The sequence below is a fragment of the Solidesulfovibrio alcoholivorans DSM 5433 genome, assembly GCF_000702665.1.
Taxonomy (GTDB): domain Bacteria; phylum Desulfobacterota; class Desulfovibrionia; order Desulfovibrionales; family Desulfovibrionaceae; genus Solidesulfovibrio; species Solidesulfovibrio alcoholivorans.
Window position 1 is genome coordinate 168,893 of the sequence record NZ_JNJA01000008.1, and the last position, 48,605, is coordinate 217,497.

General features: G+C 67.0%; 46 protein-coding genes (1 of these 46 cut by a window edge). 30 read left to right on the plus strand and 16 right to left on the minus strand.

Features of this window, described 5'->3' with window-relative positions:
- Both Q368_RS0115020 and Q368_RS0115025 read left to right on the plus strand, forming a co-directional pair.
- Nucleotides 1–182, plus strand: the 3' end of a protein-coding gene (locus Q368_RS0115020) for a hypothetical protein (protein WP_029459876.1). Its footprint begins 256 nt before the window's first position; 182 of the gene's 438 nt are visible here — the last part of the coding sequence; its start codon lies off the left edge, out of view; its stop codon occupies nt 180–182.
- 54 nt (nt 183–236) lie between these two features.
- The gene (locus Q368_RS0115025; RefSeq protein WP_029459877.1) at nt 237–950 is read left to right on the plus strand and encodes a class I SAM-dependent methyltransferase; all 714 of its coding nucleotides are present in this window, start codon (nt 237–239) and stop codon (nt 948–950) included.
- A 34-nt stretch (nt 951–984) separates the two neighbouring features.
- Here Q368_RS0115025 and Q368_RS0115030 read toward each other — a convergent pair whose 3' ends face one another.
- Genes Q368_RS0115030 through bioF form a run of 3 tightly spaced genes read right to left on the minus strand, consistent with a single transcriptional unit; the run spans nt 985 to nt 3,601 of the window.
- Nucleotides 985–1,821: a methyltransferase domain-containing protein gene (locus Q368_RS0115030; RefSeq protein WP_084158825.1), complete on the minus strand. Its 837-nt coding sequence runs from the start codon at nt 1,819–1,821 to the stop codon at nt 985–987.
- A complete protein-coding gene (locus tag Q368_RS0115035) occupies nt 1,818–2,426 on the minus strand; it encodes an alpha/beta fold hydrolase (protein ID WP_029459879.1) in 609 nt (202 codons plus the stop codon). The genes Q368_RS0115030 and Q368_RS0115035 overlap by 4 nt, the downstream gene beginning before the upstream one ends.
- Nucleotides 2,423–3,601, minus strand: a complete 1,179-nt coding sequence (gene bioF / locus Q368_RS0115040) for an 8-amino-7-oxononanoate synthase (protein ID WP_029459880.1) — start codon at nt 3,599–3,601, stop codon at nt 2,423–2,425. Before bioF ends, Q368_RS0115035 begins: the two co-directional genes overlap by 4 nt.
- Between bioF and bioA the strand changes: the two genes are divergently transcribed.
- Together bioA and bioD are read left to right on the plus strand one after the other, a co-directional pair.
- Nucleotides 3,600–4,943, plus strand: coding sequence for an adenosylmethionine--8-amino-7-oxononanoate transaminase (bioA, locus tag Q368_RS0115045; protein ID WP_245611363.1), 1,344 nt, complete (start codon nt 3,600–3,602; stop codon nt 4,941–4,943). The two genes, bioF and bioA, sit on opposite strands and share 2 nt — an antisense overlap.
- Nucleotides 4,940–5,536: an ATP-dependent dethiobiotin synthetase BioD gene (bioD, locus tag Q368_RS0115050; RefSeq protein WP_029459882.1), complete on the plus strand. Its 597-nt coding sequence runs from the start codon at nt 4,940–4,942 to the stop codon at nt 5,534–5,536. The genes bioA and bioD overlap by 4 nt, the downstream gene beginning before the upstream one ends.
- On the opposite strand, the gene Q368_RS25820 is transcribed toward bioD, so the two are convergent.
- The 10 genes from Q368_RS25820 to Q368_RS23260 all read right to left on the minus strand — a co-directional run bounded on the left by Q368_RS25820 (nt 5,533) and on the right by Q368_RS23260 (nt 15,694).
- Nucleotides 5,533–5,889 carry a hypothetical protein gene (locus Q368_RS25820; RefSeq protein ID WP_156955754.1) on the minus strand — a complete coding sequence of 119 codons (357 nt, stop codon included), beginning with the start codon at nt 5,887–5,889 and terminating at the stop codon, nt 5,533–5,535. The two genes, bioD and Q368_RS25820, sit on opposite strands and share 4 nt — an antisense overlap.
- A 353-nt stretch (nt 5,890–6,242) precedes the next feature.
- Nucleotides 6,243–7,442 (minus strand): MFS transporter, encoded by a 1,200-nt coding sequence (locus tag Q368_RS0115055; protein ID WP_029459883.1) that lies wholly within the window; start codon nt 7,440–7,442, stop codon nt 6,243–6,245.
- Between the two features lie 26 nt (nt 7,443–7,468).
- Nucleotides 7,469–8,158, minus strand: coding sequence for a CerR family C-terminal domain-containing protein (locus Q368_RS23970; protein ID WP_052360187.1), 690 nt, complete (start codon nt 8,156–8,158; stop codon nt 7,469–7,471).
- Between the two features lie 158 nt (nt 8,159–8,316).
- A complete protein-coding gene (locus Q368_RS0115065; RefSeq protein ID WP_029459885.1) occupies nt 8,317–9,117 on the minus strand; it encodes a 2-amino-3,7-dideoxy-D-threo-hept-6-ulosonate synthase in 801 nt (266 codons plus the stop codon).
- A gap of 277 nt (nt 9,118–9,394) precedes the next feature.
- Nucleotides 9,395–10,258, minus strand: a complete 864-nt coding sequence (locus Q368_RS0115070; protein ID WP_029459886.1) for an NAD(P)-dependent oxidoreductase — start codon at nt 10,256–10,258, stop codon at nt 9,395–9,397.
- Between the two features lie 22 nt (nt 10,259–10,280).
- Nucleotides 10,281–11,519 carry an SGNH/GDSL hydrolase family protein gene (locus tag Q368_RS0115075; RefSeq protein ID WP_245611364.1) on the minus strand — a complete coding sequence of 413 codons (1,239 nt, stop codon included), beginning with the start codon at nt 11,517–11,519 and terminating at the stop codon, nt 10,281–10,283.
- A gap of 76 nt (nt 11,520–11,595) precedes the next feature.
- A complete protein-coding gene (gene modA / locus Q368_RS0115080; protein WP_029459888.1) occupies nt 11,596–12,369 on the minus strand; it encodes a molybdate ABC transporter substrate-binding protein in 774 nt (257 codons plus the stop codon).
- Between the two features lie 15 nt (nt 12,370–12,384).
- Nucleotides 12,385–13,392, minus strand: a complete 1,008-nt coding sequence (locus tag Q368_RS0115085) for a GGDEF domain-containing protein (RefSeq protein ID WP_245611365.1) — start codon at nt 13,390–13,392, stop codon at nt 12,385–12,387.
- Nucleotides 13,389–13,847, minus strand: coding sequence for a response regulator (locus tag Q368_RS0115090; RefSeq protein ID WP_029459890.1), 459 nt, complete (start codon nt 13,845–13,847; stop codon nt 13,389–13,391). Before Q368_RS0115090 ends, Q368_RS0115085 begins: the two co-directional genes overlap by 4 nt.
- On the minus strand, nt 13,844–15,694 hold the full coding sequence (locus tag Q368_RS23260) for a sensor histidine kinase (protein WP_043786131.1): 1,851 nt from the start codon (nt 15,692–15,694) through the stop codon (nt 13,844–13,846). Before Q368_RS23260 ends, Q368_RS0115090 begins: the two co-directional genes overlap by 4 nt.
- A gap of 424 nt (nt 15,695–16,118) precedes the next feature.
- Here Q368_RS23260 and Q368_RS0115100 point away from each other — a divergent pair, with 424 nt between their 5' ends.
- From Q368_RS0115100 to Q368_RS0115140, 9 genes are all read left to right on the plus strand, one after another.
- Complete coding sequence (locus tag Q368_RS0115100) at nt 16,119–16,472, plus strand: hypothetical protein (protein WP_029459892.1); 354 nt, start codon at nt 16,119–16,121, stop codon at nt 16,470–16,472.
- A gap of 235 nt (nt 16,473–16,707) precedes the next feature.
- A complete protein-coding gene (locus tag Q368_RS0115105; protein WP_029459893.1) occupies nt 16,708–17,019 on the plus strand; it encodes a DUF485 domain-containing protein in 312 nt (103 codons plus the stop codon).
- Nucleotides 17,016–18,563 (plus strand): sodium:solute symporter family transporter, encoded by a 1,548-nt coding sequence (locus Q368_RS0115110; RefSeq protein ID WP_029459894.1) that lies wholly within the window; start codon nt 17,016–17,018, stop codon nt 18,561–18,563. The genes Q368_RS0115105 and Q368_RS0115110 overlap by 4 nt, the downstream gene beginning before the upstream one ends.
- 172 nt (nt 18,564–18,735) lie before the next feature.
- Entirely contained in the window at nt 18,736–19,752 is a 1,017-nt protein-coding gene (locus Q368_RS0115115) for a putative nucleotidyltransferase substrate binding domain-containing protein (protein WP_084158828.1), read from the plus strand.
- Between the two features lie 10 nt (nt 19,753–19,762).
- Nucleotides 19,763–21,634 carry a CBS domain-containing protein gene (locus Q368_RS0115120; protein WP_029459896.1) on the plus strand — a complete coding sequence of 624 codons (1,872 nt, stop codon included), beginning with the start codon at nt 19,763–19,765 and terminating at the stop codon, nt 21,632–21,634.
- Entirely contained in the window at nt 21,621–22,349 is a 729-nt protein-coding gene (locus Q368_RS0115125) for a 3'-5' exonuclease (protein ID WP_029459897.1), read from the plus strand. Before Q368_RS0115120 ends, Q368_RS0115125 begins: the two co-directional genes overlap by 14 nt.
- A 76-nt stretch (nt 22,350–22,425) precedes the next feature.
- A complete protein-coding gene (locus tag Q368_RS0115130; protein ID WP_029459898.1) occupies nt 22,426–22,890 on the plus strand; it encodes a Fur family transcriptional regulator in 465 nt (154 codons plus the stop codon).
- On the plus strand, nt 22,887–23,381 hold the full coding sequence (locus Q368_RS0115135; RefSeq protein ID WP_029459899.1) for a rubrerythrin family protein: 495 nt from the start codon (nt 22,887–22,889) through the stop codon (nt 23,379–23,381). Before Q368_RS0115130 ends, Q368_RS0115135 begins: the two co-directional genes overlap by 4 nt.
- 41 nt (nt 23,382–23,422) lie before the next feature.
- Nucleotides 23,423–23,638 (plus strand): rubredoxin, encoded by a 216-nt coding sequence (locus tag Q368_RS0115140; RefSeq protein WP_029459900.1) that lies wholly within the window; start codon nt 23,423–23,425, stop codon nt 23,636–23,638.
- A 99-nt stretch (nt 23,639–23,737) separates the two neighbouring features.
- On the opposite strand, the gene Q368_RS0115145 is transcribed toward Q368_RS0115140, so the two are convergent.
- Nucleotides 23,738–24,856 (minus strand): AI-2E family transporter, encoded by a 1,119-nt coding sequence (locus tag Q368_RS0115145; protein ID WP_029459901.1) that lies wholly within the window; start codon nt 24,854–24,856, stop codon nt 23,738–23,740.
- A 144-nt stretch (nt 24,857–25,000) separates the two neighbouring features.
- On the opposite strand from Q368_RS0115145, the gene Q368_RS0115150 reads away from it, so the two are divergent.
- The 15 genes from Q368_RS0115150 to moaC all read left to right on the plus strand — a co-directional run bounded on the left by Q368_RS0115150 (nt 25,001) and on the right by moaC (nt 45,142).
- Entirely contained in the window at nt 25,001–26,011 is a 1,011-nt protein-coding gene (locus Q368_RS0115150; RefSeq protein ID WP_029459902.1) for a rhomboid family intramembrane serine protease, read from the plus strand.
- A gap of 109 nt (nt 26,012–26,120) precedes the next feature.
- Nucleotides 26,121–26,624, plus strand: a complete 504-nt coding sequence (locus Q368_RS0115155) for a PH domain-containing protein (protein ID WP_029459903.1) — start codon at nt 26,121–26,123, stop codon at nt 26,622–26,624.
- A 74-nt stretch (nt 26,625–26,698) separates the two neighbouring features.
- On the plus strand, nt 26,699–28,153 hold the full coding sequence (locus Q368_RS0115160) for a HAMP domain-containing sensor histidine kinase (protein WP_029459904.1): 1,455 nt from the start codon (nt 26,699–26,701) through the stop codon (nt 28,151–28,153).
- Nucleotides 28,154–28,166: 13 nt separating this feature from the next.
- Nucleotides 28,167–28,772 carry a hypothetical protein gene (locus Q368_RS0115165; protein ID WP_245611366.1) on the plus strand — a complete coding sequence of 202 codons (606 nt, stop codon included), beginning with the start codon at nt 28,167–28,169 and terminating at the stop codon, nt 28,770–28,772.
- A 31-nt stretch (nt 28,773–28,803) separates the two neighbouring features.
- Complete coding sequence (locus tag Q368_RS0115170; RefSeq protein WP_029459906.1) at nt 28,804–30,177, plus strand: sigma-54-dependent transcriptional regulator; 1,374 nt, start codon at nt 28,804–28,806, stop codon at nt 30,175–30,177.
- Nucleotides 30,178–30,296: 119 nt separating this feature from the next.
- Nucleotides 30,297–31,028 carry an ABC transporter permease gene (locus tag Q368_RS0115175; protein ID WP_029459907.1) on the plus strand — a complete coding sequence of 244 codons (732 nt, stop codon included), beginning with the start codon at nt 30,297–30,299 and terminating at the stop codon, nt 31,026–31,028.
- 58 nt (nt 31,029–31,086) lie between these two features.
- Nucleotides 31,087–31,827, plus strand: a complete 741-nt coding sequence (locus Q368_RS0115180; RefSeq protein WP_029459908.1) for an ABC transporter ATP-binding protein — start codon at nt 31,087–31,089, stop codon at nt 31,825–31,827.
- A 6-nt stretch (nt 31,828–31,833) separates the two neighbouring features.
- The gene (locus Q368_RS0115185) at nt 31,834–36,846 is read left to right on the plus strand and encodes an FtsX-like permease family protein (RefSeq protein WP_029459909.1); all 5,013 of its coding nucleotides are present in this window, start codon (nt 31,834–31,836) and stop codon (nt 36,844–36,846) included.
- Complete coding sequence (locus Q368_RS0115190) at nt 36,843–38,825, plus strand: DUF6785 family protein (RefSeq protein ID WP_029459910.1); 1,983 nt, start codon at nt 36,843–36,845, stop codon at nt 38,823–38,825. The genes Q368_RS0115185 and Q368_RS0115190 overlap by 4 nt, the downstream gene beginning before the upstream one ends.
- Before the next feature lie 9 nt (nt 38,826–38,834).
- On the plus strand, nt 38,835–40,793 hold the full coding sequence (locus Q368_RS0115195) for an OPT family oligopeptide transporter (RefSeq protein WP_029459911.1): 1,959 nt from the start codon (nt 38,835–38,837) through the stop codon (nt 40,791–40,793).
- 12 nt (nt 40,794–40,805) lie between these two features.
- On the plus strand, nt 40,806–42,203 hold the full coding sequence (locus tag Q368_RS0115200) for a PP2C family protein-serine/threonine phosphatase (protein WP_043786107.1): 1,398 nt from the start codon (nt 40,806–40,808) through the stop codon (nt 42,201–42,203).
- A gap of 638 nt (nt 42,204–42,841) precedes the next feature.
- The gene (rpoZ, locus tag Q368_RS0115205) at nt 42,842–43,066 is read left to right on the plus strand and encodes a DNA-directed RNA polymerase subunit omega (protein WP_029459913.1); all 225 of its coding nucleotides are present in this window, start codon (nt 42,842–42,844) and stop codon (nt 43,064–43,066) included.
- Nucleotides 43,067–43,075: 9 nt separating this feature from the next.
- The gene (gene dnaJ, locus Q368_RS0115210) at nt 43,076–44,191 is read left to right on the plus strand and encodes a molecular chaperone DnaJ (RefSeq protein ID WP_029459914.1); all 1,116 of its coding nucleotides are present in this window, start codon (nt 43,076–43,078) and stop codon (nt 44,189–44,191) included.
- A gap of 5 nt (nt 44,192–44,196) precedes the next feature.
- On the plus strand, nt 44,197–44,622 hold the full coding sequence (locus Q368_RS0115215) for a tetratricopeptide repeat protein (RefSeq protein ID WP_029459915.1): 426 nt from the start codon (nt 44,197–44,199) through the stop codon (nt 44,620–44,622).
- 7 nt (nt 44,623–44,629) lie between these two features.
- Entirely contained in the window at nt 44,630–45,142 is a 513-nt protein-coding gene (gene moaC, locus Q368_RS0115220; protein ID WP_029459916.1) for a cyclic pyranopterin monophosphate synthase MoaC, read from the plus strand.
- An 84-nt stretch (nt 45,143–45,226) separates the two neighbouring features.
- On the opposite strand, the gene Q368_RS23975 is transcribed toward moaC, so the two are convergent.
- Nucleotides 45,227–45,565, minus strand: a complete 339-nt coding sequence (locus Q368_RS23975) for a hypothetical protein (RefSeq protein ID WP_029459917.1) — start codon at nt 45,563–45,565, stop codon at nt 45,227–45,229.
- A gap of 50 nt (nt 45,566–45,615) precedes the next feature.
- Nucleotides 45,616–45,993, minus strand: a complete 378-nt coding sequence (locus Q368_RS0115230) for an SH3 domain-containing protein (RefSeq protein ID WP_029459918.1) — start codon at nt 45,991–45,993, stop codon at nt 45,616–45,618.
- A 227-nt stretch (nt 45,994–46,220) separates the two neighbouring features.
- Here Q368_RS0115230 and argF point away from each other — a divergent pair, with 227 nt between their 5' ends.
- Nucleotides 46,221–47,126 (plus strand): ornithine carbamoyltransferase, encoded by a 906-nt coding sequence (argF, locus tag Q368_RS0115235; RefSeq protein WP_029459919.1) that lies wholly within the window; start codon nt 46,221–46,223, stop codon nt 47,124–47,126.
- Between the two features lie 26 nt (nt 47,127–47,152).
- Nucleotides 47,153–48,346, plus strand: a complete 1,194-nt coding sequence (locus tag Q368_RS0115240) for an argininosuccinate synthase (protein WP_029459920.1) — start codon at nt 47,153–47,155, stop codon at nt 48,344–48,346.
- Nucleotides 48,347–48,605 lie beyond the last annotated feature (259 nt).

The window sequence follows — 48,605 nt, forward strand, 5'->3', positions numbered from 1 at the left end:
TGTTGGCCGCGGCGTTCGCCTGCAACCTCTTTTCCACGGCCGTAGTCTGGGTGAGGACCGACCCGGCCTCGGTGATCTCCCCGACGGGGCTGACCGCCCAGGCCGTGGGCATCGCCATCTTCGGCGCGGTGGTCTATTACGCCTGGCGGCTGGGCAAGCGGGGCATGCTGCCCAGGCGTTGAGCGCCATTTGGTTGGCTCGGAAAGCTCCTGGCGGAAGGCGTGTAAGGACACTGCATGAAAGAGAAGCCTGGAACATTTAGTGCGGCAAGACATTTTGATGAAAGCCTTGCCGCAAAATACGACCGCAGGATTCGATTGTTTTGTCCAAGCTATGACGCCTTGCACCAAATGATCATTCCCTGGTTGCAGGACTTGCCGGCCAAGGCTGACGTGCTTTCTGCCGGAGCCGGGACAGGGGCTGAAATCATCACGCTCGGCGCGAGCTTTCCCTTTTGGCGTTTTGTCGCCGTGGATGTTTCGTCTGATATGATCCGGGCATGCCAAGCGAGGGCAACGGACGCCGGCATGGCGGAGCGGGTCGCCTATTTCAATGGCCGCTTGCAGGATTATAAACCGGCGGCGGCTTTTGATGCGGCTTCATCCATCTTCGTTTCCCACTTTCTGAAGGAGAGAGATGTCAAGCGTGCCTATTTCAAATCCATATCGGAGAACCTGAAAGTTGGTGGGGTGCTTGTTCTCGCCGATCTCTTCGGCGACAAGGCTTCTCCGGAATTCATGGCGTTACTGGATGCGTGGTTACGATCCTATGCATTGCATGGGGTATCCGATGAAGAGTTGATTCGGGACCGCATGCATATCGAGAGGGATGTGGATTTCGTTCCGGAAAGCGAGTTGACGGCTCTCTTGTGCGACGCGGGGTTCTCAACTCCGTTACGGTTTTATCAAACGTATTTGTTCGGCGGCTGGATTGCCAGGCGTGTCGTTTGAACTTGATATGTTGTCTTGCCGTAGAAAGGCGTCGTCATTTATTCCCCTTGGGCAGGCAAAGGGCTGCTTGTGGCGATTGTGGCTCCTGCCGCGCTTGCCGGGGCATCTCGGAGCGCTTCGATCCGTCCGACGATAGTAATGCCACGGCGTACGTCGTTTCGATCATGCCGTTCCCGGCGCGAAAACGCTCTTCATAATACCGTACGAAGTTCCGGTACCGCGCGGGGCTGGCCACTTTCTTGCCGGGCGTGTGCGTGACTCCCGCGCCTTGCAGGCTGCGCAGCATCGCGCCGACGCTCTCGTGCGCGACGATGTGCGTCTCCTCGCTGACCGTCGCCGCAACGCCCGGCAGATTCGCGAACAGTTCCCGGTAAAACGCCGCCGGCCGCATGGGGTAGACCGAGCCGAAGCCCGTGGCCTGCGACGCTGCGGCAAGCTCCCACAGCGTTCCTTCCACATACAGCGCGATGGCGAAGCCGCCGCCCGGGCGCAACAGCCGCAGGTTCGCCGCGATGGACGCGGCCGGATCGGCGTACCAGTGCATGGCCGAGGCCGAGCAGAGAAAGTCGAACGTGGCCGGGTGAAACGGCGGCCGTTCGCCGTCGGCCGCGACCTTGCGCGCGCCGGGCATGGCCGCGTGCGCGAGCATCCCGGGCGCGAGGTCGAGCGCCACATAGACGCCGCCCTGGCAACGCGGCGCGATTTCGCGCGTGAGCAGGCCGCTGCCGGCCCCGATCTCCAGCACGTTGCCGTGGATTTCGGACGGACACAGCGCGGCCAGCCGCGCGGCGACACGTTTTTGCACCTGGGCCGCGTGTTCGTACGTGGCCCCGGCCCGGTCGAAACGCCGGCGGATGGATGCCTGATTCAAATGACGTGCTCCGCAAGAAGGTCGGGAGAAGGCCAATGCCCGCCGTCGTGGACGCGAAGCGTCGCTCCAGGCAAGAGCGCGAGCGCCCTGTCCAGGGCCGCGCGGCGCACGATGCGGTCGCGCGTTCCCCAGACCACCGTGACATTGGCCGCCGGCACAGGGGTTTCGGCGACGGCGGAGGCGCGCAGGTAGTCGAGCCCGGCGGCAAGGGGCGCGGCCCAGGCCGGATTCCAGGTAGGCGCGCCGGGTTCGCCAGGCGCGCCGCAGTTTTTCCAGAACGCGCGCACCGTGGCCTCGGGGGCTTCGTCCATGGCGGCGCGCATGGATTGGATGATCCGGTCGGGAAAGCTGTCGCCGAAGCGGGCGAAGGGCGCAAAGAGCACCACCTTGCCGGCGTGCGGGAAAAGCGTGGCGGCGTGGCGAAGCAGCATGTGCGCGCCCGTGGACCAGCCGGCGAGCACCCGCGCCGGGCTTGCCGCCACGCGCGCGATGACGGCCGCCTCGTCGCCGTCCACAAACGGGGCGACATAATCCAGGCGCGCCGAAAGCCCGGGAAAGAGCGTTTCGGGACCGGCCCAGCCGGAAACGAACACCGCGTCGGTCATGGGAAAAAGGAAACCCGGAGCCTGGAAAAGCCGAGGCGGATGCGCTTGATGTCTTCGTTCGTGAGGTCGGCGCGCAGCGACAGCCGCAGCCGCGCCGTGCCCTCGGGCACGGTCGGCGGCCGCACGGCGGCGACGAGCAGGCCCTCGGCCATGAGCAGCGCCTGGGCATGCAGCGCCACCCGGTTACGGCCGCAGGCCACGGGTATGATTTGCGTGGTCGAGCCCATGGTGTCGAAGCCGAGGCCGTTTAGGTGGTCCCGGATCTCCTTGGACAGGCGCATGAGCCGCGCGCCTTCGCTGGGGTTGGCCTTGACGTGGCGCAGCGCGGCCAGCGACGCGCCAAGCACCGCCGGCGGCAGGGCCGTGGAAAAGATGAACGACCGGCCCCGGTTGCGCAACAGTTCGATGGTCTCCACCCGGCCGGCGATGAAGCCGCCCTGGGACCCCAGGGCCTTGCTGAGCGTGCCCACATGCACGTCCACGTCCTCGTAAAGACCGAGCGCGGCGCTAAGGCCCCGTCCCCGGCCGAGGACGCCCGTGGCGTGCGCCTCGTCCACGACCACCAGCGCCCCGTGGGCTTTGCCAAGCTCGACGATCCGCGCTAAGGGAGCCACGTCGCCGTCCATGCTGAAGACCGTGTCCGTGACGATGATCTTCTTCTCGGCCTGCGCCTCACGCTCGAGCAGCCGCTCCAGATGCTCCATGTCCAGATGCCGGTAGCGCACGAGCCGGGCTCCGGAGAGCCGGATGCCGTCGATGATGCTGGCATGGTTGAGGCGGTCGGAAAAGACCATGGTGTGCCGGTCGGCCAGGGAGGAAAAAACGGCGAGGTTGGCGGCGTAGCCGCTGCCCGTGACGAGCGCGGCCTCCTGGTATTTGAACGACGCCAACTCCGCCTCGAGCGTTTCGGCCAGGGCGAAGTTGCCGGTGATCAGCCGCGAGGAGCTCGAGGAGCAGCCGTAGCGCTCCAGGGCCTTGGCCGCGCCGAGGACGAGGTCCGTGTGCTCGGCCAGCCCCAGGTAGTTGTTGGAGGCGAGGTTCAGGACCCGCGTTCCCGAATAGAGCAATTCCCGGGCCGCGCCCTCGTCAATGGGCGGTATGGTCCGGAAGCTGTCCGAGTTGCGAAGCCTGGCCGCCTCGGGCACGATGTATCTGCCGAAAAAGGATGTACTCATGGCTAACGGTTCCGGGAGAGAATCCATGCGGATCTGGCATCCCTGCACCCAGATGAAGGATCACGAGTCGTATCCTCCCGTCTTTATGGACCGCGGTCAAGGGATTTACCTCTTCGACCGCGAGGGCAACGCCTACATCGACGCCATATCCTCCTGGTGGGTCAACCTTTTCGGCCACGCCAATCCCCGAATCGTCGCGGCCGTGACCGAACAGCTTTCGCGGCTGGAACACGTGATATTCGCCGGGGTGACCCACGCCCCGGCCGAGGAATTGGCCGATCGTCTCTTGAAGATCGCCATGCCGGGGCTCTCTCGCATCTTTCTTGCGGACAACGGTTCCTGTGCCGTGGAGGCCGCGCTCAAGATGAGCCACGCCTCTTTCCGCAACCTCGGCCATCCCGAAAAATGTCGCTTCCTGTTCCTTTCCAACGGCTACCACGGCGAAACGGCCGGCGCGCTCGGCGTGTGCGGCGACAGGCTCTACGCCGCGCCCTTCAAACCGCTTTTCATCGAGCAGATCGAGGTGCCCGGCCCGGACTGCCTGTTTTGTCCCCACGGCAAAGCACGCGAAACCTGCGACACCGAGTGCTTCGCCCCCATGGATGCGGCCATCGCGGCGCACAAGGACGCACTCGCCGGGGTCATCGTCGAGCCGCTCGTGCAGTGCGCCGGCAACATGCGCATGTACCCGCCGGCGTATCTGGCCAAACTGCGCAGGGCGACGACCGCCGCGGGCGTCCATTTCATCGCCGACGAGATCGCCGTGGGATTCGGGCGCACGGGCACGATGTTCGCCTGCGAACAGGCCGGGGCCACGCCGGATTTCATGTGCCTGTCGAAGGGCATCACCGGCGGCACGCTGCCCCTTTCCTGCGTGCTGACGACCGACGCGGTGTTTGACGCATTTTACCACGACTACGTGGATGACAAGGCATTCCTCCATTCCCACAGCTATACCGGCAATCCGCTCGCCTGCGCCGCGGCCTGCGCCACGCTGCGGATCTTCGAGGACGACGACGTCATAAACGCCAACAAGGCCAAGATCGCGCATTTGCAGCGGGCCGTGCGCGAGCGCTTCGCCGGCTACCGGCACGTCATGGATATCCGCAGCACGGGCTGGATCACGGCGGTGGAACTCTATGCCGATCCCGGGCGCAAGGAGCCCTTCGACTGGCGCAAGCGCATTGGGTTCCAGATATACCAGGAAGCGATCAAGCGCGGGGCGTGGCTGCGCAACCTCGGCGACATCGTCTATTTCATGCCGCCGTACGTGATTACGGAAGCGGAAATCGACAAACTGGCCGACATCGCCCTCGATGCGGTCAAGGCGGTGCTCAAATGAAGCGCTATTTCATTACCGGCACGGGCACGGGCATCGGCAAGTCGCATTTTTCGGCGCTGTTCGCCCGTCGGCTCAAGGAAGAGGGGCTCTCCGTGCGCTACATCAAGCCCGTGGCCACGGGCTATCCCGAGGACGACGACGCGGCGTTCGTGGCGCGCGAGGCCGGCCTTGCCCCGGAGGATGCGGTGACGCTGTATACGGCGAGCGAGCCGGCCTCGCCGTGCTTCGTCTTTGATCCGTTTCCTTTCGAGGAGTGCGTCGCGCGCATGGAGGCGCTTTGCGCGGACCGCGACGCGGTGTTGATCGAAAGCGCCGGGGGCCTCGCCGTGCCCCTTGGCGTGCGGCGCTACAACTACCATTTCGCCCTGGCGCTTGGCTGCGACGTGATTCTGGTCGTGCCGAACAGGCTCGGCTGCCTTTCCGACGCCATCGTCTACGGCCATTTCGCCCAGCGCCACAGGATGGTCCTGGACGCCATCGCCCTCAATGACTTCTTCGCCGAAAGCCCGCGCCACGCCGACCGCAACGCGGCGGAACTGGAGCGGCAGTTTCCTGGGAAGACATTTTATCGTTATTCCAGTTTGGGGGATTAGTGATTTTTCTTTTTTGCTTTTTTAGCCCTTGAATGAATGATTATAGTATATTCTTTTTTGCATGCATTAATTGCTTGTATTATTTGCTTGTAAAAGGATGGATCTTTTTTAAGCTTCTCTTTTTCAAGATCAATATATTCATTGAATAGTTTTGTGGAATTTTCGCAATTACCATTTTCAAAAGATTGTTTTGCTGCACGATATATTTCATCTGATTCTGTGGCCTGGGAAGTGAACGGCAACAGTAAAACAATAAGCACAATACCTAGAGTGAATCTTAAAAATCTATTTGGGAGGATTGCTCGGAAGGTTGATTTTGTTTTGCGTACCGTCGTTATGTATTGTGATGTCATAGGTCAAATCAATTCCTTTATAGAGTGTTACAGCGATAATGATGGCGGCCACTAAGCAAAAGAAGGACCCAGGAGCCCCTCTTCGTAGGGCAAACTCAGCTTTCTCATATCGCACGACGATATCTCCGGCGTTGTTATTGCTATCTTCTTTGGTTGTTAGTAATGGCTTTGAATCATTGGTGAATAATTTGTAGCCCATATAGCCAAACGCTAGGCCGACAGCAAGGCTGGCAAGGGCGTACCATAACGCTATGTAATGTATGGTATGGTCTTGCGGAATATTTAATTCCATAAACAAATATTATTTGACCAAGGAAGCGTTGTTAACAATAGACGATACGACTTCAATCATTTTACGCCCCCGCCGCCAATCCCCCCGCATCGACCTTCCTGCTTGTGAGCACATAACACAGCGCCACGCCGCCGAGGCACCAGACGGCGTCGGCTTCCAGCATGCCGGCGTAGCCCAGGCCGTGCATGGCCGCCGCGCCGAGCACCGGGCCCAGGAAATTGCCGATTTGCAGCGAGAGCATCATCAGGTTGGAATTGACCGTCTTGAAGCGCGGCTCCGAGATGTTGAACATGAGCCCGTAGAGCGCCGGCGAAATGACCCCCGTGCCGATGCCCATGACCAGCGACGAGGCGTACAGGCCGGCCAGGCTTGTGGAATGGGCGGCCAGAAAAAAGCTCGCGGCGGACACGAGAAAGCTGAAACGGATGAGGCTGACCTTGCGCACCCTGTCGAAATGCCTGTTGCCGGCCAGGCGGATGACGATCATGCAGCACATCTGGATGCTGAAATACAAGCCGACGTCCTGGTAGCCCCGCGATTGGAACAGGCCCTTGGCCATGAAAAAAAGCGACGAAAACGCCACGATGTAGATGGCGTTGAGCCCGAGCACCAGGGCGATGGCCGGCTTGCAGGCGTTTTTGTACATCTCGCCGAGCGACAGGGATTTCGTGCCCCAGGCGGCTTCCGGCGCGGCCTTCTGCCGGCGGCCGATGACCCAGATCATGGCAAGCCCCGGCAGCAGCAAAAGCGACATGTCCCGGTAGCCGTAGGCGGTCGAGGGCAGATGCGGCACAACCGCGTCGCACACGGCCGGCACCAGGGAATAGGGCAGCAGTTGGGCGATGGAATAGAGGCTGAAAGCCTGGCCGCTGTGCTCCGTGGGAATGCGCGAGACCATGAGCGTCATGCAGGCCGCGGACAAGAGGTAGACGGCCACGCCGTTGACCAGCCGCACGGCAAAAAGCGCCGCAACGCCTGTCGCGTAGAGGTAGGCAGCGCCGCAGCCGAGCAGGAGCAGCGCGCCGACCTTGGCGCAGGGCACGGCGTTTTTCACGGTCAGGTAGGGGCTTGCGAACAGGAAAAAGGCGATGGTCGCCAGCGCCGACGAGCCGATGAGGAATCCCCGCCAGTCCGCAGGAACGCCGATCTGTTGCAGGTAGACGTAGAGGTTGTAAAAGACCGTGATGTTGCAATAGGTTAGAAATATCAGCAGGCAGGCGAAGACGAAATCGAGGGTGAAGAGGCGCTCTTTCTGGTGCATGGCGAGACGACCGGTGGCAGGGGGCGTTAGGGGTGTTGCGTAAGCCCGCCCGAGACGAAGGCGGCCAGGGCGCGGCCTATGGCGGCGGCGTCCTGCGCCGTATAGGCGGCGGCTTCGCGGAAATGGAGAAACGTGTTTTTGTTGCGCGCAAAGGCGCTGGCGACGATGAAAAGCGAAAAGGCGAGCGCCTTGCAGTCGATGGTCGCCGGAGCCGTGCCGCAGGCCGCGGCGACGAGGGCGGAAAACGCCTCCAGGGTCGGCCTTAGCGCCACGTCGTAGATGGTGTCGAAGCTCGCGGTCGGCGTGATGAACTCCCGCTGCAACAGCAGGCTCATCGACTGCGAGCGGTTGGAGGCGAGCAGCGCTTCGGTGAGCTGCGCCACCATGACGCCGGCGCGCGCGGCAGGGGAGGCGTCGGCGTCCGTGCGCGCGGCGGCCGCGTCCAGGGCGGCGCGGTGCAGCGCGGCCAGTTCCCCGGCCACGCGTGCGATGACCGCCGCGTAGAGCCCTTCCTTGCCGGCAAAATGGAAGGCGATGGAGGCGATATTGGTCTTTGCCGCCGCCGCCACCTCGCGGATGCCCACCCCCTCGAACCCGCGTTCGGCAAAGAGCCGCAGCCCTTCCTCCAGCAGCCGCTCACGGGTGCGCCGGCCCCTGGTTTGATGCGGACCGGCGTCTTGCCCCGCATCCGGCAGGGCATCGTCTTGTTGCGTCATGGGGGGAAGCTACGCCCGCCTGGGACAATGTCAATCGTTTGATTGAATTTGTTGCCGGCGCAGTATCTGCGCCAGGAAAACCGGGGACTGCGCTGCCTTCGGGGCGGGCGCGCGGCAGGATGCGACCCTGCCGCGCGTCTGGGAGCAAGTGACCCCTGCTAATTTCTCGAGAGCAGTTCCATGGCCGCATCGACGCCGGCGTTTTCGTGGACGATGGCCGTAACCGCCCGCAACAGTTTCGCGGGCTCGGGGTCCTGGAAGATGTTACGCCCCACGGACAGGCCCGCGCCGCCGGCCAGGACGCTGTTGCTGATCATTTCGAGCAGCCCGCGGCGGGAATCGATCTTCGGCCCGCCGGCGATGACCACCGGCACGCAGCAGCCGGCCACGACCTTGGCGAAGCTGTCCGGGTCGCCGGTGTAGGGCACCTTGACGATGTCCGCGCCGAGTTCGTTGCCCACGCGCGCGCAGTGGGCCACGACGTCGGCGTCGAACTCGTTTTTGACCTTGGGACCACGCGCGTACATCATGGCCAGGACCGGCATGCCCCAGGAAACCGCGGCCTCGGTCACGAGCCCCAGGTCGTCGAGCATCTTGGCCTCGGTCTCGTCGCCGAGGTTGACGTGCACGGACACGGCGTCGGCACCCAGGCGGACGGCCTCCTCCACCGTGCAGACGAGGGTCTTGGCGTTGGGAAAGGGCGAGAGGCTGGTGCTGGCGGAAAGGTGGATGATAAGCCCCACGTCCCGGCCGCGGGCGCGGTGGCCGCAGCGCACCACGCCCTTGTGCATGAGCACGGCGTTGGCCCCGCCGGACACGATGCCCGTGACGGTTTCGCGCATGTTCTCGATGCCCGCGATGGGGCCGACGGAGACGCCGTGGTCAAGCGGCACGATGATGGTGCGGCCGGTGTCGCGGTTGACGATGCGTTCGAGGCGGATGGATTTGCCGATGGTCATGGTCGTTCTCCTTGCGGTTTTCGCGAAGGAGCCCGGGTCCCCGGTCGGCTTTGCATGAAAAAGGGCCGCCGGGCGATTCGCCCGCGGCCCCTGTCGGCGGTGTTGTGGTTGCGGCCCCTACGCGGCCGCGCCACCCGCCGTGCCGCGAGCGCGAAGGCCGTAATAATAATACGAGCCGGTCGGAAGGATGCGCGCAGCGGGCATGCGGGCGTTCATGAAGAAATCCTAGCGCACGGGCCGGCCGGCCGTCAAGGGCCTTGGCGCGGGGCGGCGGCGCTCAGCCCAGGACATTGAAGACCGCCGCGAAATCCGCTTCGCCAAGGCCCTCTTCCACGAGTTTGCGGTAGAGCGGCTCGAGCACGGGAAGCAGCGGCGAAGGAGCGTGGGCTTCGGCCGCAGCTCCCACGGCGAAACGCAGGTCCTTGGCCATGTGCTTGGCCGGAAACTGCGGCGGAAATTCGCCCGCGCGCAGCATGGGGTCCTTGAGGCGAAACAGGTCGTTGGCCATGGGCCCGGCCATGACCACGTCGAGCAGGGCTTCGCGCGACAGCCCCAGTGACTCGCCCAGGCGCACGGTTTCGGCGAGGCTCGCGACCATGGCCCCGAGCAGCACGTTGACCGTGACCTTCATGGTCGAGCCCATGCCGGCCGCGCCGCAGCGCGCGACCTTCTTGCCCATGGAGAGCAGCACCGGCTCCACGGCGTCGATGGCGGCCGCGTCGCCGCCGGCCAGGATGACGAGCGTGCCCTCTTCGGCGGGTTTCTTGGAGCCCGAGACAGGCGCGTCCACGTACTGCGCACCCGTGGCCAGCACGCCCGCCGCGGCCTCGCGGGCGAACGTCGGGGAAACCGTGCTCATGTTGACCACGGTCTTGCCCGGCCCCAGGCTTTTTGCCGCGCCTGCGGGGCCGAAAAGCACTTCGCGGCAGGCATCGGGGCCGGTCAGCATGCAAATTATGACCTCGCCGGAAGCGGCGGCTGCGGCCGGCGTGGCCGCGACCCTGGCCCCGGCCTCGGCCAGGGCCTGCGCCGGTCCCGCAGAGCGGTTCCAGACCGTGACGTCGTGTCCCGCGCGCAGGCAGTTGCGCGCCATGGCCGTGCCCATGATGCCGAGGCCCAGGAATCCGATGCGCGTCGCCATGGGAAACCTCCTTGCGGATGGCTTATTTTCCGGCGGGCAGGGCGCCTGTGGCGGAGAGCTTGTCGAGCACCTGCCCGCACAGCAGGTCGTAGCCGGTCATGGTCATGTGCACGCCGTCCTTGGCCCGAAGCGACACCTTCTTGCCGCCGATGTCCTTGGCCTGCACGTACTTGCCCGAAGCGTCGGTGAAGATGTCCGAGGCCTCCATGTAGGCGCAGCCGCCGACCTTGGCGCAGGCGTCCTTGGCCGCGGCGTTGACCGCCGCGACACGGGCGTTGTAGGCCGCGTCGCGCATGGCGGGCAGGCCCACCCACACGACCTTGACCCCGGCCCCGGAGGCGATGCGCAGGAAGCCCTCGGCTTTCTCGCGGTACGCGTCGCTCCAGGCGGGAGTGCCGGGCTGTTTGCCGGCGATGGCGTTGTTGGCGTCGTTGCCGCCCATCATCACCACCACGGCCGAAAGCTTTTCCTTGGCCACAAGCTCGCTTAGCCGCTTTTCCCAGTCGAAAAACCGCTTGTTGATGAGCCCGGTGGAGACCTTGCCCAGCGGATGGCAGCCGACGCCGGCCTTGTCCAGGCGGTGGGACATGGTCATGCCGATGCCCACGGCCAGGGAGTCGCCGACCACGGCCACGGATTTGTCCTTGGCGGCCGGGGCGGCTTCGGGCGCTTTTTCCGCGGTGGCGGGCCGGGCCGGGGCCGGCGGTTCCTTGGCCGGAAAAACGTTTTCCGGGGCCGGCGCGGGTTCGATCGGCTCGCTTTTGGGCTGGGGCAGGGCGGCGGCCTGGACGGGCTTGGGCTCCAGGGTCTTCTTGGTCTGCTCCTCGGGCGAGGCCGGGCGGTCGGCCGGCGGCGGCGGCGGCGGCGTTTCGATCACGAGGTCGGCCGGCGGCGCGGCGGCGGGCGGCGCGGCTTCCGGAACGGGTTTGACCTCGGCCTCGGCGGCGCCGGCCGGGGCTACTTCCGGTGCGGGAGCGCCTTGTTGCGTCGTAGCGGTTTTTTCGCTTGCGGTCTTGTTTTCGTTTTTGCCGGAGGTGTTGACGCAGGCCGGGACGAAGGCGGCCGCGACGAGCAGGAACGCGAGGAGAAGAGGAGTTGCGGGGCGCATGATGCTTTGTTGCCAGAATCCGGGTGTGCTGGGGTGTCCGTGAATAGAATCCGGGGTCGCCGCGGGAAACGGCGCTGCGTCCCCGGCCGCGGTGTCGCCGGCTTGGCGCTCGGGCTGCGCCGGCGGCGTCCTGGTGCCGAAAACGATGTTCATGGGGAAGCTTATGACCCAAGGTGCAGGGCCGGTCAAATCCAAGATGCGGCCTGGGAGCAGGGCGGTCGGGCCGGGGTCACCTGGCGGCGGCCGGGTCCTTGAACCCGTAGGAAGCCAGGATGGCCTGCCCTTTGGGGCCGTGCAGGAAGGCGATGAAGGCCATGGCCGCTTCCTTGCGGGGGCAGGCGGCGAGCATGGCCGCCGGGTAGACGATGGGGGCGTGGCCGGAAAGCGCCGTGACCACGCGCACGCGTTTTTGCGCCATGCGCGCGTCCGTGGCGTAGACGAAGGCCGCGTCCACCTCGCCGAGCGCCACGTAATCGAGGGCCTGCTTGACCGACAGGCCGTAGACCATCTTGGGCGAGAGCTTTTCCCAGAGCCCGAGTCCGTCCAGGACCTGTTTGGTGTAGCTGCCGGCGGGCACGGCGTCGGGCTCGCCGAGCGCCACCTTGCCCACCTTGTCGCAGCCGAGGTCCGCGACGCAGGTCACGGCGTTTTCGTCGGCGGGCACGGTGAGCATCAGGTCGTTGGCCGTGAAGTCCACGCGCGTGGCCGGGTCGATGAGCCCGTCCCTGGCCGCCCGGTCCATGGTAACCTGGTCGGCCGGGGCGAAGACGTCCACGGGCGCGCCGGCCTCGATCTGCTGCAACAGCGGTCCCGAAGCGGCGAAATTGACGAAGACCGTGAGCCCCGGGTGTTCGGCCTCGAAGGCATTCTTGACGTCCGTCAGGGCGCTGGTCAGGCTGGCCGCGGCGGACACGACCAGTTCCTCGGCCGTGGCCTGGCGCGGGGAAAGCGCTGCCAGCAACAGGCTTGCGGCAAGGAGAAAGGCGAGGCGGGGACGCGGCATGGCGGCGCTCCTTTGTCAGGCGATGCGCAGGGTTCCGGGTGTTCTTTGCGCCGGGGCGGCCGGCGCGTCGCGCTGTGTGGCCGCGCGCTCCTCCCGCCGGGGCGGCAGGCAGCCGGCCGGTGCGGGCGGGCGCGGCTCCACGCGGCGCGAGCGCGTGCGTTTTTCCTCGTACATGCGCGCATCGGCGCAGCTGAGCAGTTCCGCGAGGCTTCCGGCGCAGTCGATGTCCAGGCAGGACAGGCCGATGCTCGCTTTGAGCACGTAGGGCCGCTTGCCCGCGGCATTGAACGCCGTCATGCGGGCGAGCAGGCGCTCCTTGGGCTCCACGGCCTCGCGGGGCGTCTCCTCGATGCCGAACACGGCGAATTCGTCGCCCCCCAGGCGCGCCAGCACGTCGGATTCCCGGAAGGTCTCGCGCAAAAGCGCGGCCATGTCCCCGAGCATCCGGTCGCCCTCGCGGTGGCCCAGGGTGTCGTTGACGGTCTTCATGCCGTCGAGGTCCACGTAGAGCAGAAACGCGCCCCGGGCCAGCCGCCGGGCGGACTTGAACATCTGCCCGGCCAGGGTGAGAAAGCCCCGGCGGTTGAAAAGCCCGGTCAGTTCGTCGGAAAGGGCCGCGCCCATGAGCTGCTTGTAGAGCTGGTGGCGCTCGATGGCGTGGAGGATGGCGCGAAAGAGGGTCTGGCCGTCGAAGCCGCCCTTGACGAGGAAGTCCTGCGCGCCTTCGCGCACGGCCATGGTGGAGATTTCCCGGTCGTCCAGGCCGGAGAGCACGATGATGGGCAGGTCCGGAAATCCGGCCCGCACCGAGGTGAAGGTGGTCAGACCGGTGGAGTCCGGCAGGTTGAGGTCGAGCAGGACCACGTCCGCGCCGTCCGCGGCCAGGGCTTCGACGCCGTCGGCGAGCAGGGGCGCGTGGCGCAGGTCGAAGGCGGCGTCCGCGCCGTCCTCCAGGTAGGCCCGCACCAGTTCCGCGTCGCCGTAGTCGTCTTCGATCAGCGTGATGCGAAGCGTCATCGTCATGGCCGGTTCTCCAGGACGACGCCGCGCGGCGGCAGTTTGGCCAGGGACAGCCAGAAGTCCTCTACGCCTTTGATGACGCGGAAAAAGGCGTCCATGCCGAGCGGCTTTTGCAGGTAGCAGTTGGCGCCGAGGCCGTAGCTCGCCGCGATGTCCGTTTCGGCGTCGGAGGTGGTCAGCACGAGCACCGGGATGGAGCGCAGCCCGGCGTCGCGTTTGACTTCGAGGAGCACTTCGCGGCCGTCCATGCGCGGCATGTTGAGGTCGAGCAGGATGAGGTCCGGCCGCGTCGCGGCGGCGTGTTCCCCCTGGCGGCGCAGGTAGCGCATGCCTTCCTCGCCGTCGCCCACGCGTTCCACGGACAAGGCGACGCGGGAGCCGCGCAGGGCTTCGAGGATCAGCTCCACGTCGCCGGGGTCGTCCTCCATGAGCAGGATGCGCACGGGCATGGCGTTCATGGCGCGCCGGCCTCCCGGTCCGGCAGGGTGAAGAAGAACGTGGAGCCTTCGCCTTCGACGGACTCCACCCAGATGCGGCCGCCGTGGCGTTCGACGATGCGTTTGCAAAAGGCCAGGCCGATGCCGGCTCCGGCATGCTCCTTGGCCGTGGTCAGGCGCTGGAACATGCGAAAGACCCGGTCGAAATGGCGGGGCGCGATGCCCATGCCGTTGTCGGCCACGGAGACGACCCAGGCGTCGTCTTCGCGCCGTGCCGCGACGTGGATGGCCGGCGGGGCGTCGCCCCGGTATTTGACGGCGTTGCCGACGAGGTTTTGGAAGAGCTGGGCGAGCTGCGTGGCGTCGGCGACCACGGCCGGCAGGGCGTCGCGCGTCACGCGCGCCCCGGCCTCGGCCAGGGGCAGTTCCAGGTTGTCCAGGGCCACGTCCAGGGCCTGCCCCAGGTTCGTTTCGGTGAAGGCCGCGCGGCTCGTGCCCAGGCGCGAGTAGGTGAGCAGGTGGTTGATGAGCTGGCTCATGCGCCGGGCTCCGTCCACCATGTAGGCCATGTAGCGTTCGCCGGTCTCGTCGAGCTGGCCGGCGCAGCGTTTGCCGAGCAGGTCGGCGAAGCTCGTGATCTTGCGCAGCGGTTCCTGGAGGTCGTGGGAGGCGACGTAGGCGAACTGCTCCAGGTCCTTGTTGGAATTTTCCAGGGCGGCGGTCTTTTCGGCCAGCACGTGGTCGCGTTCCTCGAGTTCCCCGGCCATGGCGTCAAACGCCCTGCCCAGGCGGTGCAGTTCGCGGATGCGGGGCGCGCCGGCCGTGCGCGTGGCGAACTCCCCCCGGCCGATGGCTTCGGCGGCCTCGACCAGGGCGACGATGGGCCGCACCAGGAGCCGCCCGCCGAAAAGTCGGGCCGCGCCGAGGCCGACGACGCCGACCACGGCCAGCCAGGCGAGATGGACCCAAAGAAGCCTTTGCGAGGCGGCGTAGGCCTCGGCCAGGGGGCGCTCCACGAAAATGGCGGGGGAGCCGGGGCGCTGGGGCGCGATGCGCGCCCAGCCGGCGAGTTTGCCCTCGCCGTCGAGGCCTGCGGTCTCCATGCCCCCGGAAGTCTGGTCGGCCACGGCCCGGACCAGGGGCGAGCCGGCAAGCTGCCGGCCGACGACAGGGAGTTTTTCCGGGAACGTCGCCAGAAGGACCCCCGACGGGGCGAGCACGCCCACGACACCGCCCGGGGGCGGCGGAGCGGCGGCCACGGCCTCGGCCAGGGCGTCCAGGGTCAGGACCGCCGCGACCACGGCCTTGACCTCGCCGTCCCAGCCCAGGGACGGGCAGGCGGCCACGGCCAGGGGACGGCCGCCCTGGCTCATGACGAACGGGCCGGCATGGCAGGTTTTTGTGGCGACGGCCTGCTTGAACCAGTCCCGGTCGGCGAAGGAGACGGTCTGGATGGGCGTGCGGCCGGGGGGAAAGCCGTCGCCGGCCGCGTCGCGGGCTTCGGCGATGCGTTCGCCGCCGGCGGAGACCGCCAGGATGTTGGCGATGCCCGGACCGGATTGGCGCAGGAGCTCGGAAAAAAGCAGGGTGCAGCCCTGGGGATCGACGACGCGCACCACGGTGGCGGCTGCCAGGCTCTCGACCAGACGCATGGCCGCGGCCAGGCGTCCTTCCTCGCCGGCGGCCAGGGCCTGCGCCCGGTTGTTCACGGCAATGCCGGCTTCGGCGCGCGCTTTCGCGCCCTGTTCGAGGCCGTGGTAGAGCGCCAGGGCCAGGGCCGGCAGCACGGCCAGAAGGACAAGCCCCATGAGCGCCGCGCGAAGGCCAAGCGGCGTCGGGCATCGTGGTGGTGCAGGAGGGTGCGTCATGTTTCCCGCGCCTCGCACGTCCTTGCTGATCGCGTTGTCGTCGTCGACCGGAGACAAGGGAGGCAGGCTTGCGTTGTCGCGGCGCAATGCGCCGCGGCGGCGTGTTGATTGCGGCGTCCGTTGCTTGGCGATTTTGTAGGCCGTAATGATTTCGCTGTAAAGCCGTGATATCACTGACACTGGATTTGTCGAATTCGTGTATGCAGTTGTTTGGAACTGGAAAACGAGGATGCTGGAGATGTGGTTTCGCAATAGCGATCACGATTATTGAAGAGTAGTGAGGTACTGCATGACGGGCGGGGCGGACGGCATGGCTGCTTGCCAGGTCGGGGAAATCCCCCCCAGGCGGTTGCCAGCGGCCACAGGGCGGTCTATGGAAGGGGCAACCCGATGCGGCCTGCGCCGCGAAGCCCCGCGAGGACCCATGCCGAAAGGCGACGCCTGCAAATCCCTTTCGCCCCTGGAGGCCGTGCGCCGCTACTGCCTGATCGCCTGCATGGGCGGGCAGCGCAGTCTCGTGGCCGCCTGCGCCGACAAGGGCTGCCCGTTCCACCCCCTGCGCATGAAGGAAATCCCCGAGGGCTTCGGCGTGCGCGTGGTGCGGGTGGTGCGGCGGTTCTGCCTGCGCTGCACGGTCGGCGACCGCGACGCCGTGCGCCGCTGCACCGAGCACGACGTCTGCCCCGTGTGGCCCTACCGTGTGGGTGTCTCGCCCAAGAAGCTCAAGCGCCTGATCGCCGAAAAACGCCGCCCCCGCCAGCTCGAACTGCCGTTCTAGCCCCACCTTTCTTCCGCATCGACCGCCTGTCGCGGCGGACGGCGTCTTTTGTCCGGTAAACGGTCGCGCCGCCCCGTCCGCGCCGTTCCCCATCCATGGGAAGGGTCACGCCGTTTGCCGAAAATCGCGGGCGTTTCCCCCGCGGGCCGCCCTATACGGGTCGCATCCCGGCCGCCGCCGCCCAACCGGCCGGGCAACCACGGCCCGGCCGCAAGCCGGCAGCAAGGAGCGACCCATGACCACGACGACGGCCGACCCGACACGCTCAAGGGAGTTCACGCAACTCGTGCGCAAGCGCTGGGGCGTCTCCCTGACCCTGACCGCCTTCATGCTCGCGGTCTACTACGGCTTCATCGCCATCCTGGCCTTCCGGCCGGACCTTTTCGCCACGCGCATCGGCGAGCACCTGACCGTCGGCATTCCCGTGGGGCTTGGCGTCATCTTTGTCTCGTGGCTGGCCACGGGCGTTTACGTGCGCTGGGCCAACGACGACTACGACACCGCCGTCAATAATCTCAAACACGCCATGCGGGAGGAGCGGGGATGAACGACTTCACCACCACCATCGGGCAACCCAATGCCACGTCCGTGATCTTTTTCATCTTCTTCATCCTCGGCACCCTGGCCATCACCTATTATGCCGCGAAAAAGAGCCGGGGTGCCTCGCAGTTCTACGCCGCCGGCCGTTCGGTCACGGGTTGGCAAAATGGCTTGGCCCTGGCCGGGGACTACATGTCCGCCGCCTCGTTTCTGGGCATCGCCGGCCTCGTGTCGCTCAAGGGCTACGACGGGCTCATTTACTCCATCGGCTTTCTCGTCGGCTGGCCCATCATCATGTTCCTCATCGCCGAGCCCCTGCGCAACCTCGGCAAATACACCTTTGCCGACGTCGTCGCCTACCGCCTCTCGCAAAAACCCATCCGCATCGCCGCCTCCATCGGGTCGCTGCTCACGGTCTGCTTCTACCTCATCGCCCAGATGGTGGGCTCGGGGGCGCTGGTCAAGATGATGTTCGGCCTGCCCTACGAAACGGCCATCATCGCCGTGGGCGCGGTCATGATCGCCTACGTGCTCTTCGGCGGCATGCTGGCCACCACCTGGGTGCAGATCATCAAGGCCGTGCTGCTTCTGGCCGGCGCCACGGTCATGGTGGTCATGGCGCTTTCCCGGTTCGACTTCAACGTGATCGGGCTTTTCAACGCCGCCGCCGCGACCTACGGCGAAAAGGTGCTCAATCCCGGCGGCCTTGTCGCCAATCCCCTGGACGCCCTGTCGCTCGGTATCGCGCTCATGTTCGGCACGGCCGGGCTGCCGCACATCCTCATGCGCTTCTACACCGTGCCCGACGCCAAGACCGCCCGCAAATCCGTGTTCTACGCCACCGGACTTATCGGCTATTTCTACGTGCTGACCTTCATCATCGGCTTCGCCGCCATGGTGCTCGTCGGGCGCGACATCGTGGCCCGGGTGGACGCCGGCGGCAACATGGCGGCCCTGCTTCTGGCCGAAGTCACGGGCGGCACCGTGTTCCTGGGCTTTATCGCGGCCGTGGCCTTCGCCACCATCCTCGCCGTGGTGGCCGGGCTCACGCTTGCCGGCGCGACCACGCTCTCCCACGACCTCTACGTGAACGTCTGGCGCGGCGGGAAATCCTCCGAGGAAGACGAGATGAAGGTGGCCAAGCGCGCCACGGTGGGCCTCGGCGTGGCGGCCATCCTGCTCGGGCTGGCGTTCAAGGGGCAGAACGTGGCCTTCATGGTCGGCCTGGCCTTCGCCATCGCCGCCAGCGCCAACTTCCCGGCGCTGCTCCTCTCCATCCTCTGGAAGGGCACGAGCACCTTCGGCGCGACGGCCAGCATCGTGACCGGCACCGTGACCGCCGCCGGCCTGATCCTGCTCTCGCCCACGGTCTGGGTGGCCGTGCTCGGCAACCCCGCGCCGATTTTCCCCTGGAAAAACCCGGCGCTCATCTCCATGCCCGCCGCCTTCTTCGCCGGCTGGCTCGGCTCGGTGCTCGTGCCCGACGCCAAGGCCCAATCCCTCTACGCGGCCCAGCAGATCCGCAACTACCTCGGCGTGGGCGCGGAGTAAGGGAGTAGGGGAGAAGGGGAAGTATTAAGAAGGAAGACGAAGAGTCAGGAGGGGCGTTGCCCCTCCCGAACCCACCCCACCGGGGGGGATCATCCCCCCCGGCCCCCCGGATGGGGGGAGGAGAGGGGGGATGCGAGAAAGTTCCTTGGTAGCGCATGTGGATGTGCGGGAAATGACGGAGAGATTGGCGCGGGTCCGGGAGCCCTGGGAATTGGCGGCGCTGTTGCGCGACATCCGGGCTTTCGTGGCCGGCCGGGCCGGCGGCGGCGACGTTCTGGAAACAGGGCGCGCCGCCGCCGCGCTCTATGACGCGCTCCTCGTGCGCGCCGCCGCCCTGGCCCGCAGCGGCCCGGTCGCGCCGCCGCCGGGAGCCTGCCTGCTGGCGCTCGGCAGCCAGGGGCGCTGCGAACAGTTCCTGGCCACGGACCAGGACAACGCCCTCGTCCTGCCAGGCAAGGCGGACGCAGGCGGCCGGCAGGCATATGCCGCGTTTGCCGGGCGCATGCGCGACATCCTCGAGGCGGCCGGCATGCCGCCCTGTCCCCGGGGCATCATGGCCGCCACGCCGGAATGGCGAAGGACATCGCGCGAATGGCGGGATGCCCTGGACGCGGCAGCGGACAGGCCGGACGCCGCGGGCGTGCTCCTCGTTTCGCTTTTGGCCGACGCGCGCCCCGTGGACGGCGACGCCGCCCTGGCCGTGGCCGTGGCCGCCCATGTCCGCCGCCGCGCGGCCGATGCGCCGCTGCTCGTGCGGGGACTGGCGCGCGAGGCCCTGCATTTTGCGCCCGAGGCCCACCTGCCCGGGCCGCTGTCCCTGTCGGGCCGCCATGCCCCGGTCGATCTCAAACGCGCGGCGGTCTATCCCCTGGTCCTTGGCGTCAAGGCCCTGGCCCTGGAGGCCGGCGTCCCGGAAACCGGCACCGTGGCGCGCATCGGGGCGCTGTCCCGCCTGGGGCGCATCGGCCAGGACTCGGCCGCGCGCCTGGAGCGGGCTTTTTCTTGCGTCCAGGCCCTGCGCCTGCGTCGTCAGGCCCAAGCCGCAGCGGCGGGCGGGCAGCCGGACAACCGCCTGGACCCCGCGTCCCTGTCGCCCTCGGACAGGGAGGAGTTGCGCCGCGCCTTTCGCGTCGTGGCCGATTTCACGGCCATGCTCGAACACCATTTCAGCCTGGCCTACCTGACCTGAAGGAGGAGCCATGCAGGCAAACGACCCATCCCGCCAACCGGACGCCGTGCAGGCCTTTCTCGCCGGCGTGCCGCCCTTCGACCGGCTGCCGTCGTTCGAGCGCGCCGCCCTGGCCGCCGCCTCCCGCGTCGCTCTGTACCTCGAGGACGAACCCGTGCGCGCTGACGGGGACGTCTGCTGCGTCCAGCGCGGCGGGGTGCGCCTGCGCCGGCCCGGGGACGGCCCGGAGCGTGACGACGTGCGGGGCGAAGGCGAGTGTTTCGGCGCGGCCTGCGCCCTTGCGCCGGACGGGGACCGGGAGGGCGGCGAGGGCGTCGCCCTGGAAGACACCTTCCTCGTGCGCCTGCCCGGGCAGGCGTTCGCCGCCGTGTGCCGCCGTCACGGTTTCGTTGCGGACTACTTCGCCGACGCCCTGTCCCCGGCCGCAAGGGACGGCCGCATGCCCGGCCCGGCCGGCTGTCCCGACCCGGCCGACGGCGACTACCTCTTCACCCGTCTGGCCGGTGACGTGGCCTCGCGGGGGCTTGCGGCCGTGCCCCGGGGCACGGACCTGCGCCGGGCGGCCCGGGTCATGGAGGCCGGGCAGGTGGGCTCCGTGCTCGTGCGCGAGGGAGCGGGCGCGGTCATCGGCATCGTCACGGACCGGGATCTGCGCCGCGCCGTGGCCACGGGCATGGCGCTCACCGCCCCGGTCGAAACGCTCATGTCAGCACCGGTCGCGACCATCGACGCCGCAACGCCCTGTTTCGAGGCCCTGTTGCAGATGACCGGTTCCGGCGTCCGCCACCTGCTCGTGACAAGGGACGGCGAGCCGGCGGGCATGGTCACGGCGAGCGATGTGCTCCTGTCCCACGGCCGTTCGCCCATGGCCTTGTTGCGCGCGGCCCGGCGCGCGGCGGACGTGGCGGATCTTGGCGAAATCTGCCGGGGCATGCGGCCGCTTGCCGCGGCGCTCGTGGCCCGGGGCGCGACGGCGGCCGTCGTTTCGGGCGTGCTGACGCTGCTTGCCGAGCAGGTGCTCGCGCGGCTCTTGCAACTTCTGGAAAAACGCTGCGGCCCGTCGCCCGCGCCGTGCCGCTGGCTGCTTCTGGGCGCGGCCGGCCGGCGCGAGATGCTGCCCGGCTCCGGCCTGTCCCTGGCCGCCGTGCCGGACGATGGCGGCGACCCCATCGTGGGCCGGGCGGCGCGGACCTACATGCAGGCCTTCCTGCCCCTGCTCGGCGACGCGCTCGCGGCCCTTGGCCTGCATGCCCCGTCCACGCGGCTGGTCCTTGGCGACCCGCGCACGGCGCTTTCCCCGCAGGGGTTTGTTCTGGACGGCGATCCGCTCGACCACGAGGCGTCCTTGGAGGGCTTCGACGCCCGCGTCCTTGGCGGCGAACCTATGGCCGCAGGGGAAGGGAACGGCTTTCCCCCGGACCTCGCCGCGGCCTGGCTTGCGGCCGCCGCTTCGCGGCCCGCGCCGCTTGGCCTGTACCAGGGGCGGCTCATGGAGCGCGACGGCGGCGCCTGCGATGTGCTCGACGTCCTCGCCAGGGGCTCGCGGCCGGTCACGGCCCTGGCCCGGTTGGCCGCCCTGCGCTGCGGCGTGGAGCAAACCGGCACTGCGGCGCGTCTCGACGCCCTGGGCCGCCTGGGCGTCGTTGACGAAGGGACGGCCGCCCGCGCCGCGGAGGCGTTCGCGTTTTTCGAGGCCGAGCGGCTGGGTGCCCTGCTCACCGGGCGCGAGGTTTCGGGTCGCGACGAAGCGCCCGTGCCCCTGGCGAGCGTTTCGCCGCGCCGCCGCCATGGTTTCCGCGCCGCTTTCGCCGCACTGGAAGCGTTGCGCCTGGCGCTTGCCGCGCACACGGCGGCAGGGGAGGACTGTCATGGGCTTGTTTGACCGCTTGCTGCGCCGCACCGGGGCCGCGCAAACGCCCGAGGCCCTTGCGCCCGCGCTTCTCGCGCACCAGGCGGCGCAGGCCGGGCGCGACGCCAGGGCGCTCCTCGACGCCTGCGCCTTCGTGGCCGTGGACACCGAACTGACCGGTTTCGACCCGCGCCGCCATGCCTTGGTCTCCATCGGCGCGGTACGGCTTTCCGGGCTTTCGATCCTGCCCGGCGCGTCGTTTTCCTCGCTGGTGCGGCCCCCGGGCGCGGTGCCGCGCGACGCCTCCCTCGTCCATGGCCTCACGGCCTCGGGCCTTGGCGACGCGCCCGAAGAAGCCGCTGTCCTGGCCGCTTTCCTCGATTTCGTCGGCGACGCCATTCTCGTCGGCCACCATATCGATCTGGACATGGGCTTTTTGAATGCCGCCAGCCGCCGCAGCCTGGGCGGACCGCTGGTTGCGCCCTGCATCGACACCCTGCGCCTGGCCATGGCCTTCGAGGAGAAGCGGCTCGTCGCCGGGGGCAGGGCAGGGGAGGCGGAAAGCCTCGACTATTCCCTGCCGGCCCTGTGCCGCCGCTACGGCCTGCCGGAATTTGCTGCCCACGACGCCCGCGCCGACGCCCTGGCCGCGGCCTATCTGTTCGTGTTCCTGGCCCGCAAATGCGGCCGTGGCCGCCCGTTGACCCTGGACGGGCTCTGGCGCGCCGGCCGGACCTGGTGGCGGTGAGGGAAAACAAAAAAAGTGTTGACGGGCCGTGGGCTGTTCTCTAAATAGGAATTAACAGCAACTAGGAATAAAAACTATGTCGATGGAAGCCCTCAAGGAATTGTTCGCCAAAAGCGGCCTGAAGTTTACCACCCAGCGCTATCTGGTGTACAAGGCCATGACCACGACCCGGGACCACCCTTCGGCGGAGATGGTCTGGCGGCGGGTGCGCGAGGCCGCGCCGGCCATTTCGCTGGACACGGTCTATCGCACCCTGTCCGCCCTGGAGGCGCGGGGGCTGGTGAGCCGGGTGCCGGGCGGCGGCGACGAGGGGCGCTTCGACGGAGATGTGACGCCGCACCATCATCTCGTATGTCTTTCGTGCGGCCGCATCGAGGATTTCACCATGCCGGGGGCGGGCCTTGACGATCTGCCACCGGCGGTCGCCGCGTGGGGCGTTCCCCGCGACGCGCAGATTCTGGTACGCGGCGTGTGCCGCACCTGCCTTTCCCGCATGCAGAACATCAACCCGCAAGAAAACCAAAGGAGTCGATCGAAATGAGCAAGACCATGGAAGACCTCAAGGCCGCGTTTGCCGGCGAATCCCAGGCCAACCGCAAGTACCTCGCCTACGCCGCCCAGGCCGAGAAGGAAGGCCACCTCGGCGTGGCCAAGCTCTTCAAGGCCGCCGCCGCCGCCGAGACCGTCCATGCCCACACCCACCTGCGCAACATGGGCGGCATCAAGGACACGGCCGCCAACCTGCAGGACGCCATCGCGGGTGAAACCCACGAGTTCAAGAGCATGTATCCGGGCATGATCGAGGACGCCAAGGCCGAGGGCGAAAAGGCTGCCGAGCGCGGCTTCACCTTCGCCAACGCCGTCGAGGAGCTCCATGCCAGCCTGTACGCCGAAGCCGCCAAGGACGTCGCCGCCTATCCCGAGAAGGACTGGTACGTCTGCTCGGTGTGCGGCTACACCGTCGCCGGCGCGGCCCCGGACAAGTGCCCGGTCTGCCAGGCCCTGGCCAAGGCGTTTTTCAAGGTCGATTAATCGCGCGCGGCGTCGTCCGGCGACACGGAAAAGGAGCGAGCATGGCAGCGCCTGAAGAGATGTGGCAGTGCCAGACCACCAATTGCGGCTACATCTACAATCCGGACAAGGGCGATCGCAAAGGCAGGATTCCTGCGGGGACGGCCTTCGCCGACCTGCCCGACGACTGGAAGTGCCCGGTGTGCGGCGCCGGCAGGAAGTGCTTCAAGCCGCTGGCCGGACCGGGGTCGACCAAGGACGTGCAGTGTCCCGTCTGACGACCGGGGGGCCCCTGCGGGCCCCCCGGATCGGAAGCGCAAAGGCCCCGCGTGAGCGGGGCCTTTTTCGTTCGTATGCGGAACGTCGAAACTCCGCGGCTATGCCTTCGGAGGCGCTGCGTCGGATGTGGGCGCGCTGATGACGTTGCGCTCCTCGAGCACGTGCCGGTAGTCCTCGCCGTAGAGCGAGAGCATGACCATGGCGAACCCGAGCACCAGCGGGCCGTAGAGGATGCCGAGGGCCCCGAAGAACTTGATGCCGCCGATGATGGAGAGGAACACCCAGAACGTGGACATCTTGGAGCGGTTTTGCATGAGGATCGGCCGGATGATGGAGTCGATGCTCGAAACCACGACCGCGCCCCAGCCGATGAGGAAAACGCCCCATTGCCACTGGCCGGTGAGGATCAGGTAGATCGAGACGGGCAGCCAGATGATGGCCGTGCCGACCACCGGAATGAGCGAGGCGAAACCCATCATGCAGCCCCAGAAAAAGGGCGGTATGCCCACGATGAAGAGCCCGAGGCCGCCGGCCGCGCCCTGGGCCAGGGCGATGACGAAGGCCCCGAGGATCACGGATTTGGCCACGTCGTCGAGCTGGCGGAAGATGCGGTTTTCCTGGTTCGTGGACAGCGGCAGCAGGTAGCGGGCGTAGCCGAGCATGGCTTCGCCGTCGCGGATGAGGAAAAAGAGCACGAAGATGAGGATGACGAAATTCATCGTCAGCACGAACACGTTGCCGATGATGGTGGTACCGCTGTTGAGCAGGATTTGCCCGGCGTTTTTGGAAAGCGACAGCAGGTCGGCCTGGAGGGCGAGCTTTTTGATGTTCAGGAAGGGCAGGTGGTCCTGTATCCAGCCCAGGTAGGGGGCGACGGCTTCGTGGCTGAAAAGCGCGTTGAAGTCGAGGGTGGCGAGCTTGGCTTGCAGCGCGTTGACGGACTGGACGCCCTGGGCGAGCAGCGCGCCGAGGAAGACGAAGACCGGGATGATGAGGCAGGAGAAGATGAGCACGGTGGTCAGAAGCGCCGCCGGGGTGGCCCGCCCGCCGCACAGGCCGGCGATTTTGCGGTGCACAGGCTGGAAGAGCGTCGCCAGCACCACGCCGATGATGAGGATGTCCACGAAGGGCCGCAGCACGATGTAGGCCAGGGTGAGCGAGGCGGCGAGGATGAGGAGTAGGAAGGTCGAATAGAATTGGCGGCGTTCTCTGTTCATGCCGCATCCTGTAGCAAAATCGCGGGCGCGGCGGCAAGGGCGGATCGCCCGCGACGCGGCGTTGCGTTGTCCTGGCGGAACAACGTAACATGCCTTCCATGACGACGCCTTTTTTGACGCCTTCCCGTACCCAGGTCGCGCCCCATGCCCGTTGAGCCGTCGCCCCCGAATGGCGCAGGCGGCGACGCCGGGCGCAGGACGCGTTTCTGGCCGCGTCCGGCGCTCTGCGATCTGACGCCCGAACTGCTCGGCGACCCGGACGCCACGGCCACGGAAATCCGTGTGCGCGACTGGGCCTACGTCCTGACGGCCCGGGGCGTGCCCCACGTGCTGCGCCGCGCCGGCTCCGGCTGGCGGCTGTTCGTGCCCGGACGGCGCGTGGCCGAAGCCCTGGAGGAGATCGCCGCCTACACGGCCGAACGCGAAAACCGCGTGCTGCCCGATCCCGAGGCCACGCCGCGCCGGCCTTCGGCCACGCTGCCGGTCCTCGCCGTCATGGGCGTCGTCGCCGGCATCTGGGGCTTTCTGCTCGGCGAAACCGTGTGGCAGGGCCGGCGCATCCCCTGGCGCGAGATCGGGGCCGGGGACAGCGCGGCCATGCTCGCCGGGCAGTGGTGGCGCGCCGCGACCGCGCTGTGGCTTCATGCCGATCCTGCCCATCTTTTCGGCAACGCCGCCTGCGCGGCGCTCTTTCTGAGCCTGCTGTGCCGGGAAACCGGGCTCGGGTTCGGGTTTGCCCTCACGGTCGCAGCCGGCATCGGCGGCAACGTGTGCAAGGCTCTCGTCCAGGGGCCGGGCATGCACTTTCTGGGCGCGTCCACCGCCGTGTTCGGGGCGCTTGGCGCGCTCGGCGGGGTGCGGCTGTCGGGGTTCCAGGCCGGGCTTTCCGCCAGGCGCTTCCTGGCCGCGGGCGCGGTGCTCATGCTGCTGGCCATGCTCGGGGCCGGGTCCGAGGAGACCACGGGACAGGTGGATCTGGCCGGGCACTTTTTCGGCTTCTTGTGCGGCACGGCCCTGGGGCTGGCCGCCGGCTGGCGGCTGTGCCGCGCCGGCAAGCCGGGCCGCGCGGCCCAGGTGGCGCTTGCCGTGCTGGCCGGCGGCACGTGCCTCGCCGCCTGGGCGCTCGGCGTCAGCTGGTGGTGGCCCCGTGGCTGAGGAAGGCTTTGCCTAACGCGCCGTTTTCGGTTAAAGCCGTCGATTGTCGCTGCCTTGCGCCAAGCGGCGGGGCGGCGGGACGATACGTCTGCTGTGGGAGTGGGAAGCCATGAGCTTAAACGGCCTCGTTTTCGAGGGTGAGGATATTCTCTACAGGACCGGGAAGCACTGGGTGGTGCTGGCCAAGGCCGCGATCCTGTTCGCCCTGGCCCTGGCCGTGTGGTCGAGCGGGCCGGCGTTGTCCTCTCTGGCGCAGTTCAAGGTGCCGGAGGAGTTGGAAAAGTTTCTGCCCAAGATCATTACCGCCGCGATCTGGCTCTTTCGCTACATCTTTTTCATCATCCTGACCCTGCTGGCCCTGACCCGCCTGTTCTCCTTCTTCACCCTGCGGGTGGGCGTGACGGGAAAACGCCTGCTGTGCGACGATGCGCTGTTCGGCACCTTTTCCCTGGACGTCGGCAAGATCGAGTCCGTCAAGTGCGAGCCCGGTCTCTTCGGCGGCCTGCTCGGCTACGGCAAGGTCATTCTGACCGCCTCGAGTAGCCAGCGGCTGGTGCTGACCAACATCCGGCGCCCCCACGCCCTGGAGCAGGAACTCTTCGCCGCCAAGTAGGACCGGCGGCGTCGCGGCGGCCGCCGTTGCGGCCGGCCCCGTCGTAAGCGTCCTTTCCCGGACCGCCGACCACCATGTATCTCTATCGCAAACCCATCAAGCAGTACGGCCTGCTGTTCAAGATGCTGGCTGTCTACATCGGCATCCTGGTCGTGGCGTATTTCACCACGTCCACGCTTCTGATCTACATCAAGGAATCGGTCAACATCTCGCGCGACATCGTCAAGGTCCGCTTCGAGGTCCTCTCCATTTCGCAGCGGCTCGTGGACAGCCTGCTTTCCATGGAGGAGAACCAGAAGAAGTACGAGATCATGCACTCCGAGGAATACAAGAAGAACTTCCTCACCGCGCTCAACGAATACAAAAACGCCATCTGGAGCATCCTCTGGTTCCGCTACGAGAGCTTTTCCGTCTGGGAGGAGCTGCACGCCGAGTTCCGCGCCGCATTTCCGGAACTGGCGCAAGGCAAGGCCCTTGCCGGCGAACCCTGGATCGACCAGGAAACGCTCAACAAATGGATGCGCATCGTGATAAGCGCCCGCCAGGACAACGAACGGGTGCTCGAATCGGGCATGCGGGAGCTCTACCGCATCAGCGAAGTGGCGGTGAGCCGCGGCGTCACGGGCCTCGTCGTCTCCATAGGCCTCGGGCTCCTTGGCATCCTCTACCTGACCTATTCCCTGCGCCGGCCGCTGCGCGAGCTGCGACGAGGCATCCGCGCCTACACCCGCGACGGCCGGTTGGAACCCATCCGCGTCCTTTCCAACGATGAACTTGGCGAGCTCGCCCAGGCGTTCAACGACATGACCGTGCGCCTCAAGGAAGAGGAGCGCATGCGCGCGGACTTCATCGACATGGTCAGCCACGAGATCCGCACGCCGCTGACCTCCATCCGCGAATCCGTCAACCTCATGCGCGAACGCGTGCTCGGCGAGGTCAACGAGCGCCAGAAGCGCTTCCTCGACATCGCCAGCGACGAACTCCAGCGCATCTCCGCCATGCTCACGAGCCTGCTCAAGGTCTCGAGCATGGCCTCCCAGATCGTGGACCTGGCACCCACACCCTTCGATCCCGAGAAGCTGGTTCTCGAGACCCTGGAAAAGGCCGCGCCGGCCGCCGAAGCCAAGGGCATCGCCTTGACGCCGCGCGTGGGGCGCGACATCGTCTCCGTGGTCGGGGACCGTGAACTGCTCGGCCAGGCGCTTTACAACCTCGTCGGCAACGCCGTGAAATTCTCCCCGCCCGGGCGTACGGTGCTCGTGGGCCTGGAAATGGCCGACGGCGGACGCAAGCTGCTCGTCAGCACCACCGACGAGGGCCCGGGCATCGCCGAGGAAGAACAGCCCCACGTTTTCAATAAATACTACCGCGGGGTGCGCACCAAGCGGACCACCGACGGCATCGGCCTTGGGCTGTCCATCGCCAAGACCATTATCGAAGCCCATGGCGGCAACATCTGGCTGTCGAGTCTGCCCGGAAAGGGCTGCACGTTTTACTTTACAATCCCCGTGGATGGGGCAACAGCCTGATATGGCGCAAAACATGAAGAACACGATTGTCGGAAATGCGGCTCGCGGCCTGTGCTTCGCGCTTGTGCTCCTGGCCTGCGGCTGTGTCGCGAAAAAGCCGCCCGCACCGCCCGTTCCCCCGCCCCCGCCCCAGGTCGCCACGACCGCGGTCGCCTCGCCGGCTTGCGAACCCACGCGCAACAGCCTCTACGACCAGGGCGTGTGCGCCTACGACGGCGGCGAGGTCAAACGGGCCATGGGCCTGTGGCGCATCGCCAGCAACACCGACCCGGACGCGGCCGTGCGCCAGAAGGCCCTGTTCGCCATGGCCGGGGTCAGGCTCGCCCAGGCGAACACCGAGGGCGAGATGGCCGTGGCCATGGAGCTTTTCGACACCTGGACCAAGGCCTCGCCCCCGGGCGGCAGCGGCGAGGACCCGCGTTTCCTGCTTTCCGCCCTCAAGAACCTGAAGCCTGTCGCGACGCTCAAGGAGCAGAAGGCGACGCTCGAGCGCGAATGCGCCAAAAAGCTCGCCGAGCGCGAAGAACACATCCGCAAGAGCCTCCAGCAGCAGGTCCGGGCCCTGGAAACCATCCACCAGCAGATTCAGGAAAAAAAGAAAGGCCTGATCAACAACTGACCTTCGTCGCGCGCCGCGCGACCGGATGCCCATGAAAAGCGCCGACCAGACGCGAAAGACCATCCTCGCCGTGGACGACGACCCGCACATCCTGGAAGTCCTGGAAGTGCGCCTCGTTTCCGCGGGTTACGACGTGGTCACGGCCGGCGACGGGGCCGAAGCCCTGCAGGTGCTCGCGAGCCGCCCCGTGCGGCTGGTCATTTCCGACATCCGCATGCCCGGCATGGATGGCATGCGCCTGCTCGAGGAGATGGAGCGCCGGGGCCTGCGCCTGCCGATTATTTTCCTCACCGCCCATGGCAGCATTTCCGGTGCCGTGGAGGCCATCAAGCACGGGGCCGTGGACTACCTGACCAAGCCCTTCGACGGCCAGGAACTGCTGACCCGCGTGGCCGAGGTCTTTGCCAAGGCCGCCGGCGCGCCGCCGCCCGCCGCCCCGGACATCGCGGAATCGGGGCTGGTCGGCAAAAGCCCGGCCATGCGCGACCTCGCCGCCATGATCGACCGCGTGGCCGCCCGCGACGTCAACGTGCTCATCCTCGGCGAATCCGGCACCGGCAAGGAGCTGGTGGCCAACCTCATCCACCGCAGAAGCCCGCGCAAAAACGGTCCGCTCGTCACCGTGGACTGCGGCTCCACCCCGGCGGGGCTGCTCGAATCCGAGCTCTTCGGCCACGTCAAGGGCGCGTTCACCCACGCGGTCAAAGATAAGAAAGGCCTCATCGAACAAGCCAACCAGGGGACGCTTTTCCTCGACGAAATAGGCAACATCACCATTGAAATGCAGGTGCGGCTGCTGCGTTTCCTCGAGAACCACAAGATCCGCCGCATCGGGGACGTGCGCGAGATCCAGGTGGACTGCCGGGTCCTCGCCGCCACCAACGCCGACATCTTCGAGCAGGTCGCGGAAGGGGTCTTTCGCGAGGACCTGCTCTACAGGCTCAAGGTCGTGACCATCAACGTGCCGCCGCTGCGCGAGCGTCGCGAGGACATTCCCGTGCTCGCCGAGCATTTCATCCGCCAGTTCTGCGCCGGCCAGGGCATTCCCCCCGTGGTCGTGCCGCCCGAGACCATGGCCTACCTCATGGCCTACCCCTGGCCCGGCAACGTGCGTCAGTTGCGCAACGCCCTGGAAGCCGGCGTGGTCCTGGGCGCGGAAGGCGTGCTCGCCCAGGAGGATCTCCAACTGCCCCTGGCCGGCAAGGGCCCGGACCGTTCGGCCACGGGCGAGGACGATTCCCTGTCCCTGGACGCCAGCGAAAAGGCCGCCATCGTGCGCGCCCTGGAACAGTCGAACTGGGTGCAGAAGGCCGCCGCGCCGCTGCTTGGTGTCAGCCGGCGGGCGCTCAACTACAAGATCCAGAAGTACGGCATCGAGCTTCCCAAGCGTCGCGCCAAAAAATAGCAGGATCTTCACTGGAGGGCCTTGGCCTTGGCAGGAAGCGGCCTTTCTGTCAGAAATCGGGGGCAACCCGCACACGTGCATGAAGGCGCGCAATCCGCGCGCGAAGACATGGAACAGGCATGCGGCAGGAACGGAACGGCTTGGCTTCGATGCCCACCGGGCGCAGGAAGATCGCGCGCCAGGTGGTGCTGCCGTTTCGCATTGCCCTTGCCATCAGCATCAAAAGCATCCGGGTGCGCTTTCTGCGCTCCCTGGTCACGGTGGCGAGCCTCGTGCTCGCCGTGGCGTTTTTGAGCTTCATCCTCGCCGGCACCGAAGTCGCGGGCGGGGTGTTGGCCACGGGCGACGCGCATCTGCGCCTGGCGCTGCAGGGCGCCGGCTACGACCTGCCGACCGTGGCCCCGCCGCCCGAACAGGCTGCCGCGGAGGTGGCGCGCCTGGGCGCCAGCCCCAAGGAACGCTGGATCGTGCTGCTTTCGCTGCTCGTATGCACGGTCGGCATCGTCAACGCCCAGCTCATGGCCGTGACCGAACGGTTCCGGGAAATCGGCACCATGAAGTGCCTGGGGGCCCTCGACCGCTTCGTGTTGCGCCTTTTCCTGCTGGAAGCCGGCATGCAGGGGCTGGCCGGAGCGTTCATCGGCGCGCTGTGCGGCATGGCCGGGGCCGTGCTCGTTGGGCTTGTGCGTTACGGCGGGGCGGCCGTTGCCGGCCTGACTTTCGCCGGCATGGGCCGGGTGCTTCTCGTTTCCATGGCCGTCGGCGCGGGCCTGAGCCTGCTCGGCGTGGTCTATCCGGCCGTGGTGGCCGCCAGGATGCGGCCCGTGGAAGCCATGCGGGCCCAGGAATGACCCGCGGCCGGGGCTGACCGAAAAAAACGCGTCGAGACGGGAAGGGGGAGCGCGGCAGATGGCCGAGGCGCACAATATCGTCCGGGTGGCCGGGGTGGCCAAGACCTTCACCATGGGAACGCAGGTGGTCACGGCCCTGCGCGGAGTGGACCTGACCATCAAGGCCGGCGAATACCTGTCCATCATGGGGCCTTCCGGCTCGGGCAAGTCCACGCTTTTCAACATGATCGGCGGGCTCGACAAGCCCAGTTCCGGCAAGGTGTTCATCGACGAGGTGGACATCGCCCAGCTCGACGCCTACGAGCTCGCGTGGCTGCGCAACCGCAAGATCGGCTACATCTTCCAGACCTTCAACCTGATCCAGGTCATGACGGCGCTTGAAAACGTCACCCTGCCCATGACCTTTGCCGGCACGCCCCAGGACGAGGCCACGGAAAAGGGCCTGGAGCTTCTGGGCCTCGTCGGCCTGCGCGAGCGCCACGCCCACAAGCCGCAGGAACTCTCCGGCGGCCAGCAGCAGCGCGTGGCCATCGCCCGTTCCCTGGCCAACACCCCGGCCATCATCCTGGCCGACGAGCCCACCGGCAACCTCGACCTGACCACGGGCGAGGAAATCATCGCGCTGCTCAAGCACTTAAGCAGCGAACGCGGCGTCACGGTCATCTCCGCAACCCACGACTACAAGATGCTTAACGTCTCCGACCGCGTGGTCTGGATTCGCGACGGCCGCATCGACAAGATCGAGGAGCGCGACCAGCTGAACATCTCCGTCGGCACCATCGGGACCAGGGAGGACTGAGGCCGGATGGCGCGCCGACTGCCGTTTCCCGCCGCCTTGTCGCGGGCCGTCGCGTTTCGCGCGGCGCTATGCGCGCTCCTGGCCGCCTGTCTGGCCCTGTTGCCGGCCGGCGCCCTGGCCAAGCGGCCGAAAAAGGACGCCGCCGATCCTCGCGCGGCCGCCCTGGCCGCCTCCTGGGCCGCCGCCCCCGATGCCGAGGGGGGGCTTGAGCGGGCGGTCATCGACGGCTTGGCCGGGCTTGGCTCGCGGGTGACGGGGAGTGCCGGCTGCGACGTCGCCGCCGAGGCCGTGGATGTGTTTTTCAAGGGCCTTGGCGCGGGCGAAGTCGGCCGGCTCGACTACGTGGCCCCGGTCATGGACCACGCCCCGGCGACCCTTGCCGTGGCCGGCGGCGGCAAGGCCGCCCTTTCGCCATTGGCGCTCAATGCGCTCACCCCCGGGGCCGTGCCGCCGGCGGGGCTTTCCGGCCCCGTGGTCTGGGCCGGGGCAGGGGAGTACGGCGACTTCAACGGCAAATCCCCGGACGGGGCCATCGTGCTCATGGACCTGCGCTCGGGGCGGGGCTGGCAGGCCGCGGCCCAGCTCGGGGCCAAGGCCCTCGTCTATGTGGACGACGAAGCCTCGGGCGGGGCGGCCGACGCCGGGCTGTTCCGGGACAAGTTCGAGCTCACGCCTGTGCGCTTTCCCCGCTTCCTGCTCTCGGCGGGCGCGGCGCGGGAGCTTTTCGGCGACTACGCCGCGCTTTCCGGCGACCCGGCCGGCCCCGTGGCCACGGTCACCGCCAGGGCGGCCTGGAAGCCGGCCGTGGCCGCCGACGTCTACCTCCTTTTCCCGGGAACCGATCCCGACCGGACCGGCGAACTGCTCGTGGTCGAAGCCCCCTTCGACGCCGCGGCCTTTGCCCCGGGCGACGCGCCCGGCGCGGACGAGGCCGCCTCCGTGGCCGCGCTGCTGCGCCTTGGCCGCGAATTCGCCGCGCATCCCCCGGCCCGGCCGACGCTGCTCCTTGCCGCCTCCGGCCATGCCCAGTCCCTGGCCGGCCTGCGCGAATTCTACGCCGCCCTGCGCGACAAGGGCAAAGACCTGCGCGCCCGCTCCCGTCAGGCCCGCGACGACGTCCGCGCCATCGACGAGGTCCTGGAGGGGCTGGCGAAGCTGGAAGAGGGCGGGGAGGTCGCCGCCCCGGCGCTGCTCGCCCGGCCCGACGTGCGCCGGGCCATGACCGAGACCCTCAAGGACGCGGTGGACGCCGTCACCACGCGCCTGATGGAGTTGCGCCTGGCCCCGGGCGCGAAGGACCAGCCGGCCATCGACGCTTTGGCCGAGCGCCGGGCGCTTCTGCGCCGGCTCATGTGGCGCGAGGATTTCACTTTGGCCAAGCCGGACGAGGCCACCGCGCTCCTGGCCCTCGTGCCCGAGGCCCGGGAGCGGCTCACGCGCGCGCAGGCTTCCGCCGAAATCGAGCGGCGCTGCGTGGAAAGCGCCCGCGACCTGCGCAAGCGCGTGGGCGAGCGGGATATCGTCGCCCAGGCGTCGCTCTACCTTTCCAGCCACGGCCAAGGCGTGGGCGCGTTCGCCCGGGGATTTACCTTCGACGTCAAGCCCGACGTCAACCCGGTCCAGGCCTACGGCCGCATCAACCGCTCCCTGGCCGCCGCGGCCCAGGCCGCGATCCGAAGCCAGGGCCTGCCCGCGGACTACTACCAGGACGGCATGCGCGACGACCGCAGCCGCCCCTGGCAGGGCCTGCTGCCGGATCGACCCAGGCTCGGCGGCGAGATCGGCAACATCGCCGGCGTACTCGGCGTCACGCTCGCGACCGTGGCCGACGCGCGCCTGACCTGGGGCACGCCCGGGGACGTGCCCGCGTCCGTCGATTTCGCCGCGCTCACCCGCCAGTCCCGCTTCGTCACGGACGTCATCGCGGCCATGGCCGCTCCGGACTTCGAAGTGGGCGAAAAACGGCCGCGCAACGTCTTTTCCACCCTGACCGGCCGCGTCAATTTCATCCGCCAGGGCGAGCTTTTCCCCGAGCGGCCCGCGCCCGGCACGGTCCTTTGCGTCTACCAGGGCAAGACACGCTTCTACGCCGTGACCGACGCCAAGGGCATCTTTCGGGTAACTGGTCTGGCCAACAAGAAATACGTCCTGGACAAGGCCGTCATCGAAGGCTTCCGCTTCGACCCGGACACCGGCGAGGCCGTGTGGGCCGTGGACAAGAAGCAGACCGGCAAGGAGGCCTACCGGGTCAAGATGAACCGCAACGCCATGGAAACCGATCTCGTCATGTTCGGTTGCCGGCAGAGCACGCTTTTTGCCGCCTTCGACCCGCGCACATTCCGTTATTTCACGCGCATCGAGCTCCTCGACGCCCGGCGCGAGGCCCCGCCGCTGCGTTCCTGGTTCAGCCGCCTGGACACCCTCGATTCCACGCTGCTTTCGATCTTTCTCGAGCCCGGCACACCCTACAAGTGCATCCTCTCCGACACCGTGCTCGCGCGAAAGCTCATCCTGCTCAATTCCAGCCCCGAACACCCCACGGGCACGGGCTACCTCGTGGACGCCTGGCCCATCCTGCCCGTGACCGAGCTGCTCGGGGCCAGGGACATGTGGGAGCTCGTGGGGCCGCGCGTGCAGAACCTCGAAAACCACGGCATCGTGAGCGAACGCATCCGCGACCTGGAAAAGCGGGGCCGCGACCTCTACGCCAAGGCCCTGGCCGACGCCGGGGCCAAGCGCTTCGACGCCATGATCGCCGCCGCCCGCTCCAGCTGGGCGCTGGCCGTGCGCGTCTACAACGACGTGGAAAAGACCCAGCGCGACGTGTTGCTCGGCGTGCTGTTCTACATCGCGCTCTTCATTCCCTTTGCCTACTGCGTCGAGCGCGTGGTCTTCAACTTCGCCGACATCCACAAGCGCATCGTCGCCTTTCTCGCGGTCCTCGCCGCGGTCATCGCCGTGGTCTACCAGGTCCACCCGGCCTTCCAGCTGACCTACAGCCCGCTTGTGGTCATATTGGCCTTTTTCATCCTCGGGCTTTCGGTCATGGTGGCGCTCATCATCTTTTTGCGCTTCGAGCGCGAGATGACCGCGCTCCAGCGCCGCGCCTCCCATGCCAAGTCCTCGGACATCGGCGGCATGCGCGCGTTCGCCGCGGCCTTCGTCATTGGCGTGAGCAACCTGCGCCGGCGCAAGGTGCGCACGGCGCTGACCTGCCTCACCCTCGTCATCCTCACCTTCACCATCATGAGCTTCACGAGCGTCAAGTCCACCCGCGACGAGGGGGCCTCGCGCTTCGCCGACGCCGCGCCCTACCGGGGCGTGCTGCTCAAAAACGCCGGCTGGCGTTCGCTGCCGCCCGAGGCCCTGTCCGTGGTGCGCGACGCCTATGCCCGGGGCTTGGTGGTCGCGCCGCTTTCCTGGCTGGAGTTGCCGGAAAAGACCCTGACCCCGTCCACGGTCATCCGCGCGGGCGCGCGCAGCGAAACCGTGCAGAGCTTTCTCGGGCTCTCCGACCAGGAAGCGGATATCGGGCGCATGCGCGGCCTGCTTGTCGCCGGGCGCTGGTTCTCGCCCGACGACCGCGACGCCGTGCTTCTGCCTGCGCCCATGGCCGAGCGCCTGGGCGTCGCCCCTGGCGGCACGGTCACGCTTTTCGGCCGGCCCTTCACCGTGGCCGGCATCCTGCGCAAGAACGCCCTGGACGAGCGCGTGGACCTCGACGGCGAATCCGTCACCCCGGTGGTCTATCCGAGCGAGGCCGCGGCCGAGACGTCCGAGGCCGAAAAAGAGGCCGTGGAGTCCGGCGAGGACGTCAAGACCATGCAGGCCCGCTACCAGCACCTTGACGACGACCTGACCGTGGTCGTGCCCTACGACACGCTCATGGGCCTTGGCGGGCAGCTCAAGTCCATCGTCGTGGCCCCGCCCGCCGACGCCCTGGTCATGGGCAAGGCCGCGATGGGCGGCGGCGGGGAGCTTGCGGCGCGTCTGGCCGACCGCTTCGGCCTGGCGGTCTTTTCCGGCCAGGAAGACGGCGTCTTCGTCTACCATGCCGGCGACGCCCTGGGCTACGCCGGGGTGCCCAACATCCTCGTGCCCCTGGTCATTTCCGTGCTCATCGTGCTCAACACCATGATCGGCGCGGTGTTCGAGCGCAAACGCGAGATCGGGGTCTACACCGCCGTGGGCCTGGCCCCGTCCCACGTCTCCTTCCTTTTCATCGCCGAGGCGCTGGCCTTTGCCGTCATCAGCGTGGTGCTCGGCTATCTGCTCGCCCAGGTCGCGGCAGGGCTTCTCTCCGGCACGCCGCTGTGGGCCGGCATGACCGCCAACTACTCCTCCATGGCCGGTGTCGCGGCCATGGGGCTCGTCATCGCCGTGGTGCTCCTGTCCGTCATCTACCCCTCGCGCATGGCCGGCAAGATCGCCATCCCGGATGTCAACCGCTCCTGGAGCATGCCCGAGCCCGTGGCCGGCGCGATACGCACCCGCCTGCCGTTTCTCGTGCGTGTGCGCGAGCAGGAATGCGCCGGCGGCTTCCTTTTCGACTACTACGGCACCCACCAGGACATCTCCCATGGCCTTTTCGCCACGGGCGACGTGGATTACGCCTTCGAGTGCCCCTGGGATCTGCCCGGGGCCGAACCGCACCCCAAGGAGCGGTTCCCGGAATTTTGCGACCTGCGGGCCTGCATGCGCATTTCCGCGACGGTCTGGCTGGCCCCCTTCGATTTCGGCATCAAGCAGGCCATCGCCATCAGCTTCATTCCGTCGCAGGACACGCCCGGCTATATGGAAATCGAGGTGGAACTGTCGCGACGGGCCGGCGAGGCCGGCATGTGGAAGCGGCTCAACAAGGGCTTCGTCAACGACCTGCGCAAGCAGCTGCTCGTCTGGCGCTCCCTGGAGGAGGCCGTGCGCGTGGCGTACGAGGACAAGGTGGTAAACGATTTCAGCGCCCGCATGCGCGGTGGCGGTGGGGAGGGCGGCGACGCCCCGGCCGGGGGGGCGGCATGACGGCTCCGGGCGGCATCCGCAAACGCGCCGTGCTGCTGGGGCTCGTGCTCGGGCTTGCGGTCTGCGCCGTCACGCCGCTGAATAACCTTTACTACGGGGCCACGCCGCTCGGCGGCGGGCATTTCCCCCTGGCGCCCTTTTGCATCCTGGCCCTGCTCACGCTTTTGGCCGCGGGCATCGGGCGGCTCGTGCGCGGCCGGGCGGTGCTTACCGGCACCGACCTCATGGTCTGCTGGATGCTCATGGTCGTGGTTTCCGGCGTGGCGCACACCGGGCTTGCGCGCACCTTTTTTATAAACCTCACCGCGCCGCAGCATTTCGCCAGCGAAGGCAACCAGTGGAACCACATCCTGGGGCCGCTTTTGCCCATGGGCTGGTACCCCGGCGACGCCGCCGCCGTGGAGACGCTCTACAACGGCCTTTCCGGCGGCTATACCATGTCCTGGGGCCAGGTGCTCGCGGCCATTCCCTGGAAGGCCTGGGCCGGGCCACTCGCCGCCTGGGGCGTGTTCGTGGGCCTGTGCTTTTTCGTGATGCTCTCGCTCACGAACCTCTTCGCCAGGCAGTGGGTGTCCAACGAACGCATGAACTTTCCCCTGCTGCGCCTGCCCGAGGCCATGACCGGGGCCATGGACGCCGGCGGACTGGCCGGGTTTTTCACCGACCGCTTCCTGCTCTGCGGGGCGCTCATCAGCATTTGCCTGCATACGATCAACGGCATCGGCTTTTACGACCCGTCCGTGCCGCAGCTCCCGACGCTCATCCTCGCCGGTCCGTATTTCCCAAAGACCGGGCTTTTTTCCGGCTTCACCAAGCTCAAGATCTACTTCTACCCGGCGTTTATCGGCTTCGCCTTCCTCACCGCGCGCCAGATTTCCCTGAGTTTCTGGGTGTTTTTTCTGCTCGGCGGCTTTTTCTACGGCGTCCTCGACATCCTGGGCCAGCAGGTGCCGGCCTCGGCGCTCGGCGTCACCTTCGGCCCGACCCTGGCCCTGCCCGAGGAAACGCAGATGATCGGTGCCTACGGCGTCTTTTTTCTCTTCATCCTGTGGCTCGCCCGCCATCATCTGCTGGCCACGGCGCGCGACGCCCTGCGCTTTCGCTTCCGCGGCCCGGACGAGGCCGAGTGGGTGGGCGCGTCGGCCTCGCTGTGGTGCCTGCTCCTTGGCGGCGGGGCGCTCGTGGCCTGGAGCGTGGCGTTCGGCATGCCGCTTTTCCAGGCGATACTGCTGCTCGGCGCGTTTTTCATGGTCATGCTCGTGGCCAGCCGCATCATCTGCCAGGGTGGCATCGCCTATTTCACGCTGACCGCCGCGCCGACCGACGGCCTGCTCGCGTTTTTCGGCACGGGGCTTTTCAGCCGCATGGCGCTGCTCATGGCCGCGGTCATGCAGAAGATGCTTTTCGTGGATTTACGGGAATCGCTTCTGCCGTCGCTTTTCCACGCCGCCAAGGTGGGGGAGGGCAGGCGGCCCAAGGCGTTGTACCTGGCCGGCATCGTCGTCGCCCTGGCCCTGGCCGTGTGCGTGTCCTTCGCCGCCGTGCTGGCCGTTTGCCACAAGTACGGCCTGCGCGACTTGCAGGTGGACTGGGAGACGCAGACCGTGACCACGGTCTACGAAAACGTGCAGCGCCTGCTCGAGGCCCCGGCCGGCCCCAACAACACCGTGATCGGCTTCACGCTCCTTGGCGCGGCGGTCATGTTCGCCCTGGTGGTCGCCTACCAGCGCTTCTACTGGTGGCCGATCCATCCCCTCGGCTATTTGACCATGTATTCCTCGGCCATGCGCATCCTGTGGTTTTCCTTTTTCCTCGGCTGGCTGTGCAACCATCTGACCTTGCGCTACGGCGGCATCGTCCTGCTCAAGCGGGTGCGGCTGCTTTTTATCGGCTTGATACTGGGTGATTTCCTCATGGGCGGAATCTTTGCGGTGATCGGGCTGTGGACGGGGCAGAGCTACCTCGTTTTGCCGAACTAGGACTTGCCGATGTACGACGACAAGGAACTTGCCGAATACCGGGACCTGCTCCCCGCGCCGAAACATTTCGAGGAGGGCTTCGACTGGAAGACCATCGTCGGCGCGGTCTTCATCGGCTTCCTCATGATGCCGGGCAGCATGTACCTGCAACTGGTCATCGGCACCGGCATCGGCCCGGCCGCGCGCTGGGTCACCATCATCCTGTTCGCCGAGATCGCCAAACGCGCCTATACCGAACTCAAGCAGCAGGAAATCTTTCTGCTTTATTACATGGCCGGCGCGGCCATGGCCTCGCCGTTCCACGGGCTGCTCTGGAACCAGTACCTCGTGCAGTCCGACGCGGCCAAGATGCTGGGCTTAACCGACCTCATCCCGACCTGGGTCGCGCCGGGGCCGGATTCCGAGTCCCTGGTCGCGCGCACGTTTTTTCACCGCGACTGGCTCGTCCCCATCCTGCTCCTCGTCGGCTCCCAGATCGTGCAGCGCATCGACCACTTTGGCCTTGGCTATGCGCTCTACCGCATCACCTCCGACGTGGAGAAGCTGCCTTTTCCCATGGCCCCTGTCGGCGCGCTCGGCACCATGGCCCTGGCCGAATCCACGGAGGACCGCAAGACCGGGTGGAAATGGCGCGTCTTTTCCATAGGCGGCATGATCGGGCTGGTCTTCGGCGCGGTCTATGTGCTCTTTCCCGTGGTCTCGGGCCTGGTCTTCACCGAACCCGTGCGCCTGATCCCCATCCCCTGGGCCGATTTCACCCGCAACACCGAAGGCTGGCTGCCGGCCGTGGCCACGGGCATCCAGCTCGACCTGGGCCTGGTCTTCACCGGCATGGTGCTGCCCTTTTGGGCCGTCATCGGCGGCCTGGTCGGCCTTGCCATCACCTTCGTCGCCAATCCGATCCTTTTCCACCACGGCATCCTGCACCGCTGGAGGCAGGGCATGGGCACGGTGGAGACGGTGTTCGCCAACAACTTCGACTTCTACATGTCCTTCGGCATCGGCCTGGGGCTCGCCATCGGCGTCATCGGCGTGTGGCAGGTGACCAAGTCGCTACGCAAGGGCGGCGTCGGCGGCGCGGCCTACAAGGCGCTTTTCGACACGAACAAGGCGCGCGGCGACATCAACTTCTGGGTTTCCGTGGCCATCTACGTCTTTTCGACCCTGGCCTACATCGGCATGTGCCTGTTTCTCGTGCCGCAGTTTCCCTGGATGTTCTTCGTGCTTTACGGCTTCGTCTACACGCCGGTCATTTCGTACATCACCGCGCGCATGGAGGGCATCGCCGGCCAGTTCGTGAGCCTGCCCCTGGTGCGCGAGGCGAGCTTCATCGCCGGGGCGAAATTCTTCGGCTACCAGGGCATCGAGATCTGGTACGCGCCCATCCCCATCCACAACTACGGCAAGGCGACCGTGGATTTCCGCGAAATCGAGCTGACCGGCACGAGCCTGCGCGGCATCATCAAGGCCGAGATCGTGGTCTTTCCCGTGGTCATGACCGCAAGCCTGCTCTTTTCCCAGTTCATCTGGCAGCTCGCGCCCATCCCCTCGGCCAGCTACCCCTACGCCCAGGAACTCTGGCATTTGCAGGCCCTAAACACCCTGCTCATGCAGACCTCGACCCTGGAGGGCAATTCGCTCTTCTTCCAGGCCCTGAACGGCTGGTACGTCACGGCGGGCCTGGGTCTCGGGCTAGTCGCCTATTTCCTGCTCATGATCTTCGGCCTGCCCGTGCTTCTCGTCTACGGCATCGTGCGGGGCCTGGGGCAAAGCGTGCCCCACGGCCTCATCCTCGAAGTCGTGGGCGCGCTTTTGGGGCGCTATTATTTCCTCAAACGCTACGGCAAGAAGTGGCGGCAGTACGCGCCGGTGCTTTTGGCCGGCTTTTCCTGCGGCATGGGGCTCATGGGCATGTTCGCCATGGGGGCGACGCTCATTCTCAAGTCCCTTGGGAAACTGGCGTATTGAGGGGGCGTCGTCATGCGGGATGACCTGTCCGTCCTGGTCAGTCTGCTCCAGAGCGTGAGCGTGATCATGGTCCTGGCCTTCGTGCTCGCCAGGACCAAGGCCTTCGCCGACATCCTCGACGGCCGGCCGACGCTGCGGGACAAGGCCGTCATCATCGCGGCCTTCGGGCTTTTTTCCGTTTACGGCACCCTTTCCGGCATCCCTATCATGGGGTCCTACATCAACATCCGCGACCTCGGGCCGGCCCTGGCCGGGCTTCTGGCCGGGCCCTGGGCCGGCTTCGGGGCCGGGCTCATCGGCGGCGCACACCGCTTCACCCTGGGCGGCCCCACCTGCTACGGCTGCACGCTTTCGACCGTCGTGGCCGGGCTGGTCGGCGGCTTCGTCCACAAGCGCCTCGGCGGCCGGCTCCCGACCACGGGCCAGGCCGCGTCCCTGGCGCTCGTGATCGAGGCCTTCCACATGATAACGGGCCTGGTCTTCGGCCAGCCCTACGAGACCGCGCTTGTCATCGTGCGTTCCGCCGCCGTGCCCATGCTCGTCTCAAATGCCATCGGTATGGCGATTTTCGTGCTGATCGTGCGCGCCGAGGTCGAGGCCCGCGAAACGCGGCGCGTCAAGGAGGCCATCGAAGGCGAATTACGCGTGGCGCGCGACATCCAGATGGGCATCGTGCCGCGCATGTTCCCGCCGTTTCCCGACCGGCCCGAGGTGGAGCTGTTCGCGGTTCTCGATTCGGCCAAGGAAGTGGGCGGGGACTTCTACGACTACTACGCCCTGGACGACGACCGCATCTTCCTGGTCATCGGCGACGTCTCGGGCAAGGGCGTGCCTGCCTCCCTGGTCATGGCCGTGACCATGACGCTTTTCAAGGCCTATGCCCGGCCCGAACGCAGCCCGGCGGAAGTGGCGGCCAAGGTCAACGACAAGCTGGCCGACGGCAACGAGACCGGGCTTTTCGTCACCGCGTTTTGCGCCGTGCTCGATTTGTCCACGGGCGTGGTGCGCTACGCCAACGCCGGCCACAATCCGCCCCTGGTGCTGCGCGAGCGGGGCGAGTCCGCCTACGTGCCGCGTCTGGGCGGGCTCGTGCTCGGGGGCGTGCCGGACTATCCCTACCGCACCGGCAGCCTGACCCTGGCCCCGGGCGATACCCTCGTGCTCTACACCGATGGCGTGACCGAGGCCATGAACGCCGGGCAGGCGCTTTTCGGCGACGCGCGCCTGCTCGAGGCCTGCCGGCCCGAGCGCCACCGCGCGCCGCAGGTGGTGGTGGAGGCGCTCCTTGGCGCGGTGCGGGAATACGCCGGCGACGCGCCGCAGTCCGACGACATCACGATCCTGGCCGTGCGCTATCTCGGCCGCGGGGCGACGGGCGGGGAGCCCGGGCGCTCGCCTGGCCTCGGTTAGGGGACGGCCGCGCCACGAAAAGGAGCGTTTCGCGCCCTTGCTCAGCCCGGCGTTTCTCCTTGGCGGCCGACTCCAGGGCCGCCGTCGCCTTTTGCGCCTCGGCGGCCGCTTCCCGGCTATGCTGTCCGCATCGCGTATTTTTTCCTTGAGGCTTTCCACCATGCGCTGCAGGGCCGTGGCCAACAGGGCCAGTTCGTGGCGGCGACGGCGAGCGTCGCGTCGCATTGGCCTTGCCCCACGGCCTGGCACAGGCGACGCGCTGGCGCAGGGTGCCGAGGGTGCAGCGAATGATGGCTGCGGCAGGGATATGCACAGGAACACGCCGTCCAGGGGCATGCCGATGATGCAGGAGAGGCGCGTGCGGCTTCTCGAAACGGCAGGGAAACCCAAGTATCCTTCATGGTGCGAAATTGAAAAAACAAGGGCGGCGTGCAGGAGGCGGTCGCGCAGGGGAAAAGGATTCTCCTTGACGGCGAGGTGTGGCCTGGATATCAAAACGAGTTTCGCGGCGGGCGAAAGGTTTTCTGCCGGATAGGCACCGGGTCCCCCCCCTTGACTCGGCGGCAAAACGACTTACCAGGGTGTCACACCCGTCCCGGCCTGCCGACGTAGCGCGGACAACGCGCAAGGAGAAACGCATGGCGCGCATTACCGTTGAAGATTGCCTTGAAAAAATCAACAACCGCTTTCTGATCGTGCAGATGGCCATCAAGCGGGTGCACCAGTACCGCGAAGGCTACGATCCCCTGGTCGAATGCAAAAACAAGGAAGTTGTCACCGCCCTGCGCGAAATCGCCGCCGGCGAAGTGCTGCCGAGCGAACCCATCGTGGAAGCGGGCGTGCTGCTGCCTGAAAACGAATAGTGAAGTAAAATGCCCCGGGATTACTATGAAGTGCTCGGCGTCGAACGCGGCGCCGATGACGAGACGATCAAGAAAGCCTACCGCCAGATGGCTTTCAAGTTCCATCCGGACCGCAACCCCGACGATCCCGAGGCCGAATCCAAGTTCAAGGAAGCGGCCGAGGCCTACGAGGTGTTGCGCAACGCCGAAACCCGCGCCCGTTACGACCGCTTCGGCCACGAGGGTCTGGGGGGCAACGGCTTTGGCGGCTTCGGCACCACCGACGACGTCTTCAGCGCTTTTTCCGATATCTTCGGCGAGTTTTTCGGCTTCGGCGGCCGCGGCGCCTCGTCGCGCGGGCCGCGCCCCCAGGCCGGCAACGACCTGCGCTACGACCTGACCGTCTCCTTCCGCGACGCGGCCAAGGGCACGGAAGTCACGCTGAAGATACCCAGAAACGTCGAGTGCCACGTCTGCGGCGGCTCCGGGGCCGAACCCGGCACCTCGCCCGAGACCTGCAAGCAGTGCGGGGGCACCGGCCAGGTGGTCCAGAACCAGGGCTTTTTCCGCATCGCCGTGACCTGCCCCATCTGCCGGGGCGAGGGCAAGGTGGTCACGTCGCCGTGCCGCGAATGCCGGGGCCGTGGCGTGACGCGCCAGACGCGTGAACTCAAGGTCCGCGTGCCCGCGGGCGTGGACGACGGCAGCCGGCTGCGGCTGCGCGGCGAGGGCGAATCCGGGCTGCACGGCGGCCCCCCCGGCGACCTCTACGTCATCCTGCACGTCGAGGCGGACAAGGTCTTCGAGCGCCAGGGCCAGAATCTCGTGCTGCGCGCCGAGATCGGCTTCGTCCAGGCCGCGCTCGGGCACAAGATCGAGGTGCCGACCCTCGACGGCCACGAGATGATGGACATTCCCAAGGGCACGCAAAGCGGCGAGGTCTTTTCCTTGCGGGGGCTTGGTCTGCCCGTGCCCGGAACGAGCCGTAGCGGCGACCTGCTGGTCGAGGTGACGGTGGTCACGCCGAAGAACCTGACCAAGAAGCAGGAAGAGCTTTTGCGCGAGTTCGAGAAGCTCGACGAGCAAAAGCCCATGAAAAAGGTGAAGGATTTTTTCCGTAAGGCCAAGGAGGCCATGGGGAACTGATGCCCATGTCGCAACGTCTGCCCATTGTGCTGTGCGCGTCGCTGTGCGCCCTGTTCCTGGCTTCCGCCGCCCTGGCCGGGCCGGCGGAGGACTTCCGCGAAGGCATCGCCGCCGCCCGGGCCGGCGACATGGACAAGGCCATGGCCATCTTCACCCGCGTGATCGAGGACGGCGCAAAGGACGCGGGCACGGACGTCAAGAACATGGCCAGCGCCTACAATCTGCGCGGCATGTGCCACGACGCGAAAAACGAGGCCGAGCTGGCCCTGGCCGACTACTCCAAGGCCATCGAGCTCGACGCCAAGATGGCCGAGGCCTACGGCAACCGGGCCATGCTCTACATGAAGCTCGGCGACGTCGACAAAGCCAAGGCCGACGCCACGGCCGCCAAACGCATCGACCGCAAGGTCAAGGTGCCGCATTTCGAGTAGGGGCTCCATGAGCGAGGAACTGACCCATATCGACGCCGAAGGCCGCACCCGCATGGTGGACGTGGGGGCGAAGTCCAAGACGCGGCGGCTGGCCATTGCCGGCGGCGAAGTGCGCCTTGGCGAAAAGACCATGCGCCTGCTTTCCGATGCTGCCCTGCCCAAGGGCGACGCCCTGGCCACGGCCAAGATCGCCGGCATCATGGCCGCCAAGCGCACGGCCGACCTCATCCCCCTGTGCCACCCGCTGCCGCTGGCTTTCGCCGACGTGCGTTTCACCGTCGATGCGGACGCCTGCGTGGTGCATATCGAGGCCGAGGCCGCGACCACGGCCGAGACCGGCGTGGAAATGGAGGCACTCACCGCCGCCTCCGTCGCCGCCCTGACCCTCTACGACATGTGCAAGGCCGTGCAGAAGGATATCGTCCTCGGCGAGATCCGGCTGCTCTACAAGGCCGGCGGCAAATCCGGCACGTATGTCGCCCCGCAGTGGCCCAAGGACCGGCCCCTGCCCGACGCCTAGGCGTCGTGTTCTCTTTTTCGGCAAGGCAAAGGCCCGGCGGACGCGCGTTCGCCGGGCCTTGTCGTTTGGGTGGGAAGGGCGGGGTTACTGGCCGCGCGGGCGCGCGCCCTGCGGGTTCGTGCACACGGCGTAGCCGACGTTGCAGTTGTTGATACAGTTGGCCACTCCGGCGCACATCATGACACAGCGCTGGTAGCTCTGCATGCAGCTGTTGTTGGTGTTGCCGCCCTGGCCGCCCTGGGGCATGTTTTGTTGCTGCCGGTTGCCCTGCTGCTGTCCGGGCTGCATGCCCATGGGGCCTTGCTGGGCGAGAAGCAGCGGCGCGTCGCCGGCGTGGGCCGGCGCGGCGGCGAGGCCGAAAGCCAGGGTCAGCACGAAAAGCGCTACCCCGGCGCAAAGCGGGAATCTTTTGACGATGAGCATGTTACCTCCCTGATGATGCCGCCGCGACGTACGCCCTGCGGCATGCGGCGTCAATCGAGATAGCGCGAGGCCACCCAGCCTTCCAGGCCCCGGGTGAAGGCCCAGACATGGGTCCATGCCCCTTCGTGGGAGAGCACTTGTACCTGTTCGCCCTTGTTGAGTGAAGTGACGATGCCACACTTGGTCGTGGGACAGGAACGCAGGCTCAGGCCGTCGATGTTGACCGCCGCGTAGACCGCGTCCGGCGGCACGACCACGGCCGGTGGCACGGCCACGCAGCCGTAGTCCGGCGACCAGTAGTAGCCGTCCGGACAGGGCGGCGGTGGGGCGGGATAGTAGACCGCCGGACCGGCCGTGACCGTGCAGCCCGCAAGCGCCGCCGCAACGCCCAAAATCGCCGTCAGGAGCAGGGCTTTTGCCGCCTTCATGATCGTGTCTCCCCCTTGTGTCCCCGGCTCTGGGGCCTGACTTTCGCCCGCGGCCGCATGCACGGGCCGCAACGAAGGGACCATGGCACGAGCTTTAGCGCTTTTTCGGCGACACGGTCAATGACAGCGCATACTCCAGCCGGTTTCGCATCTTTACAAACAGTGTCAAATGGGAGTATCGATTCTCTTTTTCCATTCCCGGGAAGTTGCGACCCAAGGATGCCCTCATGCCCCAACATTTCCTGACCATATTGGATTTTTCCCGCGACGAGGCCGCAGCCCTGCTCGACAGGGCCGCCGCCATGAAGGCCGCCGATTACCGCTCCAACCTTCTTGATGGCAAAACCTGCATCCTCGTCTTCGAAAAAGCCTCCACCCGCACCCGCGTCTCCTTCGAGGTCGCCGTGCGCCATCTCGGCGGCTGGCCCATCTTCATGACCCAAAACGATTCCCAGCTCGGCCGAGACGAACCCATCCGCGACACCGCCCGCGTGCTCTCGCGCTACGCCGACGCCCTGATCGTGCGCACCTTCGGCCACCACAAGCTCGAGGAACTGGCCGCAAGCGGCTCCATTCCCGTGGTCAACGCCCTGTCCGACGAGTACCATCCCTGTCAGATCATGGCCGACCTGCTCACCATGCGCGAGCACTCCGGCCGCCTGGACGGGCTCACCGTGGCGTTTGTCGGCGACGGCAACAACATCGCCCATTCTCTCATAAACGCCGCCGCGCGTTTCCCCCTCCGCGTGGTCGTGGCCGCGCCCAAGGGCTACGAGCCCCTGCCCGCCGTGGTCGAACGGGCCCGGAGCGAAGGCGCGGACGTCGTTGTCGTCAATGACCCCAAGGAAGCCGCCCGTGGCGCGCATTACCTCTATACCGACGTCTGGGCCTCCATGGGCCAGGAGGACGAGCGGGAGAAGCGGGCCAAGGCCTTCGCCGGCTTCCAGATCAACGACGCGCTGCTCGCCGTGGCAGCGCCCGGGGCCAAGGTGCTGCACTGCCTGCCCGCCCACCGCGGCGAAGAGATCACAGACGCCGTCATGGAAGGCCCGGCCTCCATCGTCTGGGACGAGGCCGAAAACCGGCTGCACGTCCAGAAGGCCATTCTGGAATGGATTTTCACCAAGGGCTGAGCCCGATTTCCCCTAAGGACACTGCCATGAGCGCCATCAAGAAAGTCGTGCTGGCCTACTCCGGAGGCCTCGACACCTCGGTCATCCTCAAATGGATCAAGAAGACCTACGCCTGCGAGGTCGTCACCGTCACCTGCGACCTGGGCCAGGAAGAAGAACTCGACGGCCTCGAGGAAAAAGCCCTGCGCACCGGCGCGGCCAAGGCCTACATCGACGATCTGCGCGAGGAGTTCGCCAAGGATTTCATCTTCCCCATGCTGCGGGCCGGGGCCATCTACGAAGGCCGCTACCTGCTCGGCACCTCCATCGCCCGGCCACTGATCGCCAAGCGCCTCGTCGAGGTCGCCCGGGCCGAGGGCGCGCAGGCCGTGGCCCACGGCGCGACCGGCAAGGGCAACGACCAGGTGCGCTTCGAGCTGACCACGGGCGTGCTCGCCCCGGACCTGCGCACCATCGCCCCGTGGCGCGAATGGGACTTCGCCTCGCGCACGGATCTCATCAATTTCGCCAAGGAAAACGGCATCCCCGTGCCTTCGGACAAGAAGGGCTCGGACCACAGCATGGACCGCAACCTGCTGCACTTGAGCTTCGAGGGCGGTGAGCTGGAAGACCCCTGGAACGAGCCCAGCGCCGACACCTACCTGCTCACCGTGCCCGTGGAGAAGGCCCCGGATACGCCGGACGTCATCACCATTGACTTCGAGCACGGCGACCCGGTGGCCATCGACGGCGAAAAGCTCTCGCCGGCGGCGCTGATCAAAAAACTCAACACCCTCGGCGGCAAGCACGGCATCGGCCGCATCGACATGGTCGAAAACCGCTTCGTCGGCATGAAGTCGCGCGGCATCTACGAAACCCCGGGCGGTACCATCCTGCACGTCGCCAAGCGCGACCTGGAAGGCATCTGCCTCGACCGCGAAGTCATGCACCTGCGCGACGGCCTCATCCCGCGTTACGCCGAAATGGTCTACAACGGCTTCTGGTACGCCCCGGAACGCAAGGCCCTACAGGCCATGATCGACGAGGCGAGCCAGCGGGTCACCGGCACCGTGCGCGTCAAGCTCTACAAGGGCCAGGCCTATCCCCTCGGCCGCAAGTCGCCCAACAGCCTCTACAACCCCAAGCTCGCCACCTTCGAGAAGGACGAGGTCTACAACCAGGCCGACGCCACGGGCTTTATCCGGCTGGTGGGGCTGCGTCTGCGGGGATTGGGGAAATAGGGAAGAAAGTCAAAGAAGAAGAATGCCTCCTGGCCCACCCCGAAAGGGGGCTGCCGGAGGATCGGTTGGGACCGTCGGGCGGCGGGACGACGGACCATGTGTTCGCGGAAATTGCCCGGGCGACGCAGGCCGCAAAGCCGGCCGGCACGTCCGGGCAATTTCCGCGAACACGGGTGCCAGCGGCGAAGCGCCGCAGGTGAAAAGGGTGGGGAGTCCCCCCTTGAGAGTTTTTTAGGGGAGGGTGGGGGCCCGGGGGAGG

Excerpts from the sequence above, each read along its gene's own strand:
- Q368_RS0115025 (WP_029459877.1), top strand. The coding sequence starts at position 237 with ATGAAAGAGAAGCCTGGAACATTTAGTGCGGCAAGACATTTTGATGAA.
- Q368_RS0115035 (WP_029459879.1), bottom strand. The coding sequence starts at position 2,426 with ATGACCGACGCGGTGTTCGTTTCCGGCTGGGCCGGTCCCGAAACGCTC.
- bioA (WP_245611363.1), top strand. The coding sequence starts at position 3,600 with ATGGCTAACGGTTCCGGGAGAGAATCCATGCGGATCTGGCATCCCTGC.
- bioF (WP_029459880.1), bottom strand. The coding sequence starts at position 3,601 with ATGAGTACATCCTTTTTCGGCAGATACATCGTGCCCGAGGCGGCCAGG.
- bioD (WP_029459882.1), top strand. The coding sequence starts at position 4,940 with ATGAAGCGCTATTTCATTACCGGCACGGGCACGGGCATCGGCAAGTCG.
- Q368_RS25820 (WP_156955754.1), bottom strand. The coding sequence starts at position 5,889 with ATGACATCACAATACATAACGACGGTACGCAAAACAAAATCAACCTTC.
- Q368_RS0115055 (WP_029459883.1), bottom strand. The coding sequence starts at position 7,442 with ATGCACCAGAAAGAGCGCCTCTTCACCCTCGATTTCGTCTTCGCCTGC.
- Q368_RS23970 (WP_052360187.1), bottom strand. The coding sequence starts at position 8,158 with ATGACGCAACAAGACGATGCCCTGCCGGATGCGGGGCAAGACGCCGGT.
- Q368_RS0115065 (WP_029459885.1), bottom strand. The coding sequence starts at position 9,117 with ATGACCATCGGCAAATCCATCCGCCTCGAACGCATCGTCAACCGCGAC.
- Q368_RS0115070 (WP_029459886.1), bottom strand. The coding sequence starts at position 10,258 with ATGGCGACGCGCATCGGATTCCTGGGCCTCGGCATCATGGGCACGGCC.
- Q368_RS0115075 (WP_245611364.1), bottom strand. The coding sequence starts at position 11,519 with ATGAACATCGTTTTCGGCACCAGGACGCCGCCGGCGCAGCCCGAGCGC.
- modA (WP_029459888.1), bottom strand. The coding sequence starts at position 12,369 with ATGCCGCGTCCCCGCCTCGCCTTTCTCCTTGCCGCAAGCCTGTTGCTG.
- Q368_RS0115085 (WP_245611365.1), bottom strand. The coding sequence starts at position 13,392 with ATGACGATGACGCTTCGCATCACGCTGATCGAAGACGACTACGGCGAC.
- Q368_RS0115090 (WP_029459890.1), bottom strand. The coding sequence starts at position 13,847 with ATGAACGCCATGCCCGTGCGCATCCTGCTCATGGAGGACGACCCCGGC.
- Q368_RS23260 (WP_043786131.1), bottom strand. The coding sequence starts at position 15,694 with ATGACGCACCCTCCTGCACCACCACGATGCCCGACGCCGCTTGGCCTT.
- Q368_RS0115100 (WP_029459892.1), top strand. The coding sequence starts at position 16,119 with ATGCCGAAAGGCGACGCCTGCAAATCCCTTTCGCCCCTGGAGGCCGTG.
- Q368_RS0115105 (WP_029459893.1), top strand. The coding sequence starts at position 16,708 with ATGACCACGACGACGGCCGACCCGACACGCTCAAGGGAGTTCACGCAA.
- Q368_RS0115110 (WP_029459894.1), top strand. The coding sequence starts at position 17,016 with ATGAACGACTTCACCACCACCATCGGGCAACCCAATGCCACGTCCGTG.
- Q368_RS0115115 (WP_084158828.1), top strand. The coding sequence starts at position 18,736 with ATGACGGAGAGATTGGCGCGGGTCCGGGAGCCCTGGGAATTGGCGGCG.
- Q368_RS0115120 (WP_029459896.1), top strand. The coding sequence starts at position 19,763 with ATGCAGGCAAACGACCCATCCCGCCAACCGGACGCCGTGCAGGCCTTT.
- Q368_RS0115125 (WP_029459897.1), top strand. The coding sequence starts at position 21,621 with ATGGGCTTGTTTGACCGCTTGCTGCGCCGCACCGGGGCCGCGCAAACG.
- Q368_RS0115130 (WP_029459898.1), top strand. The coding sequence starts at position 22,426 with ATGTCGATGGAAGCCCTCAAGGAATTGTTCGCCAAAAGCGGCCTGAAG.
- Q368_RS0115135 (WP_029459899.1), top strand. The coding sequence starts at position 22,887 with ATGAGCAAGACCATGGAAGACCTCAAGGCCGCGTTTGCCGGCGAATCC.
- Q368_RS0115140 (WP_029459900.1), top strand. The coding sequence starts at position 23,423 with ATGGCAGCGCCTGAAGAGATGTGGCAGTGCCAGACCACCAATTGCGGC.
- Q368_RS0115145 (WP_029459901.1), bottom strand. The coding sequence starts at position 24,856 with ATGAACAGAGAACGCCGCCAATTCTATTCGACCTTCCTACTCCTCATC.
- Q368_RS0115150 (WP_029459902.1), top strand. The coding sequence starts at position 25,001 with ATGCCCGTTGAGCCGTCGCCCCCGAATGGCGCAGGCGGCGACGCCGGG.
- Q368_RS0115155 (WP_029459903.1), top strand. The coding sequence starts at position 26,121 with ATGAGCTTAAACGGCCTCGTTTTCGAGGGTGAGGATATTCTCTACAGG.
- Q368_RS0115160 (WP_029459904.1), top strand. The coding sequence starts at position 26,699 with ATGTATCTCTATCGCAAACCCATCAAGCAGTACGGCCTGCTGTTCAAG.
- Q368_RS0115165 (WP_245611366.1), top strand. The coding sequence starts at position 28,167 with ATGAAGAACACGATTGTCGGAAATGCGGCTCGCGGCCTGTGCTTCGCG.
- Q368_RS0115170 (WP_029459906.1), top strand. The coding sequence starts at position 28,804 with ATGAAAAGCGCCGACCAGACGCGAAAGACCATCCTCGCCGTGGACGAC.
- Q368_RS0115175 (WP_029459907.1), top strand. The coding sequence starts at position 30,297 with ATGCGGCAGGAACGGAACGGCTTGGCTTCGATGCCCACCGGGCGCAGG.
- Q368_RS0115180 (WP_029459908.1), top strand. The coding sequence starts at position 31,087 with ATGGCCGAGGCGCACAATATCGTCCGGGTGGCCGGGGTGGCCAAGACC.
- Q368_RS0115185 (WP_029459909.1), top strand. The coding sequence starts at position 31,834 with ATGGCGCGCCGACTGCCGTTTCCCGCCGCCTTGTCGCGGGCCGTCGCG.
- Q368_RS0115190 (WP_029459910.1), top strand. The coding sequence starts at position 36,843 with ATGACGGCTCCGGGCGGCATCCGCAAACGCGCCGTGCTGCTGGGGCTC.
- Q368_RS0115195 (WP_029459911.1), top strand. The coding sequence starts at position 38,835 with ATGTACGACGACAAGGAACTTGCCGAATACCGGGACCTGCTCCCCGCG.
- Q368_RS0115200 (WP_043786107.1), top strand. The coding sequence starts at position 40,806 with ATGCGGGATGACCTGTCCGTCCTGGTCAGTCTGCTCCAGAGCGTGAGC.
- rpoZ (WP_029459913.1), top strand. The coding sequence starts at position 42,842 with ATGGCGCGCATTACCGTTGAAGATTGCCTTGAAAAAATCAACAACCGC.
- dnaJ (WP_029459914.1), top strand. The coding sequence starts at position 43,076 with ATGCCCCGGGATTACTATGAAGTGCTCGGCGTCGAACGCGGCGCCGAT.
- Q368_RS0115215 (WP_029459915.1), top strand. The coding sequence starts at position 44,197 with ATGTCGCAACGTCTGCCCATTGTGCTGTGCGCGTCGCTGTGCGCCCTG.
- moaC (WP_029459916.1), top strand. The coding sequence starts at position 44,630 with ATGAGCGAGGAACTGACCCATATCGACGCCGAAGGCCGCACCCGCATG.
- Q368_RS23975 (WP_029459917.1), bottom strand. The coding sequence starts at position 45,565 with ATGCTCATCGTCAAAAGATTCCCGCTTTGCGCCGGGGTAGCGCTTTTC.
- Q368_RS0115230 (WP_029459918.1), bottom strand. The coding sequence starts at position 45,993 with ATGAAGGCGGCAAAAGCCCTGCTCCTGACGGCGATTTTGGGCGTTGCG.
- argF (WP_029459919.1), top strand. The coding sequence starts at position 46,221 with ATGCCCCAACATTTCCTGACCATATTGGATTTTTCCCGCGACGAGGCC.
- Q368_RS0115240 (WP_029459920.1), top strand. The coding sequence starts at position 47,153 with ATGAGCGCCATCAAGAAAGTCGTGCTGGCCTACTCCGGAGGCCTCGAC.